Source organism: Algoriella sp. (genome assembly GCF_036647415.1).
Classification (GTDB): domain Bacteria; phylum Bacteroidota; class Bacteroidia; order Flavobacteriales; family Weeksellaceae; genus Empedobacter.
Map to the genome: position 1 here is coordinate 1 of NZ_JAVXKG010000022.1, position 57,464 is coordinate 57,464.

General features: G+C 30.0%; 63 protein-coding genes, 1 pseudogene and 1 riboswitch (1 of these 65 running past the window's edge). Of the genes and pseudogenes, 31 read left to right on the plus strand and 33 right to left on the minus strand.

All coding sequences use genetic code 11. From position 1 onward, the window contains the following. Both RSC72_RS10045 and RSC72_RS10050 read left to right on the plus strand, forming a co-directional pair. Positions 1-326 (plus strand): FKBP-type peptidyl-prolyl cis-trans isomerase (locus RSC72_RS10045; protein WP_332578489.1); only part of this gene is annotated, 326 nt, incomplete at its 5' end. A gap of 26 nt (positions 327-352) precedes the next feature. Next, positions 353-1,429: a peptidylprolyl isomerase gene (locus RSC72_RS10050; protein WP_332545859.1), complete on the plus strand. Its 1,077-nt coding sequence runs from the start codon at positions 353-355 to the stop codon at positions 1,427-1,429. A gap of 53 nt (positions 1,430-1,482) precedes the next feature. Here the strand turns inward: RSC72_RS10050 and RSC72_RS10055 are convergent, their stop codons facing one another. Together RSC72_RS10055 and arsC are read right to left on the minus strand one after the other, a co-directional pair. After that, entirely contained in the window at positions 1,483-1,719 is a 237-nt protein-coding gene (locus RSC72_RS10055) for a hypothetical protein (protein ID WP_332545860.1), read from the minus strand. A gap of 61 nt (positions 1,720-1,780) precedes the next feature. Further along, positions 1,781-2,125: an arsenate reductase (glutaredoxin) gene (arsC, locus tag RSC72_RS10060; protein ID WP_332545861.1), complete on the minus strand. Its 345-nt coding sequence runs from the start codon at positions 2,123-2,125 to the stop codon at positions 1,781-1,783. A gap of 38 nt (positions 2,126-2,163) precedes the next feature. On the opposite strand from arsC, the gene RSC72_RS10065 reads away from it, so the two are divergent. From RSC72_RS10065 to RSC72_RS10085, 5 genes are read left to right on the plus strand one after another with little or no spacing between them, the layout of a single operon-like run. Continuing rightward, positions 2,164-2,565 (plus strand): DUF6146 family protein, encoded by a 402-nt coding sequence (locus RSC72_RS10065; RefSeq protein ID WP_332545862.1) that lies wholly within the window; start codon positions 2,164-2,166, stop codon positions 2,563-2,565. A 33-nt stretch (positions 2,566-2,598) separates the two neighbouring features. Further along, positions 2,599-2,997, plus strand: a complete 399-nt coding sequence (locus RSC72_RS10070) for a hypothetical protein (RefSeq protein WP_332545863.1) — start codon at positions 2,599-2,601, stop codon at positions 2,995-2,997. A 45-nt stretch (positions 2,998-3,042) separates the two neighbouring features. Further along, entirely contained in the window at positions 3,043-4,143 is a 1,101-nt protein-coding gene (gene prfB, locus RSC72_RS10075) for a peptide chain release factor 2 (protein WP_332545864.1), read from the plus strand. A gap of 23 nt (positions 4,144-4,166) precedes the next feature. Then, a complete protein-coding gene (gene trkA / locus RSC72_RS10080) occupies positions 4,167-5,534 on the plus strand; it encodes a Trk system potassium transporter TrkA (RefSeq protein WP_332545865.1) in 1,368 nt (455 codons plus the stop codon). After that, the gene (locus RSC72_RS10085) at positions 5,534-7,075 is read left to right on the plus strand and encodes a TrkH family potassium uptake protein (protein ID WP_332566031.1); all 1,542 of its coding nucleotides are present in this window, start codon (positions 5,534-5,536) and stop codon (positions 7,073-7,075) included. Before trkA ends, RSC72_RS10085 begins: the two co-directional genes overlap by 1 nt. On the opposite strand, the gene RSC72_RS10090 is transcribed toward RSC72_RS10085, so the two are convergent. Further along, a complete protein-coding gene (locus RSC72_RS10090) occupies positions 7,072-8,049 on the minus strand; it encodes a glycosyltransferase family protein (RefSeq protein ID WP_332566030.1) in 978 nt (325 codons plus the stop codon). The two genes, RSC72_RS10085 and RSC72_RS10090, sit on opposite strands and share 4 nt — an antisense overlap. Next, complete coding sequence (locus RSC72_RS10095) at positions 8,050-8,874, minus strand: UDP-2,3-diacylglucosamine diphosphatase (RefSeq protein ID WP_332566029.1); 825 nt, start codon at positions 8,872-8,874, stop codon at positions 8,050-8,052. Positions 8,875-8,966: 92 nt separating this feature from the next. On the opposite strand from RSC72_RS10095, the gene RSC72_RS10100 reads away from it, so the two are divergent. After that, the gene (locus RSC72_RS10100) at positions 8,967-9,179 is read left to right on the plus strand and encodes a heavy-metal-associated domain-containing protein (RefSeq protein ID WP_332546741.1); all 213 of its coding nucleotides are present in this window, start codon (positions 8,967-8,969) and stop codon (positions 9,177-9,179) included. Positions 9,180-9,236: 57 nt separating this feature from the next. Here RSC72_RS10100 and RSC72_RS10105 read toward each other — a convergent pair whose 3' ends face one another. Continuing rightward, positions 9,237-9,995 carry a T9SS type A sorting domain-containing protein gene (locus tag RSC72_RS10105; protein ID WP_332546740.1) on the minus strand — a complete coding sequence of 253 codons (759 nt, stop codon included), beginning with the start codon at positions 9,993-9,995 and terminating at the stop codon, positions 9,237-9,239. Between the two features lie 219 nt (positions 9,996-10,214). After that, on the minus strand, positions 10,215-11,606 hold the full coding sequence (lpdA, locus tag RSC72_RS10110) for a dihydrolipoyl dehydrogenase (protein WP_332546739.1): 1,392 nt from the start codon (positions 11,604-11,606) through the stop codon (positions 10,215-10,217). 90 nt (positions 11,607-11,696) lie between these two features. Between lpdA and RSC72_RS10115 the strand changes: the two genes are divergently transcribed. Beyond that, complete coding sequence (locus RSC72_RS10115; RefSeq protein ID WP_332546737.1) at positions 11,697-12,044, plus strand: hypothetical protein; 348 nt, start codon at positions 11,697-11,699, stop codon at positions 12,042-12,044. 43 nt (positions 12,045-12,087) lie between these two features. Here the strand turns inward: RSC72_RS10115 and RSC72_RS10120 are convergent, their stop codons facing one another. Next, entirely contained in the window at positions 12,088-12,228 is a 141-nt protein-coding gene (locus RSC72_RS10120) for a hypothetical protein (protein ID WP_332546736.1), read from the minus strand. 305 nt (positions 12,229-12,533) lie between these two features. On the opposite strand from RSC72_RS10120, the gene RSC72_RS10125 reads away from it, so the two are divergent. Beyond that, positions 12,534-13,145 (plus strand): alpha-ketoglutarate-dependent dioxygenase AlkB family protein, encoded by a 612-nt coding sequence (locus RSC72_RS10125; RefSeq protein WP_332546734.1) that lies wholly within the window; start codon positions 12,534-12,536, stop codon positions 13,143-13,145. Between the two features lie 4 nt (positions 13,146-13,149). On the opposite strand, the gene RSC72_RS10130 is transcribed toward RSC72_RS10125, so the two are convergent. Both RSC72_RS10130 and RSC72_RS10135 read right to left on the minus strand, forming a co-directional pair. Continuing rightward, a complete protein-coding gene (locus tag RSC72_RS10130) occupies positions 13,150-13,722 on the minus strand; it encodes a hypothetical protein (protein WP_332546733.1) in 573 nt (190 codons plus the stop codon). A gap of 69 nt (positions 13,723-13,791) precedes the next feature. Further along, a complete protein-coding gene (locus tag RSC72_RS10135; RefSeq protein ID WP_332546732.1) occupies positions 13,792-14,556 on the minus strand; it encodes a M15 family metallopeptidase in 765 nt (254 codons plus the stop codon). 51 nt (positions 14,557-14,607) lie between these two features. Here RSC72_RS10135 and RSC72_RS10140 point away from each other — a divergent pair, with 51 nt between their 5' ends. Beyond that, positions 14,608-15,879 carry a hemolysin family protein gene (locus tag RSC72_RS10140; RefSeq protein ID WP_332566028.1) on the plus strand — a complete coding sequence of 424 codons (1,272 nt, stop codon included), beginning with the start codon at positions 14,608-14,610 and terminating at the stop codon, positions 15,877-15,879. 50 nt (positions 15,880-15,929) lie between these two features. On the opposite strand, the gene RSC72_RS10145 is transcribed toward RSC72_RS10140, so the two are convergent. The 3 genes from RSC72_RS10145 to pepT all read right to left on the minus strand — a co-directional run bounded on the left by RSC72_RS10145 (position 15,930) and on the right by pepT (position 19,917). Further along, positions 15,930-17,549 carry a hypothetical protein gene (locus RSC72_RS10145; RefSeq protein WP_332546546.1) on the minus strand — a complete coding sequence of 540 codons (1,620 nt, stop codon included), beginning with the start codon at positions 17,547-17,549 and terminating at the stop codon, positions 15,930-15,932. 362 nt (positions 17,550-17,911) lie between these two features. Then, on the minus strand, positions 17,912-18,580 hold the full coding sequence (locus RSC72_RS10150) for a head GIN domain-containing protein (protein WP_332546544.1): 669 nt from the start codon (positions 18,578-18,580) through the stop codon (positions 17,912-17,914). Between the two features lie 101 nt (positions 18,581-18,681). Next, the gene (pepT, locus tag RSC72_RS10155; protein WP_332546542.1) at positions 18,682-19,917 is read right to left on the minus strand and encodes a peptidase T; all 1,236 of its coding nucleotides are present in this window, start codon (positions 19,915-19,917) and stop codon (positions 18,682-18,684) included. 65 nt (positions 19,918-19,982) lie between these two features. On the opposite strand from pepT, the gene RSC72_RS10160 reads away from it, so the two are divergent. Continuing rightward, complete coding sequence (locus tag RSC72_RS10160) at positions 19,983-20,849, plus strand: hydroxymethylglutaryl-CoA lyase (RefSeq protein ID WP_332546540.1); 867 nt, start codon at positions 19,983-19,985, stop codon at positions 20,847-20,849. Positions 20,850-20,986: 137 nt separating this feature from the next. Beyond that, a complete protein-coding gene (locus RSC72_RS10165) occupies positions 20,987-22,357 on the plus strand; it encodes a peptidylprolyl isomerase (protein WP_332566027.1) in 1,371 nt (456 codons plus the stop codon). A 72-nt stretch (positions 22,358-22,429) separates the two neighbouring features. Here RSC72_RS10165 and RSC72_RS10170 read toward each other — a convergent pair whose 3' ends face one another. Next, positions 22,430-22,966, minus strand: coding sequence for a lipocalin family protein (locus tag RSC72_RS10170; RefSeq protein ID WP_332546536.1), 537 nt, complete (start codon positions 22,964-22,966; stop codon positions 22,430-22,432). A gap of 124 nt (positions 22,967-23,090) precedes the next feature. On the opposite strand from RSC72_RS10170, the gene RSC72_RS10175 reads away from it, so the two are divergent. The 5 genes from RSC72_RS10175 to RSC72_RS10195 all read left to right on the plus strand — a co-directional run bounded on the left by RSC72_RS10175 (position 23,091) and on the right by RSC72_RS10195 (position 27,732). Beyond that, positions 23,091-23,366, plus strand: coding sequence for a DUF2089 family protein (locus RSC72_RS10175; RefSeq protein WP_332546535.1), 276 nt, complete (start codon positions 23,091-23,093; stop codon positions 23,364-23,366). Next, positions 23,359-23,829, plus strand: a complete 471-nt coding sequence (locus RSC72_RS10180) for a PH domain-containing protein (RefSeq protein WP_332578490.1) — start codon at positions 23,359-23,361, stop codon at positions 23,827-23,829. Before RSC72_RS10175 ends, RSC72_RS10180 begins: the two co-directional genes overlap by 8 nt. Next, a complete protein-coding gene (locus RSC72_RS10185; RefSeq protein WP_332545094.1) occupies positions 23,822-24,418 on the plus strand; it encodes a hypothetical protein in 597 nt (198 codons plus the stop codon). The genes RSC72_RS10180 and RSC72_RS10185 overlap by 8 nt, the downstream gene beginning before the upstream one ends. Next, positions 24,415-25,737, plus strand: coding sequence for a serine hydrolase domain-containing protein (locus RSC72_RS10190; protein WP_332545095.1), 1,323 nt, complete (start codon positions 24,415-24,417; stop codon positions 25,735-25,737). The genes RSC72_RS10185 and RSC72_RS10190 overlap by 4 nt, the downstream gene beginning before the upstream one ends. A 222-nt stretch (positions 25,738-25,959) precedes the next feature. Beyond that, complete coding sequence (locus RSC72_RS10195; RefSeq protein ID WP_332545096.1) at positions 25,960-27,732, plus strand: MutS-related protein; 1,773 nt, start codon at positions 25,960-25,962, stop codon at positions 27,730-27,732. Here the strand turns inward: RSC72_RS10195 and RSC72_RS10200 are convergent. The 5 genes from RSC72_RS10200 to RSC72_RS10220 form a co-directional block, all read right to left on the minus strand. Further along, positions 27,729-28,760 (minus strand): sulfite exporter TauE/SafE family protein, encoded by a 1,032-nt coding sequence (locus tag RSC72_RS10200; RefSeq protein WP_332545097.1) that lies wholly within the window; start codon positions 28,758-28,760, stop codon positions 27,729-27,731. The two genes, RSC72_RS10195 and RSC72_RS10200, sit on opposite strands and share 4 nt — an antisense overlap. Positions 28,761-28,914: 154 nt before the next feature. Further along, complete coding sequence (locus RSC72_RS10205; protein ID WP_332545099.1) at positions 28,915-29,751, minus strand: 5'-nucleotidase, lipoprotein e(P4) family; 837 nt, start codon at positions 29,749-29,751, stop codon at positions 28,915-28,917. Between the two features lie 60 nt (positions 29,752-29,811). Next, positions 29,812-30,372: a hypothetical protein gene (locus RSC72_RS10210; protein WP_332545100.1), complete on the minus strand. Its 561-nt coding sequence runs from the start codon at positions 30,370-30,372 to the stop codon at positions 29,812-29,814. Between the two features lie 632 nt (positions 30,373-31,004). Further along, complete coding sequence (locus RSC72_RS10215; protein WP_332545101.1) at positions 31,005-32,195, minus strand: MFS transporter; 1,191 nt, start codon at positions 32,193-32,195, stop codon at positions 31,005-31,007. Between the two features lie 59 nt (positions 32,196-32,254). After that, on the minus strand, positions 32,255-32,455 hold the full coding sequence (locus tag RSC72_RS10220; RefSeq protein ID WP_332545102.1) for a hypothetical protein: 201 nt from the start codon (positions 32,453-32,455) through the stop codon (positions 32,255-32,257). A 193-nt stretch (positions 32,456-32,648) separates the two neighbouring features. On the opposite strand from RSC72_RS10220, the gene RSC72_RS10225 reads away from it, so the two are divergent. The 5 genes and pseudogenes from RSC72_RS10225 to RSC72_RS10245 all read left to right on the plus strand — a co-directional run bounded on the left by RSC72_RS10225 (position 32,649) and on the right by RSC72_RS10245 (position 37,258). Then, a complete protein-coding gene (locus RSC72_RS10225; protein WP_332545103.1) occupies positions 32,649-33,515 on the plus strand; it encodes a heme/hemin ABC transporter substrate-binding protein in 867 nt (288 codons plus the stop codon). A 5-nt stretch (positions 33,516-33,520) separates the two neighbouring features. After that, positions 33,521-34,552: a FecCD family ABC transporter permease gene (locus tag RSC72_RS10230; protein WP_332545105.1), complete on the plus strand. Its 1,032-nt coding sequence runs from the start codon at positions 33,521-33,523 to the stop codon at positions 34,550-34,552. Continuing rightward, positions 34,552-35,256: pseudogene (locus tag RSC72_RS10235) on the plus strand (heme ABC transporter ATP-binding protein); the annotation flags it as partial. The gene RSC72_RS10230 and the pseudogene RSC72_RS10235, both read left to right, overlap by 1 nt. A gap of 81 nt (positions 35,257-35,337) precedes the next feature. Then, complete coding sequence (locus tag RSC72_RS10240; RefSeq protein ID WP_332545127.1) at positions 35,338-36,375, plus strand: hemin-degrading factor; 1,038 nt, start codon at positions 35,338-35,340, stop codon at positions 36,373-36,375. Positions 36,376-36,493: 118 nt separating this feature from the next. Further along, positions 36,494-37,258: an alpha/beta hydrolase-fold protein gene (locus RSC72_RS10245; protein ID WP_332545106.1), complete on the plus strand. Its 765-nt coding sequence runs from the start codon at positions 36,494-36,496 to the stop codon at positions 37,256-37,258. A 41-nt stretch (positions 37,259-37,299) separates the two neighbouring features. Here RSC72_RS10245 and RSC72_RS10250 read toward each other — a convergent pair whose 3' ends face one another. The 7 genes from RSC72_RS10250 to RSC72_RS10280 all read right to left on the minus strand — a co-directional run bounded on the left by RSC72_RS10250 (position 37,300) and on the right by RSC72_RS10280 (position 41,990). Further along, the gene (locus RSC72_RS10250; RefSeq protein WP_332545108.1) at positions 37,300-37,737 is read right to left on the minus strand and encodes a hypothetical protein; all 438 of its coding nucleotides are present in this window, start codon (positions 37,735-37,737) and stop codon (positions 37,300-37,302) included. A gap of 9 nt (positions 37,738-37,746) precedes the next feature. After that, positions 37,747-38,937: an MFS transporter gene (locus RSC72_RS10255; RefSeq protein ID WP_442878316.1), complete on the minus strand. Its 1,191-nt coding sequence runs from the start codon at positions 38,935-38,937 to the stop codon at positions 37,747-37,749. A gap of 481 nt (positions 38,938-39,418) precedes the next feature. Next, on the minus strand, positions 39,419-39,649 hold the full coding sequence (locus tag RSC72_RS10260) for a hypothetical protein (RefSeq protein WP_332545112.1): 231 nt from the start codon (positions 39,647-39,649) through the stop codon (positions 39,419-39,421). A gap of 174 nt (positions 39,650-39,823) precedes the next feature. Continuing rightward, positions 39,824-40,531 (minus strand): hypothetical protein, encoded by a 708-nt coding sequence (locus tag RSC72_RS10265; protein WP_332545114.1) that lies wholly within the window; start codon positions 40,529-40,531, stop codon positions 39,824-39,826. Next, positions 40,524-40,724 (minus strand): DUF4177 domain-containing protein, encoded by a 201-nt coding sequence (locus RSC72_RS10270; protein WP_332545116.1) that lies wholly within the window; start codon positions 40,722-40,724, stop codon positions 40,524-40,526. Before RSC72_RS10270 ends, RSC72_RS10265 begins: the two co-directional genes overlap by 8 nt. A 165-nt stretch (positions 40,725-40,889) precedes the next feature. After that, on the minus strand, positions 40,890-41,147 hold the full coding sequence (locus RSC72_RS10275) for a helix-turn-helix domain-containing protein (protein ID WP_332545117.1): 258 nt from the start codon (positions 41,145-41,147) through the stop codon (positions 40,890-40,892). A 201-nt stretch (positions 41,148-41,348) separates the two neighbouring features. After that, positions 41,349-41,990 carry a DUF6266 family protein gene (locus tag RSC72_RS10280; protein WP_332545119.1) on the minus strand — a complete coding sequence of 214 codons (642 nt, stop codon included), beginning with the start codon at positions 41,988-41,990 and terminating at the stop codon, positions 41,349-41,351. A gap of 489 nt (positions 41,991-42,479) precedes the next feature. Between RSC72_RS10280 and RSC72_RS10285 the strand changes: the two genes are divergently transcribed. Continuing rightward, positions 42,480-43,277: an ATP-binding protein gene (locus tag RSC72_RS10285; RefSeq protein WP_332566242.1), complete on the plus strand. Its 798-nt coding sequence runs from the start codon at positions 42,480-42,482 to the stop codon at positions 43,275-43,277. After that, complete coding sequence (locus RSC72_RS10290; protein WP_332545123.1) at positions 43,231-44,154, plus strand: ATP-binding protein; 924 nt, start codon at positions 43,231-43,233, stop codon at positions 44,152-44,154. The genes RSC72_RS10285 and RSC72_RS10290 overlap by 47 nt, the downstream gene beginning before the upstream one ends. Before the next feature lie 120 nt (positions 44,155-44,274). Here RSC72_RS10290 and RSC72_RS10295 read toward each other — a convergent pair whose 3' ends face one another. Further along, on the minus strand, positions 44,275-45,069 hold the full coding sequence (locus tag RSC72_RS10295; protein WP_332566241.1) for an alpha/beta fold hydrolase: 795 nt from the start codon (positions 45,067-45,069) through the stop codon (positions 44,275-44,277). An 810-nt stretch (positions 45,070-45,879) separates the two neighbouring features. Beyond that, positions 45,880-45,982: riboswitch (SAM-I-IV-variant riboswitch) on the plus strand. Positions 45,983-46,030: 48 nt separating this feature from the next. Between RSC72_RS10295 and RSC72_RS10300 the strand changes: the two genes are divergently transcribed. From RSC72_RS10300 to RSC72_RS10315, 4 genes are all read left to right on the plus strand, one after another. Then, positions 46,031-46,636 (plus strand): hypothetical protein, encoded by a 606-nt coding sequence (locus RSC72_RS10300; protein WP_332566240.1) that lies wholly within the window; start codon positions 46,031-46,033, stop codon positions 46,634-46,636. A gap of 48 nt (positions 46,637-46,684) precedes the next feature. Then, a complete protein-coding gene (locus tag RSC72_RS10305; protein WP_332566239.1) occupies positions 46,685-47,107 on the plus strand; it encodes a PaaI family thioesterase in 423 nt (140 codons plus the stop codon). Between the two features lie 271 nt (positions 47,108-47,378). Then, complete coding sequence (locus RSC72_RS10310) at positions 47,379-48,065, plus strand: VOC family protein (protein ID WP_332545651.1); 687 nt, start codon at positions 47,379-47,381, stop codon at positions 48,063-48,065. A gap of 80 nt (positions 48,066-48,145) precedes the next feature. Next, the gene (locus RSC72_RS10315; protein WP_332545649.1) at positions 48,146-49,063 is read left to right on the plus strand and encodes an AEC family transporter; all 918 of its coding nucleotides are present in this window, start codon (positions 48,146-48,148) and stop codon (positions 49,061-49,063) included. A 57-nt stretch (positions 49,064-49,120) separates the two neighbouring features. Here the strand turns inward: RSC72_RS10315 and RSC72_RS10320 are convergent, their stop codons facing one another. From RSC72_RS10320 to RSC72_RS10335, 4 genes are all read right to left on the minus strand, one after another. After that, on the minus strand, positions 49,121-49,645 hold the full coding sequence (locus RSC72_RS10320; RefSeq protein WP_332545647.1) for a hypothetical protein: 525 nt from the start codon (positions 49,643-49,645) through the stop codon (positions 49,121-49,123). A gap of 143 nt (positions 49,646-49,788) precedes the next feature. Next, positions 49,789-51,270 (minus strand): serine hydrolase, encoded by a 1,482-nt coding sequence (locus RSC72_RS10325; protein WP_332545645.1) that lies wholly within the window; start codon positions 51,268-51,270, stop codon positions 49,789-49,791. A gap of 85 nt (positions 51,271-51,355) precedes the next feature. Next, positions 51,356-51,931 carry a helix-turn-helix domain-containing protein gene (locus tag RSC72_RS10330; RefSeq protein ID WP_332545644.1) on the minus strand — a complete coding sequence of 192 codons (576 nt, stop codon included), beginning with the start codon at positions 51,929-51,931 and terminating at the stop codon, positions 51,356-51,358. A gap of 39 nt (positions 51,932-51,970) precedes the next feature. Next, complete coding sequence (locus RSC72_RS10335) at positions 51,971-52,717, minus strand: dienelactone hydrolase family protein (protein ID WP_332545642.1); 747 nt, start codon at positions 52,715-52,717, stop codon at positions 51,971-51,973. Between the two features lie 91 nt (positions 52,718-52,808). Between RSC72_RS10335 and RSC72_RS10340 the strand changes: the two genes are divergently transcribed. After that, a complete protein-coding gene (locus tag RSC72_RS10340; RefSeq protein ID WP_332545640.1) occupies positions 52,809-53,219 on the plus strand; it encodes a putative signal transducing protein in 411 nt (136 codons plus the stop codon). Positions 53,220-53,281: 62 nt separating this feature from the next. Here the strand turns inward: RSC72_RS10340 and RSC72_RS10345 are convergent, their stop codons facing one another. From RSC72_RS10345 to RSC72_RS10355, 3 genes are all read right to left on the minus strand, one after another. Continuing rightward, positions 53,282-54,280, minus strand: coding sequence for a beta-ketoacyl-ACP synthase III (locus RSC72_RS10345; RefSeq protein ID WP_332545638.1), 999 nt, complete (start codon positions 54,278-54,280; stop codon positions 53,282-53,284). Positions 54,281-54,446: 166 nt separating this feature from the next. Beyond that, positions 54,447-55,337 (minus strand): helix-turn-helix domain-containing protein, encoded by an 891-nt coding sequence (locus RSC72_RS10350; protein WP_332545636.1) that lies wholly within the window; start codon positions 55,335-55,337, stop codon positions 54,447-54,449. Between the two features lie 102 nt (positions 55,338-55,439). After that, positions 55,440-56,366, minus strand: a complete 927-nt coding sequence (locus RSC72_RS10355; protein WP_332545635.1) for a 2-hydroxyacid dehydrogenase — start codon at positions 56,364-56,366, stop codon at positions 55,440-55,442. A 139-nt stretch (positions 56,367-56,505) separates the two neighbouring features. Between RSC72_RS10355 and RSC72_RS10360 the strand changes: the two genes are divergently transcribed. After that, positions 56,506-57,464 carry the start of a M3 family metallopeptidase gene (locus tag RSC72_RS10360; protein WP_332545634.1) on the plus strand. The gene runs 1,075 nt beyond the window's last position, so only the first 959 of its 2,034 coding nucleotides appear in the window; the start codon lies at positions 56,506-56,508; the stop codon falls past the right edge of the window.

Sequence of the window (57,464 nt, forward strand, 5' to 3'; positions counted from 1 at the left end):
CTGGTTTTTGGATTTCGAATTCAGGAGAAAAAACACCACAAACAGCTAACAAAGGAGATTATATAGAATTTGAATATCAAGTAACTGATTTAAAAAACAATATAATTTACTCGTTTCAAGAAAACGGCATCAAAAAAGCTATTTTAGGTAAAATTGATTTAGCGCGAGGTTTACATGCTGGTTTACAACTAATACCAGAAGGTGAAACAGCAAAACTATTATTACCTTCATTTTTAGGTTATGGTGGCTATGGTGACGAAGGAAAAATTGGACCTAATGAACCAATCATTATGGACGTAAAAGTCTTAAAAATAAGAAAACACTAATTTGTATATACACGACTGTAAAAGAAATGAAAAAACTATTATTAATCTTAACTGTTATTACTACTTTAGTTAGTTGTGGCGTTAAAATTCCAAAATCGATGAGCAAAGAAGAATTTAAAAATTTAGAAGACGGATTGTATGCAAAAATGACAACAAATCATGGTGCAATGACAATCAAATTATACGAAGAACAAGCTCCTATGACGGTTGCTAACTTTGTTGGTTTGGCAGAAGGTAAAAAAGAAAATAAAGCAAAAGCAAAAGGAGTTCCTTTTTATGATGGAATTGTTTTTCACCGCGTTATCAAAGATTTTATGATACAAGGTGGAGATCCTGACGGAATTGGAACTGGTGGACCTGGATATGATTTTGAAGACGAATTTGACGCAAGTTTAGTACACGATAAAAAAGGTGTTTTATCTATGGCAAATTCTGGACCTGGAACTAATGGTTCTCAATTTTTTATTACAGAAGTTCCTACGCCTTGGTTAGACAATCGTCACTCAATCTTCGGACAAGTAGTAGAAGGTTTAGATGTTGTAGACTCTATTGCAAATGTAGAAAAAACATCAAACGACAAACCTGTTGTTCCCGTAGTTATAGAAAAAGTAGAAATCGCTCGTAAAGGTGATAAATACGCTAAATACGATGGTGTTGAAGCTTTTGAAGCTGCAAAAGCAAACCATTCAAAAAAACAAGCTGAAGCTGAAGCAAAAGTAAAAGCTGAAAAAGATGCTGAAATTGCTCGCCAAAAAGAATTAGAAGCAAAAGCATTATCTACGCCATCTGGTTTAAAATATGTAATTTTAGAAGAAGGTACAGGTGCAAAACCAGTTCAAGGAGACGATATCAAAGTACATTATACTTTACGTCTTAACGATGGAGAAAAATTAGATTCTTCTTATGACAGAAGTCAACCATTAGACGCTACAGTTGGTGTAACAGGATTAATCCAAGGATGGATGGAAGCTTTAACTATGTTTAACAGAGGTTCTAAAGTTTTCTTAATCATTCCTTCAGATTTAGGTTACGGATCAAGAGGCGCAAGCGGTGTAATTCCACCAAACGCAACTTTATATTTTGATATGGAAGTTTTAAACTAAAATTTAAGACATAATTTCATAAAAAACCTCGCAATTGCGAGGTTTTTTTTATACTATTTATCTTCTACAACAAGCGCTTTATCTTCGTTTTCTGTTGCAAGTTTCTTTTCATATTTTTTCATGATATAATCAGCTGCAAGCGAAACCGCAATACCTCCTACAATACCATATATTGATCTTTTTCCTAAAAATTTTGCAACTGTAACTCCTGTAGTTGCTGCGGTTGTTAAAAGACCAATTTTCGAACCTTTATTTGTTTGACTTTTCGACAATAAATCTAAAATTTTCATAGTTTATAAGTTTATGATTTCTAGATATAATACAATTATTAATCCAAACTAAAATAATCAATTATTTTATAAATTCTTCTACTAATTCTTTTGGACGACCAACTACTCCATTCTTATCATCAAAAACAACAGGTCGTTGTATCAATTTCGGAAATTGTACCATAGCATCTAAAACCTCATCATCAGACAAATCTTTACCTTTAAAATTAGTTTTCCATTCATCTTCATTTGTTCTGATAAGTTCTATTGGTTTTAATTTAAGTTTTGATAAAATCGCTTGAAGTTCTTGTTTAGTCAAAGGTTCTTTCAAATATTCTCTTACCTCAAACTCTTTTCCAGAATCTTCTAGAACTTTCATTGCTTCTCTACTTTTCCCGCAACGCGAATTATGTAAAATCGTGTACATATCATTAATTTTTAGTAAATTTAATCAAATTAAAAATTATGAAAAAGCTATTCTTATTAATCAGCGTTTCTCTCCTATTTTTTACTTGTACAACCAATCAAACAACCTCTACTCCTAATAAAGATGACAACTCATTAAAATTTGAACCAAATGAAGATGGTGATTATGATATTGTCGTTTTTGACCCTCAATATGATATTTATTTAAAAACAACAGCCCCGCCAAAATCATTTTATTCGAAAGAATATTATGAATCTCAAAATAGAAGATATGTCACAATCTGGAATCAACGACACATGATGCCTATGACTTATAATCCAGATTTGTATGCCGTAAGTATCGATTTAGACCCAAATATTGATTATGGTTTAGATTTTGAATATAAACTATTTAATTTCTTTCGCTTTATTGAACATAAATATCGTGTCAGAATTAGATAATATCGTTTATTTTTGCAAGTCAATTTTAGAAAGATGAACGAGTACTCAACAGAAATATACAATCAAATAATAGAAACTTTTCCCGATTTAGAAGGAAAAAATAAACAAGGAACAGAATTATTAGAATTTCATATCGAAAATGAATATAAATCTAAATTTGGCGATTTATATATCGAAACATCCGAAGATGATAAAATTTGGTTACGTGGAGACTTTCCTTTTACTACTTATCAGGTTGATTCGTCAGAAGAACTTTTTTATATTTTAGAAGGTTTCTTATTTAATGAATTATTTTGGGTAATTAGTTATGAAGAAGAAGATTGGGATGATACTTTTTTAATTTTGAAAGATCACGAAATGAAAACCGAAGAAGGTTTTACGTACAAGATTCTTTCTTGGAACGGAAAAGATGATCAAACAATAAAACCCTAAAATCTTATACATACCAAAAACTTCAAATTTTATACATTTGCAATTATGTTTAACAACGAATTACTAAAAGATATCCAAAAACGTACGCAAGCTTTGCACGAATATTTGGAAATCGAACAAAAAGAAATCGAAGTTCAAAATGAGGAAGAAGTTGCGGCTTCACCAGAATTTTGGAACAATCCCAAAGAAGCGGAAGCTTTTATGAAAGTTTTACGTGGAAAAAAGAAATGGATTGAAGCATATCAAGCCATTGCAAATGCAGTAAATGATATTGAAGTTCTTGTAGAATTTAACAAAGAAGGTGATGTTTCTGATGCAGAAGTACAAGAACAATACGAGATTGTTGTAAAACTTTTAGAAGATATCGAGTTCAAAAATATGCTTTCAGAAGAAGGTGATAACCTAGGTGCCGTTTTACAAATCACAGCTGGTGCCGGAGGAACGGAATCTTGCGATTGGGCTTCTATGTTGATGCGTATGTATTTAATGTGGGCAGAAAAAAATGGATACAAAGTAAAAGAGTTAAACTATCAAGCAGGTGATGTCGCAGGTGTAAAAACAGTAACTTTAGAAATTGACGGTGAATTTGCTTTCGGTTATCTAAAAGGAGAAAATGGTGTACATCGTTTGGTACGTATTTCTCCATTTGACAGTAATGCAAAACGCCACACAAGTTTTGTTTCTGTTTATGTTTCGCCAATTGTAGATGATACAATAGAAATTGACATTAATCCTGCAGATATAGAACTACAAACTTCTCGCTCTGGAGGTGCTGGAGGGCAAAATGTAAATAAAGTAGAAACTAAAGTTCAGTTAACACATAAACCAACAGGTATTGTTGTAGTTTGTCAAATTGAGCGTTCGCAATTAGCAAACCGTGAACGTGCAATGGAAATGTTAAAATCTGAATTATATAAAATTGAGTTAGAGAAAAAAATGGCTGCTCGAAACGAAATTGAAGCCAATAAAATGAAAATTGAATGGGGATCTCAAATTCGAAATTATGTCATGCATCCTTACAAATTAGTGAAAGACGTACGTACAGGTCATGAAACTGGAAATGTAGATGCTGTGATGAATGGTGAAATTGATGATTTCTTAAAAGCTTTCTTGATGTTGATGGGGCAAAAAGAAACCTCAAAATAAAGTTCACATTTAAACTTTCTTAAATGAAAATCATTATCGGAGGTGCTGGTGAAGTAGGATTTCACTTAGCAAAATTACTATCTAATGAGATGAATGACATCGTCATTATGGATATGGATAAAGATAAATTAACCATGATCGAAAATTCATTAGATGTAATGGCTTATCGTGGTGATATTACATCTTTCAAAGCATTGCGAGAGGTTGGTGTTGATGAAGCAGACATGTTTATATCTGTTACTCATCTTCAAAACACAAATATTACCAGTGCTTCTATTGCCAAAGATTTGGGCGCTAAACGTACTTTAGCTCGTATTTCTAATCCAGAATTTTTACACAAAGAAAATGAAATTTGGGTACAAGGAATGGGTATTGATGCACTAATAAGTCCCGAAAAATTGGCCGCCGACGAAATTTATTCTTTGGTACAGCAATCAGCTTTTAATGCTATGCATCCTTTCGCAAATGGGCAATTGTTTATGGTAGGTACTGTTTTGGATCAAGATTGTAAAATTTTAGATAAAAAGTACAAAGACATGTACATTACAGCAAAAGGTGGCGACGAAAATCTTTTTACACCAATTGCAATTATTAGAAGTAATGAACGCGGAGAATACAAAACAATTATTCCCGAACCTGAGACAGATTTTAGAATAGATGATCATGTTTATTTTATCGTAAAAAAATCGGGAATCTTAGAAATTTATAAAATTTTAGGCAAAAAACAAGAGTATTTCAAAAACATAATTGTTTTAGGAGGAGGAAGTATTGGAGTGAAAACTTCTAAAATTCTAAAAGAAAACAAACACAATGTTAAGCTATTAGAAATCAATCGAAATAAAGCTTTTGATTTAGCCGACGAATTAAATAATATACTGATTATCAATGGTGATGGTCGTGATGGTGAATTATTAACAGAAGAAGGTATTTCTGATTCTGATGCATTTATTGCAGTTACAGGAAGTTCCGAAACCAATATCATGTCTTGTCTTTTGGCAAAATCAAAAGGTGTTAAAAAAACCATTGCCTTAGTCGAAAATATCGATTATATACATCTAAGTCAAGAAGTTGGAATAAATGCATTTATCAATAAAAAATTGTTAACCGCAGATAGTATTTTTCGTTACATACGCCAAGGCTCTGTGATTGATGTTACAGGTATTTCAGATTTAGACGCCGAAGTTTTAGAATTTAAAATTAACGAAGATTCTGAAATTGCTTACAAAAAAGTTCATGATTTTCCATTTAAAGATGGAGCTATCATTGCTGGAATTGTTCGTAGAAATGATGGTTTTATTCCTACAAAAGATTTTGTTATCGAACCAAATGACCATGTTGTCGTTTTCAGTCAAGCCAATTTAATTCCAAAAGTGACAAAATATTTTAAATAATGAAATCATTAAACATCAAAGTAATTCTTAACCTTTCGGGTGTATTATTATTACTAAATGCCATATTCATGTTTATCGCAACATGCGTTAGCGTTTATTTTGATGATCATCTCACTTATCCTTTTCTACTTTCAGGATTTTTGGTCGGTTTTGGAGGTTTAGCAATGATGTTTTTAACACGTGATAGACGCAAGCATATCAACAAACGCGAAGGTTATATCGTTGTCTGTGTAGGCTGGCTCTTCTTAATTTTGTCCGGATGCTTACCCTATGTTACCTCACTTTTTTTTCTTCCAAATGATCACATAATTACAGAAAATTTTAGTGTTGTCAATATTATTTATGAAACAGTTTCTGGCTATACAGCAACGGGAACATCTATTTATGATGATGTAGAAAGTTTACCAAAAAGTATTTTGTTTTGGCGAAGTACAACCAATTGGATTGGTGGTATGGGAATTATCGTTCTTACTATTGCTATTTTACCATTTTTAGGAATTGGTGGACGTCAGCTTTTTATGGCAGAAGCTCCTGGAATTTACACCGATAAAATACATCCTAGAATTACAGAAACTGCTAAAAATCTTTGGTTGGTTTACCTTGGTTTAACTGCTTTTTTTGCTGCACTTTTATATTTTGGAGGAATGAATCTTTTTGATGCAACAAATCATTCTATGAGTGTTATTGCAACGGCTGGTTTTTCTACAAAAAATGAAGGAATTATGTATTGGAATAATAATGTTTTTATTCAATATGTACTGATTGTCATGATGTTTTTGGGCGGAACAAACTTTGCATTAATATATTTAATGATCAAAGGACAATTCAAAAAAATATGGAATAACGAAGAATTTAGATGGTGGGTTGGGTTGATTGCAGTTGTTACAACAATCGTTTTCTTAGCATTATTTTTTATTGTTTATCCAACTTACTCTACAGAAACTTACTCGTGGTTTAATTTTGAACATTCATTCCGAAGTTCATTATTTCATGTTGTTTCTATTGCCTCTACAACAGCTCTAGCAATGGAAGATTATACAAGTTGGTTAAGTATTACCACGCTTATTTTCTTCTCCTTATTTTTTATTGGAGGCTCGGCTGGATCTACATCTGGAGGAATTACAGTAATTCGTCATGTTATTTTATTGAAAAACAGTTGGGTAGAATTTAAACGTATTTTACATCCAAACGCAATAATACCAGTTCGTTACAATAATCGTTCACTTAATCAGTCAATTGTATTTCATGTTATGGCATTTTTTGTCATGTTTATGTTTACTTGGATTGCCAGCTCAATTCTATTTGCAATGCTGAATTATGGTATAACTATGAGTTTTCAAAATATCTTGACATCACTTACCATCACTGCATCTACATTAGGAAATGTTGGTCCAGGAATTGGTGAATATGGTCCAGGAACATCTATGAATTCATTAACAGATGGTGCAAAACTATTGTGTTGTTTTCTAATGATATTGGGTCGATTAGAATTATTTACAATCTTAATTTTATTTACACCTGCTTTCTGGAAAAATAATTAACCCATATTATGTCTAATCATCAATTGTGAGATAATTTCCTCCGTTTGATCAGGAAAGTTTTTACGAATTACTTTACTCGAATCAACCCATTTTTGAATTTTATCTCGGTTCAAATCATTCGAATAATCAACGCCAATATTCTTTAAAGCTTCACAATTACACATTTGTTCATATTGACCTTGTATAGGAATTACAAATAATTTTTTCTCTAAATAAATGGCTTCAGCAGGTAATTCAAAACCTGCTCCACACAAAACACCTTTACAATTTGCTAATTTTTTAGTAAATAAATGTTCATCTACTGGAAAAATTTCTACGTTGAATTGTTTTGATTGTGTTTTCGCAAATGGAGAAAAAACTTTCCAATTCGATTCTTTCACCGATGACAAACACACTATGATTTCAACAGGATGAAAACTAGGTAAATAAACCAAATAAAATTCTTCTTGTTTGGCATCCAATACACGAATTTTATCACGAATAATTGGCAAAAAAATTGAATCATTATACGTATCAAAATGAAAACCATAATGTGTCGTAGTTGGCGCGTAATACTTGATTATTTTCTCTCCAATTTTATTTTTTACTTTCGGAGTTTCCTCAAATAAAAGTGAAGCTTGATGACTTAAACCTATAATTTTTTTCTTCTTTTTTTTAGCAGAATATGCTGTTATTGGTTCAAAATCGTTGATAATTAAATCATAATCATCTATTGGAAAACAATTAACATCATTCAAAAAAGATTTAAAACTATTCTGTTTTATCATTTTTTTATACGAAACTTCTCCAAGTTCATTATAAAACAAAGACAAACCTTTACGTTGTTTTACATCATAATTATCTAATTTCAATTGAGTGTTCGAGCCACTCATAAAAACATCTAATTCACCATAATTCTCAAGAATTGGTAATATTTTTTGTGCACGTGTCAAGTGTCCGTTACCCGTTCCTTGCAAAGCGTATAAAATCTTCATTTACTTATTATCTAATATTGAAATAATAAGTTCATCAAGTGAATAATTAAACTCAACTTCTTCTAAATTTTGCATTAATTCTTTTTTGTGATCTTCAAAATAAAAAATTGTCCATTGATTATTATGAAATTCTAAAGCCGAAAGATTTTCTATCCAATCACCAGAATTCATATAAATACAACTACCCTTTTCTGTTTTCACTTTTCGCAACTGTGGCTGATGTATATGCCCACAAATAACATAATCGTACTGATTTTCTATCGCTAGTTCGGCTGCTGTTTGTTCAAAATCATTAATATGTTTAACTGCTTTTTTAACTGAATTTTTTATTTTTTTTGACAACGAATATTTTTCTTTTCCTAAAAACTCCAATCCTAAATTGATAATATGATTAATCTGAATTAAACGATCATATCCCCAACCTCCAAGTTTTGCAACCCATTTGGAATGTTGAATTGAAGCATCAAATACATCTCCATGAAAAATCCACGCTATTTTATCAGCTTGTTTCAACATATATTTATCTGTCAACAATACATTACCAAAACTCATTGTTTTAAATTTTCGTAATAATTCGTCATGATTTCCTGTAATATAAATGATTGGAATTCCTTGTTCCGAAAGATTTAATAAATAACTAATCACCTGAAGATGAGATTCTGGAAAATAACTTTTCTTAAAATTCCAAATATCAATAATATCACCATTCAAAATAATTTTTCTAGGGTTGATTGATTGTAAATAAGCTAACAACTCTTGTGCTTTACAACCATGAGTTCCTAAATGAACATCCGAAAGAATTACAACATCAAGATTACGTCTCATTGATTTTTATTTAAATTTCGGAATCAAATATTACTTAAACATTGTCTAAATCTTATGAAATCTTTATAAATTTGAGTCTAAATTGTAAAATTATGTCAGAATTAAAATTCAAAACAAATATAAATTGTGATAGTTGTATCAAATCTGTTAAACCTTTTTTAGACGAAGTTGTTGGTAAAAATAACTGGAAGGTTGATACGAGTGATGAAAAAAAGATTTTAACGGTAACGACATCTGAAGATGAAGAAGATGTTGTTGAAGCTGTTACCGATGCTGGGTTTAAAATTAGAAAACTAGAAAATTAATATAAAAAAAGCGATTCATTTTGAATCGCTTTTTTTGTATTAATAAGAATATTAAATTTATTTCTTAACTACTTTTTGAGTTGTTGTTTTACCGTTTGTAGTTGTTTTAACTACATAAGCTCCTTTAACTAAAGAAGAAACATTTACGTTTTGAACTCCATTCACTTCAAAAGATTTTACTAATTGTCCGTTCATGTTATAAACTTCTACAGTAGTTTTTTCTTTTACATTGAAAACAGCAGTATTTGCCCATAATGTGTTAGAAACTGCTTGAGCTGCTTGAGAATAATCAGCTACACCTAAAGAACCTGTATAAACAATCTCTAAATTTTGAATTCTTATTTGCGCTGAAGTTCCTGTTTGCGCATTTTTAATAGTAATATTTGACGCAGGAGTAGTTGTATTAACCACGTAAATATTAGCATTAGCAGGATCTTTTACAGTTGGAACAACAACACCGTCAACTGTAACTATAGCACTCATAGGTGCATAATCTGCAAAGGTATCTGTTACAATTTTTACAGAGTTTATTTTTAATGTTCCTACAGCTTTTACAGCTAAAGAATTTCCATTACCATCTGCATTATTAGAATACAATCTCAAACTTGTTCCTGTTGTGTAATATTTTGGTGTATTACTTGACCCATTTGCTGAAGCTTCAAAAGTAATTTTACCAGAAATAATATTACCTGTAGTTACATCTTGAGCATTCGCGTATCCTGAATCAGCAAATTTGAATGTAACCGTTTCTTGAGATTGTGCAAAAGATAAAGTTGATAAAGCAGCAACCGCTACTAAAGAATAGAATTTTTTCATATTTGTATTTTTAAATTTATTTATAACAAATATAGGATTAATATTTAGTTTTCGAAAACATTTTAATTTCCTAAAACGTATTTAACCATTTATTAATCTTTGACATATAAAAATAAGCCATCTGACACAATAATATGTATACATTAATTCAACAAAAAAGCGATTCAAAATGAATCGCTTTTTTATTATATTAATCTGAAAGATTAATTCTATTATATTTTAGATATGAATTGCATGTCCATAAGCATCTTCTACAGCCTCCATAATAGCTTCTGCCATTGTTGGGTGAGCATGTACTGACTTCATGATTTCATGTCCTGTTGTTTCTAATTTACGTGCAACAACTGCTTCAGCAATTAATTCTGTAACACCATCACCAATCATGTGACAACCTAACCATTCACCATATTTTGCATCAAATACAACCTTTACAAATCCGTCAGCAGCTCCATTTGCTACAGCTTTTCCATTTGCTGAGAAAGGAAATTTACCAACTTTTACTTCGTAACCTGCTTCTTTTGCTTTTGCTTCTGTAAGACCTACAGATGCAATTTCTGGAGAACAGTATGTACAACCTGGGATATTCCCATAGTCGATTGGTTCTACTTTTTCACCAGCAATGTGCTCTACACATAAAATTCCTTGTGCAGATGCTAAGTGTGCCAAATCAGCTCCTTTTACAACATCACCAATTGCATAATATCCTTTTACAGAAGTTTCACAAAAATCATTGATAACAATTTTACCTCTTTCTGTTGCTATACCAACCTCTTCTAAACCGATGTTTTCTGTATTTGGAACAACTCCTGCAGCAGATAAAACAACTTCAGCTTCAAGAATTTCTTCTCCTTTCGCTGTTTTTATTGTTGCTTTTACTAAATCTCCAGTTGTATCAACACCAGTAACCTCAGCATTTGTTAAAATCTTAATTCCAGATTTTTTAAGAGATAATTGTAATTGTTTCGAAATATCTTCATCCTCTACAGGTACTACTCTTGGTAAATACTCTACAATTGTTACCTCTGTTCCTAATGTATTGTAGAAATGAGCAAACTCAACTCCAATAGCGCCAGAACCTACAACAATCATAGATTTTGGTTGTTTTTCTAATACCAAAGCTTGGCGATAACCAATTACTTTTTTACCATCTTGTGGTAAAGCTGGTAAATCGCGAGAACGAGCTCCAGTTGCAATAATAATATTTTCTGAAGTTAATTCATTTACTGAGCCATCTGCAGCAGTAACTTTCACTTTTTTTCCTGGTAAAACTTTCGCTTCACCTTGAATAACTTCAATCTTATTTTTTTTCATTAAGAATTGAACACCTTTGCTCATACGATCTGCAACTCCTCTACTACGAGAAACCACATTTCCGAATTCAAATGAAATATCTGAAGGTAAGTTTATTCCAAAATCTTCTGCATGATTTAAATATTTAAATACTTGTGCAGACTTTAACAAAGCTTTTGTTGGTATACATCCCCAATTCAGGCAGATTCCTCCTAACTCAGCTTTTTCTACGATTGCTACTTTTTTACCTAATTGTGCTGCTCTAATAGCTGCTACGTATCCACCAGGACCACTTCCAATAACTATAATGTCGTAACTCATTTTTTCCATAATTTGAATGTAAATTTAATAATTATTGAATGAAATAAAAGCGATTCCGTAAAATAGATTAAAATTTCTTATTTTTGCATTGTGAAAATATTCTTTGAAAATTATGCAGATGACTTAATTGTCGAAACAGAATTACCTTTAGAAGGTAGTTTGCAACAAGCTATTGAGATTTTTCATAACCTACCCGATTATGACGGCAGTTATATAGGTTTGGTAAATCAAGATGGAAATACTGTTCAGATTTCAAAATATGATCGTTTTTTATTTTTGGTAGAAATACCTGTTTATGAGGAACAAGCGTCCTATTCTACGCTTTTTACTTATTTTCAAGTAAAACAATTATTAATAAATTTATACCAAGGATTTGATCCTTATACCATAAAAGGATTAAAATTTGAACCGTATTTAACAGAAAAAGCAACGAAATAATTCGTTGCTTTTTTTATTTAAAATAGAGGCTTGATAATTTTTTTTAAAAATCTAAATTATTCATTTTATAGTCTACTTTCTTTTTTGTATTTTTCTTGAAATGGGTTATTAATACGATAACTAATGTAAATATAGAGATTGCAAAAGTTACGTCTAATAAAGAATCAGCCAATTCTACCTTCATAATTTTTAGAAAACCTGAAATCGAAACTAAAACAAAACTGATTAGGTAGAAAAAGATTAAGTGCTTAAAATTTAGTTTTTTCATTTGTGTGTGTTAATTACTTATAACTAAAGTATAAAGTTTTTTTTAACTAACAAATTATTTTGATATTTATTTTAACTATTCTTTATGATATCTTTAAACTATCGTTATTTATATTATGAAATCAATTCAAATTACAACAAATATCAATGCACCTATTAATCGTGTTTTTGATTTATCAAGAAGTATAGACCTAAATCAGTTATCAACTAAAGAAATAATAAATGGATTTATTTAATGATTTATACGATTGTACAGAGAATCTTTTACCAAATGATGGAATTGTCAATTATTTTGGGCAAATTATGAGTAATGAAGAAGCACATCATTATTATACTATTTTATTAAATGAAATTGATTGGAAAAATGATCAAGCCAGCATTTTTGGAAAATTAATCGAAACCAAACGAAAAATAGCTTGGTACGGAGATATTCCTTTTGCATACACCTATTCTAAAATTACAAAAACAGCTTTACCTTGGACAGAAACCTTGAAGCAACTAAAAGATTTGGCTGAAGAAAAAACTGGAGAAACGTACAACTCATGTTTATTGAATCTCTATCACGATGGTTCCGAAGGAATGGCTTGGCATAGTGATGGTGAAAAACAACTAAAACATCATGGTGCAATTGCTTCGTTAAGTTTTGGTGCGGAAAGAAAATTTGCGTTTAAACATAAACAATCCAAAGAAGTTATTGCATTAAATTTAGCAAGTGGAAGTTTATTGGTAATGAAAGGCTCTACGCAAGAAAATTGGCTGCATCGCTTACCTCCTACTAAAAAAATAAGTCATCCACGTATTAATCTAACGTTTAGAACAATTGATTTAGAATAAAAAATTATTTCTGTTTAGAAATTTCATCTTTATAGAAGGCTATACTTTGTTGATTAAATTTTTTCAAATAATCATCATTAAAATCATTTAAAAGAATTGGCTCAAAATCTAATTTGGTTTTTAATATCGGAAGTTGAATAACTTTATTTGATTTTTTATCTAAACTAAGCCATTTTCCTACAAATTCTTGTGTAGCAGAAATAAAGCTAGACTCTCCATTTTCTATTGAATAATCATCCGAAACTATTTTACGTTTCAGAGCAGTTAAATCAATGGTTTTTGTTTGGCGATTGTATCTAAAATAAGTTGTAAATACAATATTATCTATTTTATTTTCAAACTTAAAACCATTTTTTGTTTCTTCTAAAAATGCTGTTCTTGGCAATTCAGAGAAAGCCAAACTTGTTTGTTTTTTATAGTCTAAAGAAGAGAGAAGAAAAACAAGTTTTTTTGTTTCATAATCAATCATAATCTTATCAAATTTACCATCGCCATCAAAATCTTTTACCACCACATCTTTTGCAAAAATTATAGAATTGATGCTAAAAAATAGAGCTATGATAAAATGTAATTTCATGATGAATAGTAAACAAATAATTTGATATTCTAAATGTACTGCAAAAAAAGCTCCAAAAAGGAGCTTTAACTATTTAATAACAGGATTAATATCTAAAATATTTTCTTTCGTGTATTTTTCTATAAAATCATCGGTAAAATTATCGCTTCCCAACAACTTATTCTCTTGTAAAACTTTCTTTATATTTAGTTTTTTGTATTCATCTAACATCGGTTTAGAAATCGCTTTATATGTAAAATGCCAAGGCTCGTATTTGAAACCTTTTCTATTTACATTGTCTGTATAAACCAAGTAAAATCCATATTTTGAGGCATTTTCATCTAACCAAAGTTTAAATTTATGCATTGATCCACCTACATTAAAATGTTTTTCGTTTAACGGATCACTAGGAATTCCTTTTGTTGCATCAATAATATCCAAATCTGTTCCCCAATGATGGCGAGATGTTCCTGGAATTGTAGAATACTCTATTATTTTATCTATATTTTGTTTTGCTGCAATTTTTTTAGCTTGATTTGCTTTATACTTACGCTCCCAAATACCATTTTGGTATGTATAATTGCGGTAACTAGAAACAACATGTATTTTGAAACCTGCTTTTTGCGCTTCGCTCTTCATCAACTCAAATTGTTTTGCAACTTCTGGCAATAGCTTATAATCTTTACCAACCATTGTAGGATTACCTTTACCAATAAGGTCTGCGGTTGTGTAATTTGTATAAATTGTATCTGAATTCATTTGCACTTGTTCACTATTTCCTAAAACACAACTTATAGTTACAAAGAAAATAAGTAGAAATAAATAAGAATTTTTTAAACGATTAAATTGAGACATTACGTTGGGTATTAGAATTTGGTTTATTTTTATCAAAAATATAAAATAAAAGTGGAGATACTTATAATAATTGTGTTGATTTTATTGAATGGAATTTTTTCGATGTCGGAAATGGCACTCGTTTCATCAAGAAAATTTAAACTAGAAAATGAAATGAAAAAAGGAAGTTCTGGTGCAAAAACCGCATTAGAATTAGCTGAAAATCCTAATCGATTTTTATCAACTGTACAAATCGGAATTACTTTGATTGGAATTTTATTAGGAGTTTTCTCAGGTGATAAATTAACAACAGATTTAACTGATTTTTTATCTAAAATATCATTCATAGCTCCTTACGCAAAAACCGCAGCAGCTATTGTAATGGTAGTTATTATCACTTATTTTTCTATTGTATTTGGTGAATTATTACCAAAAAGATTGGGTATGCGATTTCCCGAAGCTGTATCGACAATTGTAGCAAAACCTATGAAATTTTTGTCTGTAATTACATCTCCTTTCGTATGGTTGTTAACGGCTACAAATGATGCTTTTCTGAAACTTTTCGGAATTAAAGATAATTCTGGTGAAGTTGTAAGCGAAGAAGAAATAAAGAATATTATAAAAGAAAGTACCGAAGGTGGCGAAATTCAAGAAAAAGAACACGAAATTCTGGAACGTGTTTTTGAGCTAGGTGATCGTCGTGTAAATACATTAGCGACACATCGTTCTGAGATTGTTTTTTTATCTGTTACAGATGATTATGACACCGTTCGTTCTAAAATAAAAAAAGATAAACATTCGGCTTATCCGGTTTGTAAGGCAGATAATTTGGATCAGATTATTGGTTTTATTAATCTGAAAGATTTATTTGGAACAAGTAGAGAAGATTTTCAGTTGAAAAAATTTCTACGAAAAGCTATTTTTGTTAACGAAAACTCGTTCTGTTATCCCTTGCTAGAGCAGTTACAAAACTCACATTCGCATGTTGCTGTAATGATTGACGAATATGGTACAACAGCGGGTATTGTAACAGTAAACGATATTATGGATGAGTTGATTGGCGAAATGCCCGAAAATCAAGACGAAGATTTTGAAATTGTAGAACGCGAAGATGGTTCGTGGCTAATAGATGGGCAATTTTCTATTTATGAATTCGAGAAATATTTCGGAATTGATATTGATGAAGAAATTGAGAATCTATTTGTAACTGTTTCGGGATTATTTTATCATTATTTAGAAACAATGCCAAATGTTGGGGATAAAATTACGGTCGACGATTTGACCTTAGAAATTATAGATAAAGATGGTAATCGTATTGATAAAATATTAGCTTACCATAAATAAACAAAGCCCAACAAAAATGTTGGGCTTTGTTTTTATTTAATTACACACGACTATCTAACTTTCAATATCGTCAATGATTTTGTGTAATTTTGACCAATAGGTCTATTTATATGACCATTTCCTGGTGGAAAAACTCCAAATGGAGAATTAGCTTTGCTATCTGATCCAATGGTTAAATCTGGACGTTGTATAACAAATCTTAATTTATCACTAGCTTTCAACTCTAATATTGTACTTGGAACCTGAATCGCAGTACCAACACCTGCTGCAATTCCAACAAAAGTACTTCTAATTCCTGTAGCATCATTCCAAGCTGGTACAGCCGTTGTTGAAATTTGTATTTTTAAATTAACTGCTATATAATCTCTTGCTGTTGCTAAATTAGGTTGATTCGCATTAAAACCAATAAAAGCAGATAATTGATAGCTCCCATCATATAACACTGTAAATTCATCATTTGTGTCATTGAATGTTGTAGCTGAATTTACAACACTATTTCCAGGAATAAAAGTTATTATCTGATCTGTAAAAGCTGTTTCATTTAAAGCTTGAAATGTCTGTGCTCTAAAATTAGTCATTATAGGATTAGATCCTAAATAAATCCATTTTAAACTAGGACCATCAAAATAATATAAACCTGGTATATTTACATTAACAGTTTGATCTGTAGACACAGAAGTTGTAACTTGTACAGTAGCATATACTAATGCTCCATTTTGTGCTGCAGTATAAGTTTTTGCTTTTAATTGGTCTCCTGTAATTCTTGGTGGTATTACTCCATCTAGCGTAGTTGTAACTGTTGGGGCTCCTACAATATCCAATGTTGCATTTGGTGTAGTCGTTTTTATACCAACATTACCAGCAGAAGAAATACGCATTGTTTCAGTTGGGTTATTGGCTATTCCCGTAGAAAAAGCTAAGTCCATAGGTACAGAAGTAGAAGATATAGTTCCAGTTGGTCCTACAACCGCTTTTATGTTTGCTGCCTCTACAAAAGCTACACCACTCGCAGCTCCATTGGCAGCAAATGTTAGTGTACCTACACCGTCTCCGTTTTGTACAGGAGCAGGTGATGCAGCTGTACCTCTTGATGCTTGCTGAAACAGTTGTCCTGTTGCTGAACCAGCGCTAGAAAAAGAGCGAATCAAAATATCATCTGATTCATTACCATCACCTATAATTTCTATGGCTCTTACCGCATCATGTGTTTTGAAATAGTTTGTATTACCTGCTATTGTAGCTGAATTAAGACCAATTCTACCACTTTGATAAATATTTTGTGTATTGCTTGTTGCGGACGTACTAGAATTGGCAAGGTTCCAAGGTTCTACTGGCTTCAAGCTTTGCCATACAGTTCCGTCAAAATAATAATAACCTATTGTATTAATATTTGCGACTTGTGTTACACTAGGTTCAGAAGCAACTGTATTAATTGTTGTTACATAAACTATGGCTCCAGTCTGCGCTATACCATAAGTCACGCCAACTTTACTTGCTAATTCTAATTTTGTTATATTAGGAGCAATAATTCCATCTATAGCTGTTGTAGGTGTAGTTATCGATTTTTTAACTTCTAAAGTAGCTTTTGGATCGTTTGTTCCGATACCAACTTGTGCATTTGTCATTATACAAACACCAAGTAAACTAAGGCTAAGTAAACTTTTTTTCATAATGAATTCGTATTGATTAGCAGGTAGATGAAGAATACATTGTGATTAACGTCATGTAAAAATAATAAAAAAAAACAATATATTATTAACTAATTAACAAATATTTAGGACATAAAAAAAGAGCTTTTATAAAGCTCTTTTTTTATATTTTTAACCCGTTGAGCATTTTGATAATTTTAGCAATTAAACCGTCAATTCGAGTGAAATTCTGTAAGAATTTTGTATCGAGAATAAGGTTTTAGAAGATAAAATTCTATTCTCGATACAATTTTTATTCATTCTTGTACTGAGTTTATCGAAGTGTCATTTCTAAAAATCACTTGAATTGACGAATTTTAATTCAAAATGCACAACGAGTTATTTTACTTAAAGTTTATTCGTCCTCCTGCAACTTTTTTCTGGTTGCGTTGTTTCGGATTTCCATAAATATCTATTACTCCTCCTGCACGTGTTTTGGCTTCTACAGATTTTGTAGATGTAGCCTCTATTACTCCTCCTGCGTTTGTCGTTAACGATGAATTTTCTGCTTTTAAGGTTTTAGAATAATATTTTCCTCCAGAATTAGCAATAACAGTTTGAGATTCTGCTTTACCTGTTAAAATAACTTCTGCACCAGAATTTATCTTAACATCTAATTTTTTTGTATCAATAGGTAATTTGATTGATGAACCTTCATTTGAAGTAAGATTCAAGGCTTGTGATTCAACTTCGTCATCAGAATAAATTCGAGAACCTTGGCTTGCTTGTATATCGTACAAGTTTTTGTAAAATACTTTTACCGTAGCACCATCACCTTGCATTAATTTTGTACCCGATAATTTTATTTTCAACTCTCCGTTGTTATTCTCAACCTGAACATCTTCAGCATTTACACCGTCTATTTCAACTAAATTTTTGTTTGAAGATATTAATTCAACAGGAATTTTATCATATACTTTTAATGAATTAAAATCGCCTACATTTCTTTCTGTTTGCGCAAATGCGAATTGAGTTCCAAATAACGCAATAGCTGTTAATACAATATTTCTCATAAAAAAAGTTTTCTTATTTTGATTTGATTAAGTTACACAAAATTCAAACCAAAAAAGAAAACTCTCTATTAAAAATAAGTTCTTATGAAACTATTTTTCTTTTATTTTTGAGCTGTTAATTCAGCAATACGTACAATAACTTCTGTTGCTTTTAACATAGATTCTACAGGAACATATTCGTATGGTCCGTGAAAATTATGTCCACCAGCAAAGATATTTGGACAAGGTAATCCCATAAAAGATAAACGTGAACCATCTGTACCACCACGAATTGGTTTGATGTTTGGTGTAACGCCACAATCTATAAGTGCTTGTTCTGCAATTTCTACAGATTGAAATTTTTCTTTCACTTTTTCAATCATGTTAAAATATTGATCAGAAACTGTTGCAGTAATCACTTCGTGATCAAAACGCTCTTGCATATCAGCTGCAATTTGTAAAAATAATGCTTTACGCGCTTCGTATTGCTCCATGTCATGGTCACGAATAATATAAACCAATTTAGCTTCAGTTACATTTCCAGACATTTTTGCTAAATGAAAAAATCCTTCGCGATCGTCTGTTAATTCAGGAACTTCATCACTTGGAAATTGAGAAGCAAATTCCATCGCTAAATTAGCTGCATTGATCATTTTATCTTTTGCATAACCTGGGTGAACAGATTTTCCTTTGATTGTTACAATACCAGAAGCTGCATTAAAGTTTTCGTACTCTAATTCTCCAATCTCAGAACCGTCCATTGTATATGCCCACTCTGCTCCAAACTTTTCTACATTAAAGAAATCTGCACCACGACCAACTTCTTCATCAGGTGTAAAACCAATTGCGATACGACCGTGTTTTATTTCTGGATGAGCGATAAGATATTCTGCAGCTGTTACAATTTCTGCAACTCCTGCTTTATCATCAGCACCTAATAATGTTGTACCATCTGTTGTAATGATTGTTTGACCTTTATATTGAGATAATTCTGGAAATTCTGAAGGAGACAAAATCATGTTTTCGTTTAACTTGATATCTCCACCATCATAATTTTCCCAAATTTGAGGTTTTACATTTTCTGCAGTATAATCTGGTGATGTATCCATGTGCGAAACAAAACCAATTGTAGATACTTCGTGTGCTACAGTAGAAGGAACAAATCCAAAAACATATCCATTTTCGTCTATCGAAACATCTTCCAAACCAATTTGTTTCAATTCTTCAACCAAATAATTTGCTAAATCCCACTGACGATCTGTACTTGGAAATTTATCTAAAAAAGCCTCACTTTCTGTGTAAACACTAACATATTTTAAAAAGCGGTTAACCAACTTTTCTCTCCATTCTGTTTGCATTGCGTTTTAATTTTTGTCAAAATTAGTAAATTATCTACCTTTAAAGCGCAAATTAACCCAAAAAAATGAGTGAACTAACTTTTAAGATTATTGAATGCCCACGGGATGCTATGCAAGGTCGTAAAGATTTTATTCCGACTGACGCTAAAATAGATTATCTAAATCGTTTATTAACAGTAGGTTTTGAGGCAATTGACTGTGGAAGCTTTGTGTCTCCTAAAGCTATTCCACAAATGGCCGATACCCAAGAAGTGTTGAATAATATTGATAAAAGCACATCTAAATCAAAATTATCTGTTGTTGTTGCCAATCGTAGTGGCGCTATAAAAGCGAATGAGCATGAAAAAGTAGATATTGTAGGTTTTCCTTTCTCTATCTCAGAAAATTTTCAGCAATACAACACAAATAAAAGCCGTGAAGAAGCTTTTGAATTGGTGAAAGAAATTAATCAAATTACTAGCGATAATGGTAAACATATGTTAATTTATCTATCGATGGCATTTGGAAATCCCTATGGAGAAGAATGGAATGAAGAAATTGTAAAAGAATGGTCGCAAAGATTTGCGGATATTGGAATTACATCTATCAATTTGTCTGATACGATTGGCGTTGCAGATGAAAAAACTGTTTCTGATTTATTTCAGAATTTAATTCCTCACTATCCAGAAATAGAATTTGGCGCACATTTTCATACCGAATATTCTAACTGGCATCCAAAAGTAAAAGCAGCTTATGACAATGGTTGTAGACGTTTTGATGGTGCAATAAAAGGATTAGGAGGATGTCCAATGTCACAAAGTGAAATGGTTGGTAATATGCCTACCGAAAAATTAATTAGTTTTGCAAATGAACACAAAGAAAAGCATGGTTTAAATTTATTTGATTTTGAATCAGCTTGGAATGTTTCGTTAAAAACATTTGGCTTAATTTAGTCTTAACAATAAACTAAAAAATCAATTCTTTTGTTAAAGGAAATTAAAATTTCGTAGACTTTGACAAAAAAAGTTAAATTTGCTCATCGGTAATAATAAAACCGATGCTTAGAATATCAAAAATGAAATTAAAGTATATGAAATTTAAAACGAGTTTGATGTTGTTAATTGCAACATTATTTACTGTAAATACTTTTGCGCAAACTGCACAAACAAAACCAACACGCCTTGCAAAAGTAGATGGTATTGCTGCTGTAATTGGTGATCAAATTGTTTTAGAATCGGATGTTGATCGTGATTTTTTAATGTCTAAACAACAAGGTATTAAAACAGAAGATAAATGTGATTTTTTGAATGACATGATGCTAGACAAAATGTTAGTGGATCGTGCAAGACAAGATACTTTAATTAAAGTAACACAAGATGAAGTTACACGCCAATTAAATTCTCAAGTTGATGGTTGGATTGCCCAAGCTGGAAGTGAAAAGCAAATTTTAGACTTTTTTGGTTTCCGTACAATGGCAGAATTAAAAAATGAAACACGCTATTTGGTTGAAGACAACATTTATGCACGTGAAAAACGTACAATGGTTGTTAAAGGTGCTGATGCGACACCAGAAGAAGTTCGTTTGTTTTTCGAAAAACACCAAGGTGAATTACCTGACGTAAAAGATGAATTATCATTAAGTCATATTGTTCTTTATCCTGAAGTTTCGGAAGAAAATCAACAAAAAATTATTGATCAGTTAAAAGAAATCAAAAAAGAAATTGAAGAAGGTGCATCTTTTGCAACAAAAGCAATTTTATATTCAGAAGATCCAGGTTCTTCTAATAACGGTGGTGAATACAAAAAAGTAAGCCGTGGAAAAATGGTAAAAGAGTTTGATGCTGTTGCATTCAACTTACAAGAAGGAGAGATTTCTGATCCATTCAAGACTGATTTTGGTTACCATATTGTTAAATTAGAAAAACGTAAAGGACAAGAATTAGATTTACGTCACATCTTAATTTCATTAAAACCGACAGAAGAAGAGATAAAAGCAGCAACGAACAAATTAGACTCTATTCGAGTTTTAATAAATGACAATAAAATGACATTTAAAGATGCGGCGCTTAAATTTTCTAATGATAAATACACAAAATTTAATTCTGGAAACTTAACAAATCCTAATTCTGGAGAAGATCGTTTCGAGAAAATGGCTTTACCTTTAAATATGTTTACAGCAATATCAGGATTAAATCAAGGTGATTTATCAAATGTTTTTGAAGATGATTTTGAGAACAAAAAAGCATTACGTCTTTTAAAAGTTGATAAATTTTATCCTGCTCACAAAATTAATTATGAAGACGATTATTACCGTATTCAGAAATTTGCAGTGCAAGACAAAGAACGTACAATGCTACTAGACTGGGTAAAAAGACAAGTTGGTGATGCGTTTATTAAAATTGGAGATGCATACAAAAATTGTGATTTCCCTATTGATTGGGAGAAAAAACAAATAAAATAAAATTCTTATTATACAAAAAAGCTCGAGAAATTCTCGAGCTTTTTTTATATCTTAATTCTAACTAATTACGTCCTATTTTGTAATTTGAGATGGCCAAATTAACTTATTTGTATCAAAGCCAACTTTTTTAGCTGAATCTAGAAAACGTGTTTTTACTTTTTCCGAAATCTCTTTTTTACGAGATAATATCCACAAATATTTGTAATCTTCGCTTGCAACTAAAGCATTGTTGTATTCTTTATCAAAATCAATAATATTCAATTGTTTAGCGAAAATAGGTAAAAATGTTGTCGATAATTTTCCTACATTTTCTATCTCCTGCTTCCCTATTCCTTCGGTTTTATCCCAAGCTTTTTTCTTTGCATCAAAACCACGTACAATAATGTCTAATGATCCTTTTTCTTCATTTAACGTAAAACGATGCGTAACATTGGTTTGATTTTTTTGCACTTTATTTTCTATACGAGCAATTTCATACCAACGTCCTAGAAATCCTCCCAAATCAAAATTCTGAGCAGGTTTATACTTTACATTCTTCTTATTATGATTTACAATATATGCAGTTGTCCCTATTGCAAGAGCAGCAAGGGCTAATTTTTTTAAATTCATTTATCTAAAATGTTAAGTTGCAAATGTATCAATAAAAATAAAATTGAAAAAATTAGAATTAATTATTTGATTTAATTAAAAATATATTTAATTTTATTAAATATTAATTTAACTTTATTTAAAAATGATTAAAAAATTACCTGTTTCTTGTCCAAGTTGTGAAAACGAGTTGGCTGTAGAAAAATTAATTTGCAACAATTGCGAAACACAAGTTGTCGGAAATTATCAATTGCCATTGTTTTTAAAACTTTCTGTAGAAGAACAAGATTTTATAATGCAATTCTTTTTGAGTAGTGGTAGTCTAAAAGATATGGCAAAACAAATGGATGTTAGCTACCCTACGATGCGAAATAAAGTAGATGATTTAATTACTAAAATAAAAACTGTTTCTGATGAATAAAGAGTTTACCGTTTCTATGTCTCCATTTTTTAAGATAACAACTGTTATTTTAATCATTTTATTAATCCTAATTGGACTATCTCTTTCTTATAATGAGAAAAGTTTATTTACAAATCTTATTTATTGGGGAACAGTACTTCCTATAATTTTAGGTTGTTATTTATTATCCTTGAATAAAATTAAAGTAGACTTTAATAATATTTATTTAATCTCAAAAATAAAAACGATAACTATTCCAGTTAATAAGATTCAAAATATCTCAAAAAAATCTCAAAATAATCTCATGATTATTGGAGCAAGAGGTATTTATGGACTTATCGGAATATCAATGGATAATTATAGATGTAACATAAAAGATCGTTCAAAACTAGTTGCTATAGAGCTAAATAATGTAAAATATTTGATTAGTTGTGATAATCCAAACGAATTTATTAATACTATAAAATCACTAAAACATGATTAAAAAATTACTTAATCCATTCGCTTATTTTGAAGATAAAGCATTGTTAATTATTGGAGTTTTAGCACATCTTATTTTTACATATATAGCCAAACTTACAAATTCTAATTTTCCTGATTTTTTAAGCATCAAAAAAGGTTTAATTGATTTTACTTTTTGGGATTTATTGTATCAAAATACACGAAATATTGGAATTGCAATTTTGTTTTTATTTATTTTAGGAAAGATCATCAATAAGCGAACACGTTTCATTGACATTGTGAATGTCGTTTTAATTTCGAGAATAGCTTATTATATTGTCTTTATAACCGATTTTATTCCAATTGTAAACAATAAATTAAACAAGGTAACAGATAGTATTCAATCTAATAATTTATCCGTTTTACAAGAATCTTCAACCATGCTTGTTATTCTGATTGTTGCATTTGTTGCTATATTTTTTATTTGCGTTATGTTTTATTATTTATATATCGGATTTAGGACTGTAACCAATCTAAAAACTATACAACAAACCTTTGCTTTTATTGCAACTATTCTATTTATCATTATAATTTCTTCTGTTTTAACGCTATTAATACCACAAACTTTATGAAAAAATTATTATCGACAACATTTTGTGTTTTTGGCTCTCTCCTATTTGCCCAAGAACTCAATAAACCTGCTTTAGACAGTTTATTTACTTATATGAATAGAGAAAAAATTGGTGCAGGAAGTGTTTCTATTTTGAGAGATGGAAAAGAAATATATGCTAATAGTTATGGAAATCGTGACTACGAAAATAGTCTACAAAATAATACACAAACTAAGTTTCGTATTGGTTCTATTTCTAAAACTTTTACCGCAACTCTAATTATGAAGATGGTAGAAAATGGTAAATTAACTTTAGATACAAAACTTTCTCAATTTTATCCAAATATCATAAATGCGGATAAAATAACTATTCAGAATTTATTGCAACATACAAGTGGAATTCAAAATATTACATCAACACCCTCTTATTTAGAATGGTATTTAAAAGATATTTCAAAACCAGAAATGCTAGCAAAAATTGATAAATTAACTTCAGATTTTGAACCAAATACAAAAGAAAAATATTCTAACACCAATTATATTTTATTAACCTACATTTTAGAAGATATTAGCAAAACTAAATACGAAAATCTACTTCAAAAATATATTATAAAGCCATTAAAACTGACTAATACAAAAATTGGAAGTAAAATTTCTAACAATAATAATGAAGCAAAATCTTATGAATATCAAAATAATAACTACATTCTTCAACCAGAAACATCTATGACTGTTCCCTTAGGAGCAGGTTTTATTGTTTCGACACCAACAGATTTAAATACATTTATGAATGCATTACTAAATGCTAAAATTTTAAATCCGACTACAGTTTCCCAAATGAAAACTATAAACGAAACACATGGTTTTGGATTGTTTAATGATAAAATTGATAACGAAATAGGAATTGGTCACAATGGCGCAATTGATGCTTTTAGATCGTATACTTTTTGTTTTGAGGCTACAAAATTTTGTTATTCTGTGATACAAAACAGTAATGAAGTAAATCTTGCTGTTATCAAAAATAATTTGTTTAACGCCACATATAACCTAAAAATAAATTATCCAAAAAAAGTAATTTCAGTTAAAATAGAAACAAAAACTCTCGCAAAATACACCAACACATATACGTCTACCGATATTCCTATTGGAATTAGTTTTTTTGTAGAAAATAATACATTGATGGCACAAGGAGACGGACAACCGCCATTTGCGTTAACAGCTAATAATCAAACAAATTTCACATTTGAACCAGCTAAAATAGAAATCATTTTTTCTGAAGATGGAAAAACAATGCAAATGATTCAAAATAAAAGAACGTTTAATTTCATCAAAAAAGATTAAAGAAAATCACTAAAAAATAATCTAAGTCTACTCGTTATGCATTTTGATAAAATTCTATTCTCAATACAATTTTTATTCTCTTCGTTTCTAAAAATCACTCAAATTGATGAATAACGGGTTTAGATTTATTTTAATATGAGAGAGCTTTCAAAAGCTCTCTCATATTCTTTTACAACAAAACATAAATACTTACATTTACGCTTCTTATACAGAAATATTTCGATGAAAAATTATAGCCAAATTGAAGCCAGATTACAACAAGAACTAATCGTTTTAAAAAACAAGAAAAATAAATTGAGCAACATCCGTTTAATTTGTTTTCTAATTGCTGTTATTTTCTTCATTATTTATGCAACAAAAGATCATTTTTTATCTTTAATAATTGCGTTTATAGCTGTTTTCGTTTTAATTATTTTAGTTGTTATTTCCTCTAAAATATCTTCAGAATTTGACTATACAAAGCAAGCTTTAATGATTATTTCTCAATTATTCATCAACGATAGAGATGATGATTATGAGACGGATAATGTGCAATTTGATAATGTCTACAACAAAGATTTAGACATACTCGAAGGAAAATCATTATTTAATCGCATCAATAAAACACAAACGCGATTAGGAAATAATCAGTTAAAAACATATTTATCTAATTTACTTTTATCTAAAGATGAAATCATAAAAAGACAAGAGGCATTTAAGGAATTAAGTCAAAAACATGAATGGATTGTAAAATTTTTAACGTTTTCTAAACGATTAAACATGAATCAATCTGCTTTGTTCAAATATGAAAACAGAGTTTTTAAAAATCAAGCAATTCGTTTTATTCCAATCATTTTTGCAAGTATAAATATCGGTGTATTTATCTATTTGGCAGTTAATGGTTTTCCGAAAAAAGACGTTTTTTATTGGCTAGTTAGCGCTATTGTTTTCGCAAATATTATCAATTTTATTTTTAGACATAAATTAGCTAAAGTTTCTGCTTACACCAATATGAAAGCTGATGAATTGAGTAATTTGAATGAAATTTTTCATCATATTGAAGAAGAAAATTTTAATACAGAGCTTAATCAAACCATCAAAAAAGCTTTTGTTACAGACAATCAAAAAGCATCAGTATTAATCAAAACAATTTCATCGAGCAAAGAAACATTAGATGCTGCAAATTTTCCTATTGTCGGTTTTGTTCTGAATAATTTGTTTTTGTGGCGTTTATATTATTCGATTCAATTTGAAAATGAAGTTCAAAAAACGGTGAATAAAATAGAACCTTGGCTGCAACAATTTGCATCATTAGAAGCCTTTGTTTCGTTTGCTATTTTCAATGATAAATTTTCTGATTTTTCTACGCCAACAATTTCTAATGAACCGTATCAATTAAATTTGAAAAATGCGTATCACCCATTATTAGAGGAATCTATAGCAGTAAAAAATAATTTTGAAACCAATAGACCCAATAATATTGCCATTATTACTGGCGCTAATATGGCTGGAAAAAGTACTTTTTTGCGTACAGTTGGTACAAATTTGGTTTTAGCGATGAATGGTGCAAATGTAAGTGCAGAGGAAATGATTTTTTATCCGATGAACCTTTTTACAAGCATTAGAACCGTTGATAATTTATCATCTGGAGATTCATATTTCAAAAATGAAATCAATAAATTAAAGATTTTGATTGATCGTTTAGAAGAAAAAATTCCACATTATATTATTTTAGATGAGATTTTAAAAGGAACTAATTCGGAAGATAAACTAATTGGTTCTCAAAAATTTTTAGTAAAATTGATGAATATGCCTACTCAATTAGTTGGTTTTATAGCCACACACGATTTAGAATTAACAAAGTTAGAAAATGATTTTCCTGCTCATATCATCAACTATTGTTTTGAACTGAAAAATATAGATAACAATTATTTATCCGATTATAAATTGCGTAAAGGCACAACAAAAATGATGAACGCAATTTTCTTAATGAAACAATTCAGAATTATTGATTAAAACTCAAGTTTGGTTAGTTTTTTATCTTTAATACAATAAAATTCGTAACCATCTTCGCCAATTTTAAATACTTTTTCTAAATGAATCACATCATATTTTGGTAAAAGTTGATTGTATTTTTGTAATAAATTTTCAGGTAATTCAGATGAATCAATTGGACGTTCTATCTCCAAACCATCATCCAAAGCATATTCTAAAACCAAATCGCTATTTCGCCATTTTAGAGTTGTTTCATTTTTATCTCCTTTTGCAACAGTATACAATTGAACTTTATCTTGATTAATGATTTTTTCTGAACTACTTGTCAATAAAACAATACCAGAAATAACCATTGCTCCGTAACCTATTTTTCGGAATAAAAAATCGCTCATAAAAGGTAAAATATACTTCACCGTGTATGCAGAAACGACAGAAGCCATTGCAATCGTTAACCCTAACAACAGGGCGTTTTTAGAATATAATCCTAAAATAATATAGATGACAAGTTTTATTAAATGTAAGATAATTTCGTTGGCTGCTCGTGTTGCTATAATTTCTTCTTTTGTTAAACCATATTTTAAATAAAAACGATTAAACAATAAACCAATTGCTCCTGTAATTCCAGAAACAAATCCAGCCAAAAAACCAATAATTGCCAAAACATACTTTGGCGAAGATTTCTCTTCTTTATCCTGCTCTTTTTTACTCAAAAATAATTGTGGAACATTAGAAATAAGTAAAAGAGCTACTATTAATTGAAGATAAATGGGATTGATATATTTTATTAGATATGCACCCAATAGTACCGCAGGAATAGAAAATGGTACAAACCAAAAAAAGATTTTCCAATGTACCGATTTTCGAAAAGCTACAATCCTAGAAGCAGAACTTGTAAAAGTACCTACGGTTAACGAAAATGGAACAAGAGATGTCGGAATAATTAGATTTAGAATTGGAATTAAAATCAAGCTTGCTCCACCACCACAAATTGCACTGATCCAAAAAGCTAAAATTGCACCAACAAATAAAAGAAAAATTGTGATTACCATTACATTTGAACTATATGATGTAAAGGTAAGTTCTGTCAATAAAAATAATCTGATAAACGAATAAACTTAAGCAAAACTTAAGAATTCTAAAATCACTTCAAATTAAAGAAGAAAAAAGCCAAAATATCATCTAATATTTTGGCTTTAAAATTTATTATTTTGTTACAGGCGTCTCTTTTGCTGCATCATACAAAATAGAATCTTTTTGTTCTTGTGTCAAATCATATTTATAATCAAAGACCGCAGATTCCCAATCTCCGTAACCAACATTTGGTAATACAATAAATCGTTTACCAAACTCCAATTTTAACGTTTCAACTGCTTGCGCTCTTTCTTTTTCTGATTTATGATTATCAAATAGAGATGAAAAATCTGTTAAACTATCACCCAAAAGTAGTACAATATCATACTCTTTTGAGATATTTTGACGACGTGCTTCTTTGCTACTTTCTTTACTTCTCAAAATTAAATTTTGAGGAGATTGAACTGGATAATCATATTTCACCAAATTAGCTAAAGTTCCTGGACGTTCTACCTCATAACGATTGGTAATATAAAAAATCTGAATACCTTTGCTTGCCGCATATTTAAAGAAATCTAACGATCCAACCAAAGGCGTCGCAATACCTTTCGAAGTCCAATTTGCCCAAGAATCTTGCGTCCACGTTTTACCTTGTTTTGCCATTTCTACAGCATAATAAGAATTGTCCAAAAACGTTTCGTCTATATCTGTTACAATCGCTAATGGTTTATTTCCTTTCTTTGCAATTGCTTCGTCCAAACGCTCTTTTGCAATATTATACGCTTGTTGACTTAACGCTTGATATTCCGCTGCACGCTGCTGATAGAAAGCTGCATAGATTTTTCCATCAACTTGTAAACTTTGATAAGGCGATTGTTTTTGTTGTTGCTCAGTTGCAACTTTTGGAGTTTGACAAGCTGTTAAACCAAAAAGTAATGCACTTCCAAGCATCAATTGTATATGTTTCATATAATATAAAATTCTGAATTTGTAAAATTACGGAATCAAAACGGAACCAAAAAAAATGTCTTAACAAATAACTTTAATTAACTGAATATCTGATTGATGCAAATGTTTTTTCAACTGATAAGATTGATTATTAATCATTAAATCAATCGTTAGCGCATCATTTTGATGAAATTGATTCAAATTTGGATTAAAAAAATAGATATTTCTGATAAGTTGTGAATCGGGTAAAATCGTATTCTTCAACAAAATATCATTCGTTCCCATGCTCAATTCTCCATAAAAAGTAATAGCTGCTTTTAGTACTTTTTTCGTAAAATATGACGAATAAGTTGCTTCTTTCAAATCAATTCTGACAGTTTGGTCTGATTTATTATGAATTGTGATTAAAATATCTAATGTATTTTCTTTCTTCGTCACCGAAGATATTTCGAAATCATACATCATATTTAATTCATGAGAGTTATCGATTAAAACTTCATCTTTTACAATCTCAATAAATGATTCTTTTGAAGGTTTAGAATCATTAACATCAACCATTTGTTCTTTATTATTCTTTGAATTTATTTTTCTCCAAACCACAAAAACAATCAGAATAATCAGTAAAAGAATTTCATATTTCATGTTGTAAATTTAGGGAATTATTGGATTTTAACACTTACATTTTTTTTTGAATTAGTGATTCTATCCAATTAATTTTGAAATAATTGTTATTCTTAAAACTTTCATTTAAATTAGTTGTAACTAATACTACAACCAACATGAATCTTACTTGGAAAAAAAAATATTGCCTCTAATACCAAGCTATATGAGAATGAAAAACAAATAGGAAGTTTAGAAAAAGAAAACCTATTTAGTAATTCAGTCATCGGAAAAATAGGAACTGAAAGTTATTATTTTTATAAACTCAATTTTTTTGATAGTCAAATTATTATAAGTGATATCACATCCAAAAATCAGCAATTCGGCACAATAACATTCAATATTTGGAATACAAGAGCAGATATTTATATCGGAAATGAACGATACACATGGCTTTACAGTAATATTTGGAATACTGAGTGGACGATTACAGAACCAAATGGTAAAAAAGTCAATTTCAAATCTGACATATTACAAGGTAAAATTACTTCTGATACGCAAAATCAATTACTTCTACTTATTGGTCTATTTATACACAACTATATACAAAATTCTACTTATGTGGTATTCCTAATCCTCTTTATTCCTGCATTATTGCGATTATTTGATAAATTTTAAACAATAGATTTAGCCGTTTTAAATTTCAGAAAATAAGATAAACTTACACCAATTAAAACCATTATCATACTGAATGGGAAAATGTAATTCATTCCCAAATAATCTGCAACACCACCCACCAAAGGTCCTGTAACGCCTAATGAAATATCAATAAAAAGTCCGTAGCCCGCTAAAGCAGAACCTTGATTAGATGAAGGAACTGTTTTCATCGCAACAACGCCCATTGCGGGAAAAACTAATGAAAAACCAAGTCCTGTAATTCCTGCGCCAATCAGCGTAATCGTCGGATCTTGCGATAACCAAATAACCAGCAAACCAATGGCTTCTACAAATAAACTAACTATTGCAACTTTAATTCCTCCATATTTTGGAATCGCATTACTGAAAATTAATCGTGCAAGGATAAATAATACACCGAAAACAGTTAGCGATAATGCGCCATTTTCCCAATTATGGTATTCATAATAAAGAGTCATAAATGTAGAAATTGTAGCAAATCCTAATCCACCAAGTGCTAAACACAAGCCATAAGGAGCTACTTTTCCTAAAATATTCCAAAATGACTGTTGATCTTTTGTCTGTTTTCCTTGTATATTTTCTTTTGATTTTGAGAAGAATAAACCGATTAATCCTAATAAAATAATTAATCCACCTAAAACATAAAAGTTAGAATATTTAACAATTACAACACCCAAAGGCGCTCCAAAAGCGAGACCACCATAACTTGCAACACCGTTATAAGAAATACAAGTTGCTGTATACTTTTCGCCAACTTTTAGTATTGCCCAATTTATAGGACTTGCGCCTACCATACCTTCCGCAGAACCTGTAAGTAGACGCGTTACAATTAGAAAGCCTAAACAAATAAATGGCGAAAACTTGAAATAATAAGCCAAAATAAGTACAAAACCTGTTATTGTAAAACCAGTCATACTCATTACCACAGCTTGTTTAGGACCTTTTGTATCAACTATTTTACCAGAATAACCACGTAACATAAACGTTGTTAAATATTGTAAACTAATTACTAATCCGGCTACTGTTGCGCTAAAACCTAAATCTTGGTGAATAAAAATTGGAAGAACCGCAAGCGATAATCCAATAATAAAATATCCAATAAATGTTAAGGAAACGTATGATATAATTGTAAGTGAAACTTTTTTAGAATCATCAGAAGATGCATTCATGTAAATTGATTTTTATGAAATGCAAAATTACAAATCTCACTATTTAAAGTAAAATAATATTAAATGATTTTCTTACGAAATCTGTAAGCAGATATTGCTAATACAAAACATAAACTCACTGTAAATATATTGACTGGATCTATCGATTTATTCGATTTTAATGTATTCTCTTTCACTTTATAAGACGTCGCACTTACATTATTTGTACCTAAAACGGTCAAAAAAGATGCGAGAATTAAAGTTTTAATAAAATTTTTCATGGTAGAGATTTTATTGATTGTTTCTCATTCATTTCAAATACAATACCCAAATTTTAAATACAAGAAAGTTTAACATAAAAATAGACTAAATTATAAAAACAGTAATGTTATTTTAATTTAATCTAAATAATAATTGGATAAATAAATCTTTTTACTAATCTTTGTCTTTTAATTTAGACTTAATACAAATAACATGAGAAAACTATTTATTTCTACAGCTATCTTAGCATTATTAGCAAGTTGTAACAAAGAATCCAAAACAGATAACACAACCGAAACTAAAACGGAAGCAACTGTTTCTAATGAAAAAATTGTTTCACTAAATGGTGCTATTACAGAGATTTTAGCAGATTTGGGAGAAGAAAATAATCTTGTCGGTGTAGATGTTACAAGCACATTCCCTGCTTCTGTAAAAGAAAAAGCAAAAGATTTAGGACATGTAAGAAGTTTATCTATTGAAGCTTTATTAGCACTAAAACCGACTAAAGTTTATGCAACAGATAAGGATTTAACGCCAGAACAAATTGCACAATTAAAAAATGCAGGAATTACTGTAGAAATCATTAAGCAAGATTATTCTGTAGATGGAACTAAAGCTTTGATAAAAACAATTGCAACTTCTCTTAACAAAACAGATTATGACGCAATAAATACAAAAATTGATACAGATCTTAAAGCTTTAAAACCATTAGCTACAAAACCAAAGGTATTATTTATCTATGCACGTGGAGCTGGAAACCTTATGGTTGCTGGAAAAAATACGCCAGTAGAAAAAATAATCACAATTGCAGGTGGAGAAAATGTGATTACAGAATTTGAAGATTATAAACCATTAACGCCAGAAGCAGTTGTAAAAGGAAATCCTGATTATATCTTGATGTTTGACTCAGGTTTACAAAGTATTGGTGGTGTAGACGGCGTTCTAAAATTAGAAGGTGTTTCTACTACAAATGCAGGTAAAAACAAAAAAATTATTGCAATGGACGGCGGATTACTTTCTGGTTTCGGACCAAGAGTTGGACAAGCTGCAGTAGAATTAAATCAATTATTACAAAAATAAATACAATGTATCCGCAAATCAGAATACATCTTTCCTTATTAAGTATTACCATTTTAGCCTTTGCTTTAGTTGCATTATTTCTGGGTGTTTATCAATTTAATGATTCAATTTTATCTATTATCAATAATGTATTTACAAATAGAAATGCGATAAATGATAGTGATTTTTATGTTTTATTTGAATTAAGAATTCCTCGCATTTTAATGTCAATTTTAGTTGGCGCAGGTTTAGCAGTAGCAGGAACTTGCTTACAAGGAATTTTCAAAAATCCATTGGCTTCTCCAGATTTAATCGGAATAACTTCTGGAAGTATCTTATTTGCTGCAGTTACAATTGTATTAGGAGGATATATCAAAAATTTTGTTCCAGAAATTATTCATTACTCATTACTAAGTTTGATGGCTTTTGTGGGCGCCATGTGCTCTACCCTATTCGTATATAGAATTTCTTCTCATCAAAGCAAAACTAATATTACGATTTTATTACTTTCCGGTGTTGCAATTTCTGCTTTATGCGGTTCTGCAACAGGATTACTAACCTACTTATCTACGGAAGAAGAGCTACGAAACTTGACATTTTGGACACTTGGTAGCATTGCAAGCGCAAACTGGAACAAAATTTTTATTTTAAGCATTATTGTTATCGTTAGTTTTTATTTTTTACTTGGAAAAGGAAAAATTCTTAATGCGATGATGTTGGGCGAAAAAGATGCAGAACATTTGGGAATTAATGTAGAAAAAACAAAAAAACAAATCATTGTTTTCTCAGCTTTATTAGTCGGAACAATAGTTTCTTTTACAGGAACAATAGGATTTGTAGGACTTATAGTTCCGTATATTTTACGACTTATTTTCAAATCCAATTACGTTATTATTTTACCATTATCTGCATTTTTAGGCGCAATATTGGTTATTGTAGCCGACACAATAAGCCGTACACTGGTTGCTCCGTCAGAAATACCAATTGGTATTTTAACATCATTAATGGGTGCTCCAGTTTTTATTTCAATTTTAATGAATTATAAAAAATCATTGTAATGCTGGTTGTAGACAACGTAAATTATCAATACAAATCATTCAAGATTTTAGAGGATATTTCTTTTGATTCTGATGCGGGAAGAATGATTGCAATTGTAGGTCCAAATGGTGCTGGCAAATCATCATTACTAAGCTATATTGCCAATGAAATTGACCCGAAAAAGAATACAATTCAATTAAAAAACATTTCTTTAAAAGATTGGAAAAAAGAAGATTTACCTCAGCATAAAGCAAAGTTTTCTCAACATCAGCCTGCTGATATTCCACTCACTGTAGAAGAAGTTATCTTGATGGGACGTTATCCTTATTTTAGCAATTCTCCTCAAAAAAACGATGTAGATTCGGTAGAAAATTGGATGAAGAAAACAGATATTTTTCATCTCAAAACAAGAGATTATCTTCATCTTTCTGGTGGAGAAAAACAGCGTGTACATTTGGCGCGAGTTTTTGCGCAATTAGAAAATGAAATCAATCAAAAACTAATTCTTTTAGATGAACCTCTGAATAATTTGGACATTTCTCATCAATTCAATTTACTGGAAATTCTGAAAGAATTCAAACAAAAAGGAAATCTTGTCATTCTTGTAATGCACGACCTTAATTTGGCTTCGCAATTTGCAGATGAAATTATTTTGATGGATAAAGGAAAAATCGTGATGCAAGATCGTCCAGAAAATGTTTTTCGTCCAGAAATTATTTCAAAAATTTATCAATTTCCTTGTACAATTTGTCAAAATCCAATCGACCAAAAACCGCTTATTTTATTCGGAAAAAAACAAAATAACATGAATACAACAACAGAACTAAAAAAACAATGGAATGATTTGAAAACAAATCAACCAAAAATAAGAATTCGTAACGCTGCAAAAGAATTAGGCGTTAGCGAAATGGAATTATTAGCAACCAGTTTAGGCGAAAATGTAACCAAATTGAAACCCGAATTTGCTGCAATTTTACAAGAAATAGAATCTTTGGGAAAAGTAATGGCTTTGACGCGCAACAACGAATGTGTACACGAGCGCAAGGGAATTTATCTAAATCCTGATTTTTCTTCGCCACATGCCCAATTATTTGTTGGTGAAGATATTGATTTGCGTATTTTCTTGACTCATTGGAAATCTGCATTCGCTGTAACAGAAACTTCTGAACATGGAGAACGCAAAAGTTTACAATTTTTCGGAAAAGACGGAGAAGCAGTTCATAAAATTTATTTGGTTCCGCAAAGTAATACAGAAGCTTTTGATAGTTTGGTTGATAAATACAAAGATGCTGACCAAACAACTGTTGAAGTCACTGAAAATACAACGACTAATACAACCGAAAAACCAGATACAGAGATAGATGTAGAAGGTTTTCAACAAGCTTGGATAGAACTAAAAGATACACACAATTTCTTTATGATGTTACGCAAATTTGGAGTTACTCGTACGCAAGCTTTGCGTTTGGCTCCGACAGATTATCATGCAAAAAAAGTAACAAAAGAAGCTGTTGTTCAATTATTAGAAAAAGCGTCGCAAACCGAAACGCCAATCATGGTTTTTACGGGAAATAAAGGAATTATACAAATACATACCGGGAATGTAAAACGTACTATGTGGCACGAAAACTGGTTCAATATTTTAGATCCAGATTTTAATTTACATCTAGATATGGATAAAATCACTGAAACTTGGATTGTGAGAAAACCTACCGAAGATGGTATTGTAACGGCTGTTGAAGTTTACAATGACAAAGGTGAAATTATCGTACAATTCTTTGGAAAAAGAAAACCTGGTATTCCAGAATTGGATGCTTGGCGCGATATTGTTGCTGAATTAAATTAAAAATATAACTCCCAACTAAGATGATTAGTTGGGAGTTATTTTTATTCTACGTTTACGTATTATTTATATTTTTTATCTATTTTTAAATAAATTATTAATCAACTAATTTGAATTTTTTATGAAATATTTAATTTTTACCTTCTTTTTCTTTTTCACAATTACTAATGCTCAAAACTCTCAATTAAAAACAATTTCTATTGAAAGTAAAGCTCTTAATGAGAAACGTAACTTGACTATTTATTTTCCAAAAAACTTTTCTACGAATAAAAAATATAATGTAATTTATATGGCTGATGGGCAATTATTGACAGATGATTATAAAGAAAAAATTGATAGTTTAATTAATATTAAGAAGATTTCTGAAATAGTTATTATTGGTGTTAATTCTAATGAAACAGATATTCCAAATTCTTATTTACAGCTACGAAATTATGAATATGTAGAAAAAAATGATGCAAAAGATGGTACAGAATTAGCTGCAAGATTTAAAAATCATCTTACTTTTTTTATGAATGAAGTTAATGAATATGCAACTAAAGAATTAAAGTTAAAAAGCAAAAAAAAATATTTTTATGGAGCTTCTAATGGAGCGGGTTTTGGTGTAAATTTATTAAATAAATACCCTAATTATTTCACTGGTTTTATTCTGTATTCTGTTGCAGGAGAAAATAAGGATAATTTTAATGAAAGTGTTATAAAATCTCCAAAAATCATTATTCGATACGGAAAAGAAGAAGTTGAACCTCTAATATTAAATAATATTGAATTAATTGATTTACTTAAAACTAAAAAGTACAATGTAATATCTTCAAGCTACGATGGTAGACACAAAAGAAAAGATTGGTTAAATAATTTTACAAAGGACATTCAGACGATTAACTAGCTTATATTCAGAATGTAATGCAATTTGTTTTTGAATATAAATTACTCAACTTTCAATATTTTAAAGAGTTTTCCGTTCATTTCGAACGAATCATTTTTACCCTTACCCATTAATATTTTAGCCAAAGGTGTTTGAGAAGAAAGTACAAATATTTTTTTCATTTCATCTTCTATCTCTCCAAAACTACACGCAATACAAAAATTACCCATTGTGGTTTCTGTATAACTGCCTAAACCTATGATTGGATTATCAATAATTTTAATCTTTGAGAAAATATCTTGTTGAATTAAAACATCATTCAATTGATTTTGAATTCGAGTAATTTCTTGTTGCATCATTTCGCGCGAAGTTTCGTATTTATCGCCCATACTACTTTTAGTATCATTGTTTGACGCTCGTAAATCCTCTATCAAATGATTGAAATACGTTATTTTTTCTTCTATTTTATGTTTTATAACCTCGTAAAGTTCTGCTTTCATCTCTTAAAATTAAATTCTTTGTGGTTTATTTTTAAATCTCAACATATAAATTGTTCCAATAAAACAAATAATTGCCGAAACATAAATAATCATCGGAACGCGATCCAAATAATCCTGAAAATACCAACCCGCACACAATGCACCAAGTCCAATTCCCGCTTCCATCGCAATATACATCGTCGCCATTGCTTTTCCACGTTCATCAGGTTTACTAAAATCAATTGTCCAAGCATTAAGTGCTGGTGAAAGAATTCCTCCAGAAATTCCGTACATCAAACCTCCTAAAATTAAACCTAATTTTGACTGTATACTTCCTAATAAAATTAATGCAACAATCAACAAAGCTAATCCTATTTTTATGACCAAAACTCGTCCTTTTTGGTCTGATATTTTCCCTGCAAAGAAACGAACCAACATCGATGATACGGTAAAAACAATAAAAAATACACCTTTATTTTCGAAACCTAAATACGAAGTCCAATCAGGTATTAAAGTCAAAATAGCACCATACGCAACATAAGATAAAAATGTGATAAGAGCTGCTGGTAAAGCTTCTTTCGCAAAAACATCATTCTTCGAAATCTTTAATAATCCGACTGTGAATTTCTGTTTATTTTGCAATGTTTCTTTCATGTTAAACAAAATCAAAATTGACATTAATGCAAAAAATGATGATGTAAAAAACATGATATTAATCGAAGAATATAAGGTAATTGTACTTCCTAATGCTGGTCCTATTGCCATTCCGATACTGAAACAAATTCCGTGCAATCCCAATGCTTCTCCCCAACGTTCGCGAGGTATAATGTCTGCAATATATGCTGCGGTAGCAGTTGGTTTAAACCCTGTCGAAAAGCCGTGAATCAAACGTAAAAATAAAAATCCTGAAACAGATGTTAATACGGGATACAAAATTCCACACACAAAACACACTATAGATCCAATTGCCATAATAGGTACACGTCCCACTTTATCAGTCAATTTTCCACTAAAAGGTCTCGAAATTCCTGCTGTTAATGTAAATAAAGCAATTATGAAACCTTTGTATTCTGCTCCACCCATACTGCTTAAATAAGCAGGTAATTCGGGAATCATCATATTAAAACTTGCCGCAAATAACAATGTGCTCATACACATTAATATAAAATTGATATTATAAACGGGATGTGAATTTAGTTTTTTCTTGAAGGCAGAAAACATAATAGATTTTTTGCAAAGGTAATTTATCTCAACCGAAAATTATTAGTTTATCGCAGAAGTCTTACCTATAATAAAAGATTGTTTTATATCGTAGATGGTCATTATTCATTTTGAATACCTTATCAATAAAACCGTCAATTCGAGTGAAATTCTTTTAGAATTTTGTATCGAGAATAAGGTTTTAGAAGATTAAATTCTATTCTCGATACAATTTTTATTCATTCTTGTACTGAGTTTATCGAAGTGTCATTTTTAAAAATCACTCGAACTGACGAATTTAAGTTCAAAATGATAAGAGGTTAAACAACATTTATTTTATCTACTATTAAATCAACAATAATATTATCATCTTCATTAATAAATTCAGCATTTATTTTTAAACCCAATTCTTTTTTTTCATAGTGATGTGATGAATTTTTAGATAAAGATCCTTTAATAAGATACACTTGTTGAAAACAAATAAATTCATTATTATCATCTCTTATACACCAAACCCAGTTGGTTCGGTTTTTAAATTTTTCTTTAAATCAGTTCCAACACTTTTTAGAAATCTAAAAATTTCCAAATCTATTTTCAATACTACATCAACAAAAAAATGGCAATCACCACAAGGGCAATCATTTTTAATATTTATCTCATTTAGATATGCATCAGAAGTTTTTCCTTTATCGTATTCAACAATAATATCATTTAGTCTAATAGATTCAATCATAAATAAAATTTTTAAAATAAAAAATAATGTAACCTAGCATATTACCCCTCCAATATACACAAAATAAAATACCAACAACACTCCACAAAAAAAGCGCTTAGGTAAGAGCTTTTTGATGATTACTATATAATTTTTTTCTATTTAAAAATTATGTGATTTTTTGATAATACAATACTATCTTTTGGTTTTTAATTCAGCATTTAGTGATTTATCAAGATTTTTAATTTCAGTCAGTACTTGTTCATATCGAAAAATCTTAAACATTTTGGTTAGTTCCAATCTCCATAAATAACTTAAAAGTTCCTTTTTCTCTACTTCAGATAAATTAGCTTTCTGAAGGTTTTTCAAATTTCCTTTTTCATCAAAGCTCATATACGGCGTAAGAATTTTATTTACCAATGCAAAATATGTCTCAAAATCCTGCATTTCTTCATTATGATTTTCTAACTGTTCAATTATGTTATAATGATAATCATACAATTTAATTATTTGAAATCTCAATGAATCATTTGAAATTGTTTTTAAACTAGTTTCTTTAAGTGATTCATAGCCGGTTTTGTTAATTATTGGCGAATAATTTCTAAAAACTAAATAGTAATATACCGGAATTGAATCATTATTTATTTCTTCATTATTCACCCATTTTCTCAATTCTCGAACACCAGCTTTACTGATTTTGTGCATTTTTAAATTAGATTCAAAATCTTTATAATCCAAATTTATTCCATTTTTAATTTCACTTAAAATTTTGGTTTCAGATATTTTTTCTCCTCGATTAGAACTCCATTCTGTCAAAGCAAAAGCAAGGATTACACTAATAAAAATTAGAGCAAATTCTGTTGAATATTTTTTAAGAATATTTAGAAATTTTTCTTTAAACATCTTTTTCGAAGAATAAATAAATATAAATTGCTAAACCAAAATTAGTTGAATTTGTTGAAACTAACTTAAATCCATTTTTTGCATATTCATTTAATTTTTCTTGTATATCTTCTTTGGATTGCTTGGCAATATGTTCAGAGTCAAGAGTTAATTTTGTGTAATAAATTAAGGTTTCTACTTTATATTCCTTCATAATTTTGTTTTAAAGTTGTTTTATTTAAAATAATAGACAATATTATTATTTAGTAAAATTAAATATACAAAAGTTTTATAAATAAATACTTATATCATTATTTCATTCAACAACACCCCAATATACACAAAATAAAACACTCAGAATACTCCACAAAAAAAGCTCTTAGGTAAGAGCTTTTTGGTTAAAGAACTGTATTGGATAATAATATTTATTACCCACCTTAAAAAAAGGAATTTTATTCATTTTCCTCATGCGATACAATGTTCTGTCACTCACGTTAAGCAAACATTTTAGGTCTGCATTATCATAGAATTTCTGATTATCTCCCATTAGTAGAAGAGTTTTTTGTAATTCCAATAGCAGGAGCATTATTTCTTGATATGTCTCCCCATCTTTGTTCAAAAATAACTCATTGTCCATTAGTTAGGTAATTACTAGACTAACCAATTTACAATATAAATACATAATAACCAAATGTTTAGCAAACAAATCTCAATTCCCACTCGTATTCCTCAACAACATCATTGTCTCTTGTTCTTTTAGCAAACAATGTGTACTATCATCTCAGCTAACCAACATACTATTCGTTGTGTACAACCATTATAGCCTACAATACTGCAATTAGACTACCGTATGCTCACCAAGATAAATGCTGGTACTTGCCATTGCCTTTGTTTGGCTATTAAGAAATGCCCAAAAGTTAACTTTTTTGCCATTGTAATACGTTGGTAATACGATATCTGCTGTTAAAACATCGCGCGACACCATATTTTGAAATACTTCAAACGAATTCAACTCCTCACAATAACACACAAGATTCGTCATATCCGTAGATTTCGCATTTCCTTGTCCAGAATTGTTTTCCCAATTCATCTGAAAACCATTTCCACCAACCGTGTCTATTGTAGGTAGTAAAAACCCAACCAAATCACCTTTTGACACCAACACACGTTGCATCACAATAACAGGTAAATCATCTACCATATCTACTGCATTGCCCAATGTATAGGATGTTGCCACGTTATAGCGTGATAGCAAACCAGCTTTACTCCCAAAATACGCATTGAGAACAGGACGTATTGGTTGCAAAAAATCGATTACTTTCTTGAATTTTATTTGCTGCATCAATTGCAAATCAGAAGGCACTCTTTTGGTTGCCTTTGGTAAACTGCGAATAATATCTTTGCCACGCCAATTTACGCCTACTACAGTTCCTACCTTTCCGGAGAATCCGCCTAAAATTCCTTTTTTAATTTCTGCCATAATTTTATGTTTTTATAGTTGTTATTTATAAAATTAGCAACAGAAATAACATCTTTTACAAAAACGCCGTTTTGTGTCCGAATTTGTCCAGTTCTGTCCACATTTGTCCACTTTTGTCCATCACTATTTTATACAACAGTAGTTTTATAGCAAAATAATAACCTCGCTATACCTTTATTCATCATACATTGAGAGAAAATACATTTTTAGTCATTTTTTAGCTTCTTCGACCATCGTTCGACCATTGTTCGAGAAATCTTCGGAAAAACGGCATTCTCGTCGAAGAACAGTCGAAGAAAACACCTAGATAAATAGAAGAAAATTTGTGAGATTATAGTTTTGCAACAAGGGGTTTGGTGTTGGAATTTTAGTATATTTGTTCTTAACTTTATGAAATGCAGATATAGGTGTTTTTTCACGAAATTCTAATAACTTTGGTTTCGTTAAAAAATAATGTTAACTGTAATTATTAAATAACCTTCGAAATAAATGTTAGACCTTAAAGAACTATTAGAAAGATTAAAACTTGAATCAAGCGAAAAATATGAAAGTGAAACTTTAGAATTTAAAAATTTCAAAGATTCTAACTCACTTAACAATTCAAAAGAGCTTTGTGATGAAATTTCCGCTTTAGCCAATACCAAAGGAGGAACTATTATAATAGGAATTAAGGATTTTAATGATATCAAACATAACAATTTTTACGAACAATTAAATGGTTTTGAAGTAATTGATTTAGATGTTACAAAAGAAAGAATTAAAGGGAAACTAAAACCAAAAATAGATTTAAAATTATTTAATTTCAGTTATGAAAGTAAAAATTATTTGATTATAGAAGTTCCCAGAATTAACTACTCTTTAGTAACTACTTCAAGTGGAAAAGTATACATTAGAGAAGGTAAATCAAGCGTCCCTGCTGAACCAAATCAGATTCAAGAACTTGTAAATAATTTACAAACTTATGATTGGAGTAGTAAAGATATAAACTTTGAAAATATTGAAAATTTACTAGACAAAATAGCTTTGCATGAAGCCAAAATTGATTTTGCAAATAGAAGGAATATAAATGTTGATAACTTAACAGATTTAGCATTTTTAGAGAGTATAAATGCAACAAAAAATGGCATTTTAAATAATGCTGGTTTGTTATTCTTAGGTACAAAAAATGCAATTGAAAAATATTTAGGTAATTACGAGTATAGATTTTCTTGGAGGACAAACTCAGGGATATTAAAAACTAATGAAGTTTGGAACGATTGTATTTGGAACTCAAAAAAAAACTGTTAAGAATCATTTTAATAACTGTAATTCAGTTCAAAAACTTGAATATAATGAGCAACAATATGAACTGAATTTATTAGACGAGCAAGCATTTCATGAAGCATTTTTAAATTCAGTTGTACATAGAGATTACTCAATTGATGGAATGATATCTATTAATTTTAAAGATGACGAATTAATAATTTCGAACCCTGGAACTTTCTATGGAGGAGTAAATGAAGATAATATTTCCTATCATGAGCCTAGACACAGAAATAAAATTCTTGCTAAATTATTAATGACATTTCAATTAGTCGATAGAGCAGGAATGGGAGTTTTGAGAATTAGTTTAAATTCTTTGAAATATGGTAGAGATTTTCCTCAGTGGAAAGAAAATCAAAATACTATTGAAGTTAAGATGCCATCTGAATATATCAAAGCACCTATTTTTATTCTAACACAAAAATATCTTACGAATTGTAGTATAATGGATTTATACATTATTAATAAATTGTACGAAAAAGGATTTGTTAGCGTAACTGAATTGGAATTAGACTTGAAAAACATTTTCAAAAATCCATGGAATGAAATACTAAAAACTTTTAAAAATGAAAAAATACTTGAATATATTGAGTTTAAAGGTACTAACGAAGGTCTTTTTATTTGTACAACAGAAATAGGTAAAATATGGTTAGATGTAAATAAAAAGTTTAAAATACCTTCTAATAGCGAAAAACATGTAAAACTTTATCAATATCTAAAAAAGCATAAAGTAGCATCTAATGAAGATATAATGAATCTACTAGAATTCTCAAGACCTAGTGTTACATCTAATTTTTTAGCAAAGTTAAAATATGTAAAAAATGCGGGCAAGTCACGTGCAAGTAGGTGGAGTTTAAAATAACTACCGCTAACAAGGTTTTACAAAATGTCAGATTAAAAAAATATAAAAATAAAAACTCATTGTTTTTATTTTTCATATAAATTATAAATAACACAAAAGCTCCTTCTCAGGAGCTTTTGGTTATGCGACGTTGTTGATGAATTCTTTTTCTAAAATTCCGTCGACTATTTTTTCTACTTGTTCTATATGTTCTTTTACAAGCTCATTATCTTCTATTTGTTGTATCTCATAAAACTTTACATGCTTGTTAAACTCTTGTAGTTTTGTGTAATAACGTTTCAGTTCTGCTTTGTTGAAGACGTTGCCCTCTTTTACATAAATCACATGAATATTAGATTTTATGAATTGTGAAACTTCCAAAATATCACCTCTATTTCGAGCAATATCTATCGAATAAAAAATAGATTTCAGGTATTCATTTTTAGCCGTTGGTTCTTTCACTAACCAATCTTCTGTCTTGGGACTTGCTGCTATCGGAATAATATTTAGCACCTTATTAGGAAACAAACAAGCCATTTCCCACGCTATTCCACCACCTAAATCTGCACCAATTATAGCAAAAATCTCTTGTACTTCCAATTCAAACAACGCCAACCAAAACAACACCGCAACATCTCGGGCGGTAATCTTATCACGTGGAATATAATCGTACTTTATGGTTTCGGAAATGCCATTTCCTGGAATATCAATACAGATAACCGTATACTCATTAAGATCAATTGCTTTGTTTTTTCCCATAACGCCTTCCCAATGATACGTACAATCAGAATTTCCTTTTAAGGAATGATTAATCAAAATAATTGGTGCAGTTCCTAATGGAAGCCCAAATGTTTGAAATGTGACTGAAACTTGTTCTAAAATTGTGTTGTCTTCCAGTGGCCATACCGGAAGTGTTAATTGTTGTAAACTTTGCATTGTTTTAATTTTTTTTGGTTGTTCTACATTACTTTTTGCTAAAAAAATCCCCATCGAAACAAATCGACGGGGAAATAAATAAATTAAAAAATAAAATCTCTTTTAATTATACATGACTTCCCACGTCTGGATATTCCAAACCTGTTTGCGAATCGACATCATGTATAAACACGTAAATTTCATTTTTTAATCTTTTTGTTCTATCAAATATAGAAAACATTTTTCGGAAAAAGCTTAAATAAATCTTAATTTTTTGTAAAATTTTCTTATTTACTGTCATGTTGAGCTTGTCGAAACATCTCCTTTCAGAGTTACATCTAATTCAGAATATAAAAAACATCATCACATAGAGAAATAGAAATAACTAAATTTTAGTTTAGATTTCTCGATACCTCGAAATGACAAAAAACCATTAAAAAATATCATCTTGAATTAATTGTTATATAAAACTTGCCAAAGAATATTAAATTTTTGACTTCATTAACGCTCCATTCTGAATGACAATTACTGTCATGTTGAGCTTGTCGAAACATCTCTTTTCAGAGTTACATCTAATTCAAAAATATAAAAAACATCATCACATAGAGAGATAGAAATAGCTAATCTTAGATTAATCATTACACTAACACTCGATTCTGAATGATATTACGTAAAAAACTTCTCCTTGAGAAGATTATAAAGGTGTTTTTTTTGAATGTAAAGCTGAAATGAATTCAGCTTGACAAGACGTATTTTTTTTAACTCTTACTGATTGTTTTAAAATAAAATTATTAAAATGTATAACTCATATTCTAATATTTGTGTAATTTTACACTGTATTTCGAATCGTACTAATAATAGTAACGATACCAACCGAGAGTAGTCTCCACGGTGGTGAAACAATACGGGAATCAATCCAAAACAAACGTTATCTTCCCTATTTATCGAAATACAATATTGTTTAAAATTTAAATATTATTGTATGACACAGAACATTAATGAGCTTAATTTGGCTCCTATTTCTAATGAAAAATTAATTGATTTTATCAATCAACAATTACCAATTACAAATCCTGATTTGAAGAATCATATTATTGCCGAATTCAAGAATAGAGGGTTAGATTATCGCCATTTATACAACTCAAAAACAGATGAATTGAATATTAAATTACCGTTGAGTTTGATAGATGGTTGTTTGTTTGAGCGTAACATTCCGAAACCGCCTTTGGTTGGTAATTTTTATACAATAGTACATCGACTAAGAAATTTCTTGCAACATAGCAAAGAGTTGAATGGAAAGAAATTAAAGACTTTTCATTATATATACGATCAACTTTTTTTGCCTTACGATGTGGTGGAAATAATTTCGGAAGATGAGATAGGAAATCTAACCGAAAATGATGTTTTTGTAACATTCAAAAACTCAAAACAGCATTTCCCGAATGAAGCTGCATTGCAAAAAGTTCCGAAAAATCATTTGATTGTCACTGTAGATAAGGGCAACTATTATCGTGGATTGAACAAGGTTTATATTTCGTTGAATGATACTATTATCCGAGAAGAAAACTTGAATAACGTATCAGCTTAACTAAATTTGCTTTCGACAAATCTCTATATTTGTCGAAAGTATTTTTTTATGACACCAGAAAAGAGAGAATTAGTAGAAGCAAGTTTTAATCGTTCGGAAACCTTAAAATTTTATAACGCATCACTCGTAGAATGTGAAACAGACTATGTTTCGATCAAAATACCAAAACAGGAAATGATGACGCGTAAACATGGTATGTTTAACGGTGCTATGATTGCTTCTTTGGTTGATGTTTCTTCTGGATATGCGGCTGTTTCTCATTATGACGACGATTGCTATGTGGTAACAGTTGAGCTAAAGGTTAACTATTTGCGACCTGCTTTGGGTGATTATTTACTATCTAAAGCCTATGTGATAAAAGGTGGAAAAAAGATAAGTACCATACGTACAGAGATTTTTGTGGTAGATGAAACAACGAACAAAGAAACACACGCCGCTACTTCTTTGGTTACAATGATGAGGATAAAATAAAGTTTTTGAGATAATAACTTTTTATAGAAAAAATCCAAATTTCGAGTAAAATTTTGCAAGACTTTTTCTATCAAGAAATTAGTTTTTGAAGATGAAATTCTGTTCTCAATACAATTTTTATTCACTTTATTTTTAAAAATTACTCGTATTGACGAATTCTAAACAAAATCCACAACAGCTTAGAATATTTTCTAATAACACAATTAATTAAATCAATACATCTTGCTATTTTCTTCTGTTTAGTTGGGTTACTTTTATGAAAAATAACACGATGAGAATAAGAGAACTACAATTATTCACAACTAATTTAGAAAAAACAAAGTCTTTTTATACGGACATTTTAGCTTTTCAATTAATTGATGAAACTTCGAATCAATTTAGTTTACAAATTGGTTGGACAAGGTTAACCTTTGTACAATCGGAGAAAAAGCATATTTACCATTTTAGTTTTTTAGTCGATAAAAGTCTATTTGAAAATGCGTTTGAATGGATGAAAAATAGAGTTGAAATATTACAAACAAAAAATGACGAACAAATTGCTTTCTTCGAAAATTGGAATGCAAAATCATTTTATTTTTATGATGGAAGTGGAAATCTTGCTGAGATTATTACACATTATAATTTGGACTATCAAACTGATACCGAATTTGATCAAAATTCTATTTTAGGTATTTCAGAAATTGGTTTGCCTACAACTGATATTGAAGCTACAAATAAGTTATTAGAAGAAAAAACGACTTCTAAATTCTGGAAAGGTGATTTTGAAACATTTGGTACAAACGGCTCGGATGAAGGCAAGATTTTGTTAACCAATTACTTCATTAAAACAACTTGGTTTCCGACAACTAATAAAATAATTCCTACTCCGTTTACAGTTATTTTAGAAAATGAAAATCAGTTTTCAAAAGTAATTTTTGATAATAATAAATTAAACATATCTAATATCGCCAAACTATAAAAAATAAGCATTGAATAAAAAGCGATATCTTAAGGGTAAAAATAAATCGGATTGTAACTTTGTAGTTCAAATTTCTAAAAATGGTCAATTTTATTCTAATAGCTGTTTGTATTTTGGCTGGAATGGTTTTTAAAGCAACAAAATCTATTCATCCAGATGCGCATAAAGGAATCAATACTTGGATTCTCTATTTAGCTTTACCAGCTGTTTCGTTCAAATATCTTCCGCAAGTTGTATGGTCTAAAGAAATGCTTTTTCCCATATTTTCTACGGTAGTTATCGCGATAGGAAGTTTGTTTTTTATGAAATTCTACAGCAAAGCCAAAGGCTATTCGGAACGATCACGACGCACATTAGAATTGGCAAGTGGCTACAGCAATACCTCTTTTATCGGCTTTCCATTGATAGCAGCATTTTATGGAGAAAAATATCTGAGTATTGCTATTATTTGCGATCAAACCATGTTTTTGTGCTTGTCTACAATCGGAATAGTTTCTGCTCTGAAAGGTGGTAGCAACGGTTCTGGAGCAATAGATGCAAAATTTATCTTGAAACGATTGTTTACATTTCCTCCTTTTTTGGGTTGTATCAGTGCACTAATCTTATCTCAACTTATCGATTTATCTCCTGCTGAACCATTCTTCGACAAACTTGCCGCAACTGTTGGTCCATTAGCATTATTTTCGGTTGGTTTACAACTAAAATTTAATGGCTGGAGAAAACTATGGTCGCAAATATCAATGTCGATGTTATACAAATTAATGATTGCACCTGCGGTTGTTATGCTTTTAGCAGTTGTAATTGGTATAAAAGGTGATGTGGCGAAAATCTCTATTTTTGAGGCTGCAATGCCAACACTTGTTACGTCAAGTATTATTGCGGAACAGTTTAAACTCAATACTAAATTGACGAATTTAATTATCGGAATTAGTATTATTATTGGATTTTTCACCTCAGCTTTTTGGTACGAGATGATAAAATTGGTTATTGGGGAATAATTATAGTTTAGTTTCAAATTAAAGAATGTTTTCTTTAATTTGAATACACATATTAATTTATCTGTAGTTATTTCGTAGTGTTTTTTTTGCCTCTAAAAGTAGATTTTCTTCAAATTTCATCCGTTGTTCATCTCTACTCAAATCATTAAAATATAAAATCATTCCGTTATCAATCCAATCTTGAATTTCTCGATACCAAGTATATAAATATTCAAGATTCAATTCTTCACCAATATGTTCCCTTTCATGACCTTTCCAATCTATTTGCTTGTAAACATCATTGTCTAAAATCTTCATAATTTCAAAAATTTTATTAGGATTCTCAACAATTTTCATTAAATAATATTTGGTTAGAATTTTTGCAGCAGCCGTTTTACTCGGTAAATTAATTTGTAATTCATCTAATGAATGATTAAAATACTGCAATATTTCAAAAGAATTATCCTTTTCATCCATTCCTGCTAAAATATAAATTGATTCAGATTCTATATTTTCATTTAGAGCTTTCATAGCAATATTAGGTAACTCTTTTACCGAATAATTTTCTAAAACATAATTGGAAATACTTTCAATAAAATTCATTGTATTTTGAAGTAAAAAATTATAAATAACATCCGTTGTTCATTTTGAATTAAAATTAGCAAAATGAACAACAGGTAAATAACATTCAAATTTATAAAATCTCTTTCAAAAACAATAAAGTATGTTGCCAAGCTTTGTCAATTTTATTTATTTGTTTCAATTTCAATAATTTTCTTCCCTTTATCACCTAAATATTGAATTAAAAGTTCTTCATAAACCTTATATCCTTGATCAGAGTTCGTGAAAATTAAAATTCCTTGCTTTGTTTTAGGAAGAAAAACAACAAGGCATTGAGTTCCTAAATCAGAACCTCCATGTGAAATTGCAAATTCGTTATTGCCTAAATCATAAATAACCCAACCTAATCCAAAATATTGATTCTCCTTGATTTTAACTTGTTTTTGAAGCATTTCATCGTAAATCTTATCCGATAAATTTCCTCCATTCAACATATTCATTAAAAAATTTCCGTAATCTGCAATTGTCGTATGCAAATCATCTGCAGCATTCGCATTCTTATTTTTTAGGATATCATAAGGGTTTTCATCTTTATCATAACCAATTACAAAACGTGATTCATCTGTATTTTTTGTCCAAATAAAATCGGTATCTTTCATTTGCAAAGGCTCAAAAATCAACTCATTGGCTAATTGATTTAATGACTTCTTGAATTTAATTTCAAGTGCTTTTCTTAGATATTCAAAACCCTCACCAGAATAACTATATTTTGTTCCAGGATCAAACAGAAATTGCAATTTATTGTTCTCCGTTTCACTTCTCCAATTTGGAAAACCAGTTTGATGACTTAAAATAATTCGAGTTGTTAATTGTTTACTTCTAGGATCTTTCGCTATATCAGAATCGGTGTAAATTTTATAAATTGGTTCATCAATATTCCATTTTCCTAGACTTGTTAATCGCAAAGCAACCATTGCTGTAATAGGTTTGGTTAGAGAAGCTACGTTGAAAATAGAATTATACGGAGCAGCATTACCTTGAGAATTCTTACCAAAAACTTTTATTTGTTGCAGTTTACCATCCTCTATAATTCCAAGCCCAAGTGTATTGATATGATTTTCTTTAAGCCAATTACCTGTGAGTGAATCATTTTGAAAATGATTGGTTGTGATTTTCTTTTTTGAGTATGCTTGATGATCAAAACTAAACGAATTAGACAATTTCCATTCTCCATTTTCTAATTCCCAAACATTACTAAATTTTGCAATTCCTTGTTCTGTTTCTCGTTTTTCAGAAAAAGTATGTTCTCCATTTTGAACTGCTGCATAAAGAATTCCATTTTTATAAAGCGGAAAAATTTCTGTTTTATCTTTAATCAAAAATCTCTTTACTTGTCGGTTATCTTTATTATTACAAATTCCTGATTTAAGGTCAGAGATAAATTTTGTTTTATTTGAAATTCCATCTTTATCATGATAAAATTTGAAATGATTACTCAATAGATTTTCAAATTGAGAAACATCACACTGATTAAAACCTACATCAAATAATAGGCTATCTTTTGAAAGAATAACTTTATAAAGTTGGTTAGAATTTTCTGTTTGAGCTGAACTATTTATTGAACAAATACAAAAAAATAGTAATCCGAAGATGATTTTATTAATCATAAAATAATTTTTGTCAAATATTAAATTTCAAGTCTATCTATTCAAAAAAAACACCCGACAATTAGACGACAATCACCCGACAGAACTATATTATATTGAATTTCAATCTATAGCAAAGCTTTTTATTTCTGTCAATTTCAGCTAGATTACGAAGAATCAAAAACACATTGGATAAAATAATTCCAATCAAAAGAACAATTGTAAAAGATCTTCCGAGTTTTAGAAAAATTCCAAGCATAAAAACTATAGGAGCCAAGATGGTCCAAAATATTTGGAGAGAGACGATTTGTTTTGTCAAATGATTTTGTTGTTTTAAGGCAAATGAAAGTATCATTGGAACTAAAATATTGAGCGGCGGAAGTACAATAAATAGAACTGATGACAAATTAATTAGTTTTACTTTTTGGTAATCAATATTATTACTTTCAATAACTAAATCTTCAACTAGCTCATTAATTATTTCTTCAGATTTTTCTTCTTCAATATGTAGTAATTCATTTTCTGAAATTTGTAAAATAGTTGCAAGTGTTTTGAGTGTATAACCTTTTGGAACTGACCCCGACTCTATTCGTTGAATTGTTCTTACCGAAATTCGCGATTTCTCAGCTAATTCTTCTTGAGTTAAGCTTTGTTGTTCTCTAATCTGTTTTAGTTTTGACATGCTTTTTTATACCTATTTCCTAATAACTAATTTACAATTTTATTTCAAAATTTCTTTCAAAAACAATAATGTATGTTGCCAAGCTCTGTCTGCCATTACTTTATTATAATCAGGCGATTCTGGATTGGTAAATGTATGTTTAGAATTTGCGTATGTTATGATTTGCCAATCTGTATTTCCTGCATTCATTTCGGTAACTAAATTGGTCATATCTTCAGGTTTTACAGATTCATCATTTGCTGGATGTTCAATCAAAATTTTACTTTTTAAAGCTATATTTTTACGATCAGCCGCTTTTGCTAAACCACCATGAATAGACACAACACCTACAACTGGCAATTGTCCACGAGCAGCTTCTAAAGCTCCAGTTCCTCCAAAACAATAACCAATAACGGCAATTTTAGTTGGATCTACGCCTGCTTTTATTAATTCTTGTAAAGCCAGATTAATTCGTTTTTGATAAGCAACGTAATCGGTTTTATATTGAGTTGCAATTTTTGCCGCAGAAGCATTGTCTGTAGGTATATTTCCTTCGCCATAAATATCAGCTATAAAAGCAACATAACCTTGTTTAGCTAAATCTAAAGCAGCTTGTTTTACTTCGTTATCAATTCCTTTCCAAGCTGGTAAAATCAAAACTCCAGGCAGAGATTTCTTTGAAGATTCGGTGATTAAACCATTCAGTTTTTGAGAACCATCTTTGTAAACAACTTGTTTCAGATTTTGAGCATATAAACTTGTCATATTAAGTAGAATTAGCGTGAATATTGATAATATATTTTTCATTTTTATTTATTTTAAGTAATTAAGTTAAAAAGAAGTCATTATAAATGATAATATTTTTCTAAATTTAACATATTTTAAATATCTAATTAAAATGGAGTTAGTTACACTGAAAGTATTTGATAGCCCAATTGAGGCACATATATTGAGATCAAAATTAGAAAGTGAAAATATAGAATCGTTTGTATTTGACGAACATTCGGTTGGTATAAATATGCTTTATGCACAAGCTATTGGCGGTGTTAAATTAAAAATTAGACAAACAGATTCTGAAAAAGCATGGTCTATTTTAGAAGAAATAAATAACACAAAATATACCGATGATAACGAAAATATAATTGTTTGTCCTAGTTGTGGTGGGAATGATTTTTTTACCAATTATAAATCATCAAAGGGTACAAAAGGATTATTATCTACCCTAGCTTCTTTTTTATTTTGGGTATATCCTATTTATCAAAAAAATGTATTGAAATGTAAAAATTGTGATACCGAAATTGATATGTAAACACAAAAAAAAGAGCAACAATGACTTGCTGCTCTTCTGAACAAAAATATGATTATAATTGATTAAATTGTCCAACGTAGTAAACTTGCTCCCCAAGAGAAACCAGCTCCAAACGCAGTCAACATCAATAAATCTCCTTTTTTAAGTTTTGATGTATTTTCCCAAATACATAGTGGTATTGTTGCGGCAATTGTATTACCATAATGCTCAATATTTACTAAAGTTTTACCTTCTTCAATATTAATTTCATTTCCTACAGCATCAATAATTCGTTTGTTTGCTTGATGTGGAACCAACCAATTTACATCTTCTACAGAAAAATCATTTCGATTTAAAACATTGATACATGTATCACTCATGGATTGAATTGCATTTTTAAATACAACTTTTCCATCTTGTTTGATGTAACGTTTTTCATCTAACAACAATTGCTCACTGATTGGATGAAGAGATCCTCCACCTTCAATATTCAAATATTCTTTACCTGTTCCGTTGCTTAATAACAATGCATCTAAGATAGCTTCTTCGTTTGTTGGTTCTAACCACACAACTCCTGCTCCATCTCCAAATAAAATATTTGTAGAACGATCATTAATATTAACATACGCACTGATTTTGTCTGCACCAATCACCAAAACATTTTTGTAACGTTTTGTTTCTATTAACGAAGCACCCATGTCTAAAGCGTATAAAAATCCTGAACATGCAGCATTCATATCAAAAGCCCAAACATTTTCTATACCTAATTTATCACAAACAATATTTGCCGTTGCAGGCATCAACATATCAGGCGTAGAAGTCGCAACTATTAAAGCATCAACATCTTGTATGTCTTTTTGATAAGTTTCTATAAGATTAAGAATTGCACTGACAGCCATATCCGAAGTTGCTAAACCATCTTCTAAAATACGACGTTCTTTAATTCCTGTTCGCTTAACAATCCATTCGTCAGAAGTTTCTGTGATTTTTTCTAAATCAGAATTTGTTCTTCTGTTTTCTGGTACGTATCCTCCAATTGCTGAGATTTGCGCATATATTCTCTTTGTAAAATCTACCTCCATAAAATTCTTTTCATTCTAATTCATTCTCGTCATAGATAAAAAAGACGCATTCAAATGAATTAATGATACAAAGGTCGCTTCAATTTTACAATTTCAGTTAGCAAAATAAACGTAATAACTTGCCAAAAAGACGCAATATTTTTATTTTAGTAATATGATCAATTTCTTAAGTTGATTTAAAAGTAGTCGGAGAAACGCCAGTATAATTCTTGAAAAACTTACTAAAAACAGATGTATCGACAAAATTTAAATCTGTAACAACATCAGAAACACTGTACTTAGGATTTTTAAGTAAAACTTTTGCTTCTAGGATAATTGCTTCTGCAATAATTTGTTTGGGTGATTTATTAAAAACCTCAACAATAATTTTGGTTAAGTGTTTTCGACTAATAAATATTTCATCTGCATAAAATTGTACGTTTCGTTGGCGCCTAAAATGCGTTGAAACTAAATAGAGAAACTGTTTTGCTAATTCCTCTTTTCGCACTTCTTTCACTGTGCTTTTTGCTTTTACTGCACGATTATAGAAATCTCCCATCTCGTACATTAAGACAGAAAAATGATGCAAGACCAAATCTTTCGCAAATAAATTATCATTCTTGATAGTATATTTACTAATCTTATTGAGGTTGTAACGCATATCTCGAACCACTTTTTTATCTAAAGAAATGATTTTAGGATATTTAGAAGATAAAAATTCGACTAAATTATTCGATTTCACATGAAAACCAGCCTCAATAATTAAATCTGAATCGATAAAAATAGCTTGTACCGAAAAATCTTCCGAATGTTCTATAATCTCGAATAATTGACTTGGTAATACAATAATAATATCATCACGTTTGATAAGAGTTGGCTCAAGATTTACCGTTATTTCACATGTCCCTTTTGTGATTAAAATCAGTCCAAGTGAAGTAAACTTATACGGTTTATGTTTTACAAAATAATAATTATTCTCTGGTCCAACATCAAAAATAGCCAACCTCCTATCCGTAACCTCCTCTCTATATGTTCTTAAGATATTATCTATCGAATAAAGTTGAATATATTCATCCATCTATTTGCGTCTAAATTACAAATACAATATTAATTGATTTTTTTGACAACTAAAAAACTATATACGTCTTTTTTACCTTTATAAGCGTCATTTAGTTATATTTTAATAGCCTCTTTTCAAAGAAACTTCATTCAATAATGGTTGATTATTTAGCATATTCTTATAATTATCAGCCACTTGCACTAAAGCTGTCGTTGCATTTGTAACACTTGCGATATGAGGTGTAACAAAAATTTGTCGATTTGTCCAAAATAGATGATTTTCAGGCAAAGGTTCTTCTCTAAAAACGTCTAAATATGCCTCTTTTATTTTTCCATGTTCGATGGCTTTTTCCAAATCATTTTCTACCAAATGCGCTCCACGACCAACATTTATCAAAACAGTATTATCAGCACATTGATTAAAGAAATTTGTATTCAAAATACTTTCTGTTTCATTTGTTAAAGGCAAAATATTGACAATAAAATCTGTGTTTGAAATAGGCGAACCCAATTCATTTTCTCCAGCAAAAGACTCCACTCCTTTACTATTTTTCTCTGAATTTGACCAACCTTTTACTTTAAATCCTAAAGCAACTAATTTTTCTGCAACCAACAATCCAATTTCTCCTAAACCTAATATTGTAACAGTTGTTTCATTAATAGATCGATATGTTAATGGTTTCCAATCTTGCTCAAATTGAAACTGCTGATACTGCATCAAATTTTTCATAGAAGCCATTATACAAGCCAAAACATGCTCGTACATATCTTGTTTCAACGCAGGATCTACAATTCGTGTTACCTTAATATTTTCTGGAATTTCGGTATGCAACAAATGATCAATTCCTGCGCCAATAGACTGTACAACCTTCAGATTTGGAAAATCTGTAACATAACCAATATGCGGTTTCCATGTCACTATAAACTCAACATCGTTTGGATTTTCTATTTCTGGATAAACTTCTACTTTTGTTTCTGGCAATAATTCTGACAATTTTTGTTGCCATTCTTCACTTGATTTTTGACTAAATAGTATTGCGACGCTCATTTTTAACTTTGTTTAATAACAAAATTAAACATCTCAGAATTAGCAAACGATTAAATTAGACGATTTGTCAGTTTTGTTGGATTTGGATTAAATTTTGAATTAAATTAGATGAAATTTTAACTAAAAAAATACGATATAAATGAGCAATCCATTGTTAGAAAATTTTAATACGCCTTTTGATAGCGCGCCTTTTTCTAAAATTAAAAATGAAGATTACAAACCAGCTTTTGAACAAGCTATAAAAGAAGCAAAAGCCGAAATTGATGCAATTACGTCTAATCCCGAAGCGCCAACTTTTCAGAATACAATAGAAGCAATGGAACTTTCTGGTGAAAAATTAGGACGAATTTCATCTATTTTCTTCAATTTGAATTCTGCTGAAACAAACGACGAAATCCAACAAATAGCACAAGATATTTCGCCATTATTATCAGAATTTGGAAACGATGTTCGCCTTAATCAAGCGTTATTTGAACGAATAAAAGTTATTTATAATCAAAAAGATAAAGTCGAATTAAATCCTGAACAAGCTTATTTATTAGAAAAAAAATACAAAGGTTTTTCGAGAAATGGTGCAAATCTGAATGAAGATGATAAAGCAAAATTGCGTGAAATTGACAAGCAACTTTCGATGTTATCGTTACAATTTGGACAAAATGTTTTGGCAGAAACAAATAATTTTGAATTAATCATTACTGATGAAAATAATTTGAAAGGTTTGCCTCAATATGCAATCGATCAAGCGAAAGCAGATGCGGAACAAAAGGATAAAGAAGGTTGGTTGATTACATTGCAAGCGCCAAGTTATATTCCGTTTATGCAATATGCTGAAAACCGCGAATTGAGAGAGAAATTGTTTCGTGCGAATGGTGTAAAAGCGTTTCAAAATAACGAATACAACAACGAAGAAAATGTAAAACAATTGATAAAACTTCGTCATGAACGTGCTAATATTTTGGGTTACAAATCGCATGCAGCTTATGTTTTGGAAGAACGTATGGCAAAAACGCCTGAAACTGTTTTAGATTTTTTGAATGATTTATTAGTTAAAGCAAAACCATTTGCAGATAAAGAAATCAAGGAATTAGCAGATTTTGC

What these genes read in the sequence shown, in the direction of transcription:
- RSC72_RS10050 (WP_332545859.1), top strand. Translation starts at nt 353, where the DNA reads ATGAAAAAACTATTATTAATCTTAACTGTTATTACTACTTTAGTTAGT.
- RSC72_RS10055 (WP_332545860.1), bottom strand. Translation starts at nt 1,719, where the DNA reads ATGAAAATTTTAGATTTATTGTCGAAAAGTCAAACAAATAAAGGTTCG.
- arsC (WP_332545861.1), bottom strand. Translation starts at nt 2,125, where the DNA reads ATGTACACGATTTTACATAATTCGCGTTGCGGGAAAAGTAGAGAAGCA.
- RSC72_RS10065 (WP_332545862.1), top strand. Translation starts at nt 2,164, where the DNA reads ATGAAAAAGCTATTCTTATTAATCAGCGTTTCTCTCCTATTTTTTACT.
- RSC72_RS10070 (WP_332545863.1), top strand. Translation starts at nt 2,599, where the DNA reads ATGAACGAGTACTCAACAGAAATATACAATCAAATAATAGAAACTTTT.
- prfB (WP_332545864.1), top strand. Translation starts at nt 3,043, where the DNA reads ATGTTTAACAACGAATTACTAAAAGATATCCAAAAACGTACGCAAGCT.
- trkA (WP_332545865.1), top strand. Translation starts at nt 4,167, where the DNA reads ATGAAAATCATTATCGGAGGTGCTGGTGAAGTAGGATTTCACTTAGCA.
- RSC72_RS10085 (WP_332566031.1), top strand. Translation starts at nt 5,534, where the DNA reads ATGAAATCATTAAACATCAAAGTAATTCTTAACCTTTCGGGTGTATTA.
- RSC72_RS10090 (WP_332566030.1), bottom strand. Translation starts at nt 8,049, where the DNA reads ATGAAGATTTTATACGCTTTGCAAGGAACGGGTAACGGACACTTGACA.
- RSC72_RS10095 (WP_332566029.1), bottom strand. Translation starts at nt 8,874, where the DNA reads ATGAGACGTAATCTTGATGTTGTAATTCTTTCGGATGTTCATTTAGGA.
- RSC72_RS10100 (WP_332546741.1), top strand. Translation starts at nt 8,967, where the DNA reads ATGTCAGAATTAAAATTCAAAACAAATATAAATTGTGATAGTTGTATC.
- RSC72_RS10105 (WP_332546740.1), bottom strand. Translation starts at nt 9,995, where the DNA reads ATGAAAAAATTCTATTCTTTAGTAGCGGTTGCTGCTTTATCAACTTTA.
- lpdA (WP_332546739.1), bottom strand. Translation starts at nt 11,606, where the DNA reads ATGAGTTACGACATTATAGTTATTGGAAGTGGTCCTGGTGGATACGTA.
- RSC72_RS10120 (WP_332546736.1), bottom strand. Translation starts at nt 12,228, where the DNA reads ATGAAGGTAGAATTGGCTGATTCTTTATTAGACGTAACTTTTGCAATC.
- RSC72_RS10125 (WP_332546734.1), top strand. Translation starts at nt 12,534, where the DNA reads ATGGATTTATTTAATGATTTATACGATTGTACAGAGAATCTTTTACCA.
- RSC72_RS10130 (WP_332546733.1), bottom strand. Translation starts at nt 13,722, where the DNA reads ATGAAATTACATTTTATCATAGCTCTATTTTTTAGCATCAATTCTATA.
- RSC72_RS10135 (WP_332546732.1), bottom strand. Translation starts at nt 14,556, where the DNA reads ATGTCTCAATTTAATCGTTTAAAAAATTCTTATTTATTTCTACTTATT.
- RSC72_RS10145 (WP_332546546.1), bottom strand. Translation starts at nt 17,549, where the DNA reads ATGAAAAAAAGTTTACTTAGCCTTAGTTTACTTGGTGTTTGTATAATG.
- RSC72_RS10150 (WP_332546544.1), bottom strand. Translation starts at nt 18,580, where the DNA reads ATGAGAAATATTGTATTAACAGCTATTGCGTTATTTGGAACTCAATTC.
- pepT (WP_332546542.1), bottom strand. Translation starts at nt 19,917, where the DNA reads ATGCAAACAGAATGGAGAGAAAAGTTGGTTAACCGCTTTTTAAAATAT.
- RSC72_RS10160 (WP_332546540.1), top strand. Translation starts at nt 19,983, where the DNA reads ATGAGTGAACTAACTTTTAAGATTATTGAATGCCCACGGGATGCTATG.
- RSC72_RS10165 (WP_332566027.1), top strand. Translation starts at nt 20,987, where the DNA reads ATGAAATTTAAAACGAGTTTGATGTTGTTAATTGCAACATTATTTACT.
- RSC72_RS10170 (WP_332546536.1), bottom strand. Translation starts at nt 22,966, where the DNA reads ATGAATTTAAAAAAATTAGCCCTTGCTGCTCTTGCAATAGGGACAACT.
- RSC72_RS10175 (WP_332546535.1), top strand. Translation starts at nt 23,091, where the DNA reads ATGATTAAAAAATTACCTGTTTCTTGTCCAAGTTGTGAAAACGAGTTG.
- RSC72_RS10180 (WP_332578490.1), top strand. Translation starts at nt 23,359, where the DNA reads ATGAATAAAGAGTTTACCGTTTCTATGTCTCCATTTTTTAAGATAACA.
- RSC72_RS10185 (WP_332545094.1), top strand. Translation starts at nt 23,822, where the DNA reads ATGATTAAAAAATTACTTAATCCATTCGCTTATTTTGAAGATAAAGCA.
- RSC72_RS10190 (WP_332545095.1), top strand. Translation starts at nt 24,415, where the DNA reads ATGAAAAAATTATTATCGACAACATTTTGTGTTTTTGGCTCTCTCCTA.
- RSC72_RS10195 (WP_332545096.1), top strand. Translation starts at nt 25,960, where the DNA reads ATGAAAAATTATAGCCAAATTGAAGCCAGATTACAACAAGAACTAATC.
- RSC72_RS10200 (WP_332545097.1), bottom strand. Translation starts at nt 28,760, where the DNA reads ATGGTAATCACAATTTTTCTTTTATTTGTTGGTGCAATTTTAGCTTTT.
- RSC72_RS10205 (WP_332545099.1), bottom strand. Translation starts at nt 29,751, where the DNA reads ATGAAACATATACAATTGATGCTTGGAAGTGCATTACTTTTTGGTTTA.
- RSC72_RS10210 (WP_332545100.1), bottom strand. Translation starts at nt 30,372, where the DNA reads ATGAAATATGAAATTCTTTTACTGATTATTCTGATTGTTTTTGTGGTT.
- RSC72_RS10215 (WP_332545101.1), bottom strand. Translation starts at nt 32,195, where the DNA reads ATGAATGCATCTTCTGATGATTCTAAAAAAGTTTCACTTACAATTATA.
- RSC72_RS10220 (WP_332545102.1), bottom strand. Translation starts at nt 32,455, where the DNA reads ATGAAAAATTTTATTAAAACTTTAATTCTCGCATCTTTTTTGACCGTT.
- RSC72_RS10225 (WP_332545103.1), top strand. Translation starts at nt 32,649, where the DNA reads ATGAGAAAACTATTTATTTCTACAGCTATCTTAGCATTATTAGCAAGT.
- RSC72_RS10230 (WP_332545105.1), top strand. Translation starts at nt 33,521, where the DNA reads ATGTATCCGCAAATCAGAATACATCTTTCCTTATTAAGTATTACCATT.
- RSC72_RS10240 (WP_332545127.1), top strand. Translation starts at nt 35,338, where the DNA reads ATGAATACAACAACAGAACTAAAAAAACAATGGAATGATTTGAAAACA.
- RSC72_RS10245 (WP_332545106.1), top strand. Translation starts at nt 36,494, where the DNA reads ATGAAATATTTAATTTTTACCTTCTTTTTCTTTTTCACAATTACTAAT.
- RSC72_RS10250 (WP_332545108.1), bottom strand. Translation starts at nt 37,737, where the DNA reads ATGAAAGCAGAACTTTACGAGGTTATAAAACATAAAATAGAAGAAAAA.
- RSC72_RS10255 (WP_442878316.1), bottom strand. Translation starts at nt 38,937, where the DNA reads ATGTTTTCTGCCTTCAAGAAAAAACTAAATTCACATCCCGTTTATAAT.
- RSC72_RS10260 (WP_332545112.1), bottom strand. Translation starts at nt 39,649, where the DNA reads ATGATTGAATCTATTAGACTAAATGATATTATTGTTGAATACGATAAA.
- RSC72_RS10265 (WP_332545114.1), bottom strand. Translation starts at nt 40,531, where the DNA reads ATGTTTAAAGAAAAATTTCTAAATATTCTTAAAAAATATTCAACAGAA.
- RSC72_RS10270 (WP_332545116.1), bottom strand. Translation starts at nt 40,724, where the DNA reads ATGAAGGAATATAAAGTAGAAACCTTAATTTATTACACAAAATTAACT.
- RSC72_RS10275 (WP_332545117.1), bottom strand. Translation starts at nt 41,147, where the DNA reads ATGGACAATGAGTTATTTTTGAACAAAGATGGGGAGACATATCAAGAA.
- RSC72_RS10280 (WP_332545119.1), bottom strand. Translation starts at nt 41,990, where the DNA reads ATGGCAGAAATTAAAAAAGGAATTTTAGGCGGATTCTCCGGAAAGGTA.
- RSC72_RS10285 (WP_332566242.1), top strand. Translation starts at nt 42,480, where the DNA reads ATGTTAGACCTTAAAGAACTATTAGAAAGATTAAAACTTGAATCAAGC.
- RSC72_RS10290 (WP_332545123.1), top strand. Translation starts at nt 43,231, where the DNA reads ATGAAGTTTGGAACGATTGTATTTGGAACTCAAAAAAAAACTGTTAAG.
- RSC72_RS10295 (WP_332566241.1), bottom strand. Translation starts at nt 45,069, where the DNA reads ATGCAAAGTTTACAACAATTAACACTTCCGGTATGGCCACTGGAAGAC.
- RSC72_RS10300 (WP_332566240.1), top strand. Translation starts at nt 46,031, where the DNA reads ATGACACAGAACATTAATGAGCTTAATTTGGCTCCTATTTCTAATGAA.
- RSC72_RS10305 (WP_332566239.1), top strand. Translation starts at nt 46,685, where the DNA reads ATGACACCAGAAAAGAGAGAATTAGTAGAAGCAAGTTTTAATCGTTCG.
- RSC72_RS10310 (WP_332545651.1), top strand. Translation starts at nt 47,379, where the DNA reads ATGAGAATAAGAGAACTACAATTATTCACAACTAATTTAGAAAAAACA.
- RSC72_RS10315 (WP_332545649.1), top strand. Translation starts at nt 48,146, where the DNA reads ATGGTCAATTTTATTCTAATAGCTGTTTGTATTTTGGCTGGAATGGTT.
- RSC72_RS10320 (WP_332545647.1), bottom strand. Translation starts at nt 49,645, where the DNA reads ATGAATTTTATTGAAAGTATTTCCAATTATGTTTTAGAAAATTATTCG.
- RSC72_RS10325 (WP_332545645.1), bottom strand. Translation starts at nt 51,270, where the DNA reads ATGATTAATAAAATCATCTTCGGATTACTATTTTTTTGTATTTGTTCA.
- RSC72_RS10330 (WP_332545644.1), bottom strand. Translation starts at nt 51,931, where the DNA reads ATGTCAAAACTAAAACAGATTAGAGAACAACAAAGCTTAACTCAAGAA.
- RSC72_RS10335 (WP_332545642.1), bottom strand. Translation starts at nt 52,717, where the DNA reads ATGAAAAATATATTATCAATATTCACGCTAATTCTACTTAATATGACA.
- RSC72_RS10340 (WP_332545640.1), top strand. Translation starts at nt 52,809, where the DNA reads ATGGAGTTAGTTACACTGAAAGTATTTGATAGCCCAATTGAGGCACAT.
- RSC72_RS10345 (WP_332545638.1), bottom strand. Translation starts at nt 54,280, where the DNA reads ATGGAGGTAGATTTTACAAAGAGAATATATGCGCAAATCTCAGCAATT.
- RSC72_RS10350 (WP_332545636.1), bottom strand. Translation starts at nt 55,337, where the DNA reads ATGGATGAATATATTCAACTTTATTCGATAGATAATATCTTAAGAACA.
- RSC72_RS10355 (WP_332545635.1), bottom strand. Translation starts at nt 56,366, where the DNA reads ATGAGCGTCGCAATACTATTTAGTCAAAAATCAAGTGAAGAATGGCAA.